Annotated in this window: 56 protein-coding genes and 1 tRNA gene (1 of these 57 cut by a window edge); 31 read left to right on the forward strand and 26 right to left on the reverse strand. The window is 65.7% G+C overall.

The window, feature by feature from the left end:
• Positions 1-146: 146 nt before the first annotated feature.
• The 4 genes from aat to aroQ are packed head-to-tail and all read right to left on the reverse strand — an operon-like array spanning position 147 to position 3,171.
• Positions 147-854, reverse strand: a complete 708-nt coding sequence (gene aat / locus VH88_RS11710) for a leucyl/phenylalanyl-tRNA--protein transferase (protein WP_156146813.1) — start codon at positions 852-854, stop codon at positions 147-149.
• A complete protein-coding gene (gene accC, locus VH88_RS11715) occupies positions 824-2,176 on the reverse strand; it encodes an acetyl-CoA carboxylase biotin carboxylase subunit (RefSeq protein ID WP_039247910.1) in 1,353 nt (450 codons plus the stop codon). Before accC ends, aat begins: the two co-directional genes overlap by 31 nt.
• A gap of 9 nt (positions 2,177-2,185) precedes the next feature.
• Positions 2,186-2,677, reverse strand: a complete 492-nt coding sequence (gene accB, locus VH88_RS11720; RefSeq protein ID WP_045811423.1) for an acetyl-CoA carboxylase biotin carboxyl carrier protein — start codon at positions 2,675-2,677, stop codon at positions 2,186-2,188.
• A 47-nt stretch (positions 2,678-2,724) separates the two neighbouring features.
• The gene (gene aroQ / locus VH88_RS11725) at positions 2,725-3,171 is read right to left on the reverse strand and encodes a type II 3-dehydroquinate dehydratase (protein WP_045811424.1); all 447 of its coding nucleotides are present in this window, start codon (positions 3,169-3,171) and stop codon (positions 2,725-2,727) included.
• Positions 3,172-3,500: 329 nt separating this feature from the next.
• On the opposite strand from aroQ, the gene thiS reads away from it, so the two are divergent.
• The gene (thiS, locus tag VH88_RS11730; RefSeq protein WP_045811425.1) at positions 3,501-3,707 is read left to right on the forward strand and encodes a sulfur carrier protein ThiS; all 207 of its coding nucleotides are present in this window, start codon (positions 3,501-3,503) and stop codon (positions 3,705-3,707) included.
• Here the strand turns inward: thiS and VH88_RS11735 are convergent, their stop codons facing one another.
• Complete coding sequence (locus VH88_RS11735) at positions 3,708-4,094, reverse strand: type II toxin-antitoxin system VapC family toxin (RefSeq protein ID WP_039247916.1); 387 nt, start codon at positions 4,092-4,094, stop codon at positions 3,708-3,710.
• Positions 4,091-4,363 (reverse strand): type II toxin-antitoxin system Phd/YefM family antitoxin, encoded by a 273-nt coding sequence (locus VH88_RS11740; protein WP_045811426.1) that lies wholly within the window; start codon positions 4,361-4,363, stop codon positions 4,091-4,093. Before VH88_RS11740 ends, VH88_RS11735 begins: the two co-directional genes overlap by 4 nt.
• 115 nt (positions 4,364-4,478) lie before the next feature.
• Here VH88_RS11740 and VH88_RS11745 point away from each other — a divergent pair, with 115 nt between their 5' ends.
• Positions 4,479-5,261 carry a HisA/HisF-related TIM barrel protein gene (locus tag VH88_RS11745; RefSeq protein ID WP_045811427.1) on the forward strand — a complete coding sequence of 261 codons (783 nt, stop codon included), beginning with the start codon at positions 4,479-4,481 and terminating at the stop codon, positions 5,259-5,261.
• A 129-nt stretch (positions 5,262-5,390) separates the two neighbouring features.
• On the opposite strand, the gene udk is transcribed toward VH88_RS11745, so the two are convergent.
• Positions 5,391-6,038, reverse strand: coding sequence for a uridine kinase (gene udk / locus VH88_RS11750; RefSeq protein WP_039247924.1), 648 nt, complete (start codon positions 6,036-6,038; stop codon positions 5,391-5,393).
• Positions 6,039-6,208: 170 nt separating this feature from the next.
• On the opposite strand from udk, the gene VH88_RS11755 reads away from it, so the two are divergent.
• Entirely contained in the window at positions 6,209-7,837 is a 1,629-nt protein-coding gene (locus tag VH88_RS11755; protein ID WP_045811428.1) for a long-chain-fatty-acid--CoA ligase, read from the forward strand.
• Between the two features lie 31 nt (positions 7,838-7,868).
• Entirely contained in the window at positions 7,869-8,537 is a 669-nt protein-coding gene (locus tag VH88_RS11760) for a DUF1499 domain-containing protein (protein WP_045811429.1), read from the forward strand.
• On the opposite strand, the gene VH88_RS11765 is transcribed toward VH88_RS11760, so the two are convergent.
• A complete protein-coding gene (locus VH88_RS11765) occupies positions 8,534-9,436 on the reverse strand; it encodes an MBL fold metallo-hydrolase (RefSeq protein WP_045811430.1) in 903 nt (300 codons plus the stop codon). The genes VH88_RS11760 and VH88_RS11765 overlap by 4 nt on opposite strands.
• 66 nt (positions 9,437-9,502) lie before the next feature.
• Between VH88_RS11765 and VH88_RS16290 the strand changes: the two genes are divergently transcribed.
• From VH88_RS16290 to VH88_RS11775, 3 genes are all read left to right on the forward strand, one after another.
• Positions 9,503-9,658, forward strand: a complete 156-nt coding sequence (locus tag VH88_RS16290) for a hypothetical protein (protein WP_197071073.1) — start codon at positions 9,503-9,505, stop codon at positions 9,656-9,658.
• 170 nt (positions 9,659-9,828) lie between these two features.
• Positions 9,829-12,987 carry a TonB-dependent receptor gene (locus VH88_RS15735; protein WP_082064472.1) on the forward strand — a complete coding sequence of 1,053 codons (3,159 nt, stop codon included), beginning with the start codon at positions 9,829-9,831 and terminating at the stop codon, positions 12,985-12,987.
• Between the two features lie 142 nt (positions 12,988-13,129).
• Positions 13,130-13,684, forward strand: a complete 555-nt coding sequence (locus VH88_RS11775; RefSeq protein ID WP_045811432.1) for a hypothetical protein — start codon at positions 13,130-13,132, stop codon at positions 13,682-13,684.
• A gap of 45 nt (positions 13,685-13,729) precedes the next feature.
• Here the strand turns inward: VH88_RS11775 and metH are convergent, their stop codons facing one another.
• From metH to VH88_RS11795, 4 genes are all read right to left on the reverse strand, one after another.
• Entirely contained in the window at positions 13,730-16,396 is a 2,667-nt protein-coding gene (gene metH / locus VH88_RS11780; protein WP_082064473.1) for a methionine synthase, read from the reverse strand.
• 197 nt (positions 16,397-16,593) lie between these two features.
• Entirely contained in the window at positions 16,594-17,676 is a 1,083-nt protein-coding gene (locus VH88_RS11785; protein WP_045811433.1) for a homocysteine S-methyltransferase family protein, read from the reverse strand.
• On the reverse strand, positions 17,673-18,629 hold the full coding sequence (gene metF, locus VH88_RS11790) for a methylenetetrahydrofolate reductase [NAD(P)H] (RefSeq protein ID WP_045811434.1): 957 nt from the start codon (positions 18,627-18,629) through the stop codon (positions 17,673-17,675). The genes VH88_RS11785 and metF overlap by 4 nt, the downstream gene beginning before the upstream one ends.
• Entirely contained in the window at positions 18,629-19,588 is a 960-nt protein-coding gene (locus VH88_RS11795; protein WP_045811435.1) for a metalloregulator ArsR/SmtB family transcription factor, read from the reverse strand. Before VH88_RS11795 ends, metF begins: the two co-directional genes overlap by 1 nt.
• Positions 19,589-19,707: 119 nt before the next feature.
• Between VH88_RS11795 and VH88_RS11800 the strand changes: the two genes are divergently transcribed.
• Positions 19,708-20,097: an EF-hand domain-containing protein gene (locus VH88_RS11800; RefSeq protein WP_045811436.1), complete on the forward strand. Its 390-nt coding sequence runs from the start codon at positions 19,708-19,710 to the stop codon at positions 20,095-20,097.
• A 2-nt stretch (positions 20,098-20,099) separates the two neighbouring features.
• Here VH88_RS11800 and VH88_RS11805 read toward each other — a convergent pair whose 3' ends face one another.
• Genes VH88_RS11805 through ettA form a run of 4 tightly spaced genes read right to left on the reverse strand, consistent with a single transcriptional unit; the run spans position 20,100 to position 23,271 of the window.
• On the reverse strand, positions 20,100-21,026 hold the full coding sequence (locus VH88_RS11805) for a 2-hydroxyacid dehydrogenase (protein WP_045811437.1): 927 nt from the start codon (positions 21,024-21,026) through the stop codon (positions 20,100-20,102).
• A complete protein-coding gene (locus VH88_RS11810) occupies positions 21,023-21,343 on the reverse strand; it encodes a DUF5615 family PIN-like protein (protein WP_185224776.1) in 321 nt (106 codons plus the stop codon). The genes VH88_RS11805 and VH88_RS11810 overlap by 4 nt, the downstream gene beginning before the upstream one ends.
• Positions 21,344-21,351: 8 nt before the next feature.
• Positions 21,352-21,579, reverse strand: a complete 228-nt coding sequence (locus VH88_RS11815) for a DUF433 domain-containing protein (protein ID WP_045811482.1) — start codon at positions 21,577-21,579, stop codon at positions 21,352-21,354.
• 24 nt (positions 21,580-21,603) lie between these two features.
• On the reverse strand, positions 21,604-23,271 hold the full coding sequence (ettA, locus tag VH88_RS11820) for an energy-dependent translational throttle protein EttA (protein ID WP_045811439.1): 1,668 nt from the start codon (positions 23,269-23,271) through the stop codon (positions 21,604-21,606).
• A gap of 220 nt (positions 23,272-23,491) precedes the next feature.
• Here ettA and VH88_RS11825 point away from each other — a divergent pair, with 220 nt between their 5' ends.
• Positions 23,492-24,895: a Do family serine endopeptidase gene (locus tag VH88_RS11825; protein WP_026108432.1), complete on the forward strand. Its 1,404-nt coding sequence runs from the start codon at positions 23,492-23,494 to the stop codon at positions 24,893-24,895.
• A gap of 4 nt (positions 24,896-24,899) precedes the next feature.
• Here the strand turns inward: VH88_RS11825 and VH88_RS11830 are convergent, their stop codons facing one another.
• The gene (locus VH88_RS11830; protein ID WP_039247195.1) at positions 24,900-25,322 is read right to left on the reverse strand and encodes a VOC family protein; all 423 of its coding nucleotides are present in this window, start codon (positions 25,320-25,322) and stop codon (positions 24,900-24,902) included.
• Positions 25,323-25,396: 74 nt separating this feature from the next.
• On the opposite strand from VH88_RS11830, the gene VH88_RS11835 reads away from it, so the two are divergent.
• From VH88_RS11835 to VH88_RS11870, 8 genes are all read left to right on the forward strand, one after another.
• Positions 25,397-26,713, forward strand: coding sequence for a replication-associated recombination protein A (locus VH88_RS11835; protein ID WP_045811440.1), 1,317 nt, complete (start codon positions 25,397-25,399; stop codon positions 26,711-26,713).
• Between the two features lie 71 nt (positions 26,714-26,784).
• On the forward strand, positions 26,785-27,228 hold the full coding sequence (locus VH88_RS11840) for a hypothetical protein (RefSeq protein WP_045811441.1): 444 nt from the start codon (positions 26,785-26,787) through the stop codon (positions 27,226-27,228).
• 39 nt (positions 27,229-27,267) lie between these two features.
• Positions 27,268-27,990 (forward strand): RluA family pseudouridine synthase, encoded by a 723-nt coding sequence (locus tag VH88_RS11845; protein ID WP_045811442.1) that lies wholly within the window; start codon positions 27,268-27,270, stop codon positions 27,988-27,990.
• A gap of 64 nt (positions 27,991-28,054) precedes the next feature.
• On the forward strand, positions 28,055-28,543 hold the full coding sequence (locus VH88_RS11850; protein WP_045811443.1) for a hypothetical protein: 489 nt from the start codon (positions 28,055-28,057) through the stop codon (positions 28,541-28,543).
• A 40-nt stretch (positions 28,544-28,583) separates the two neighbouring features.
• Positions 28,584-28,979 carry a fluoride efflux transporter CrcB gene (gene crcB, locus VH88_RS11855; protein WP_039247210.1) on the forward strand — a complete coding sequence of 132 codons (396 nt, stop codon included), beginning with the start codon at positions 28,584-28,586 and terminating at the stop codon, positions 28,977-28,979.
• Complete coding sequence (locus tag VH88_RS11860; protein WP_045811444.1) at positions 28,976-30,001, forward strand: RluA family pseudouridine synthase; 1,026 nt, start codon at positions 28,976-28,978, stop codon at positions 29,999-30,001. Before crcB ends, VH88_RS11860 begins: the two co-directional genes overlap by 4 nt.
• On the forward strand, positions 29,998-31,497 hold the full coding sequence (locus VH88_RS15410; RefSeq protein ID WP_052689580.1) for a putative 2OG-Fe(II) oxygenase: 1,500 nt from the start codon (positions 29,998-30,000) through the stop codon (positions 31,495-31,497). The genes VH88_RS11860 and VH88_RS15410 overlap by 4 nt, the downstream gene beginning before the upstream one ends.
• 17 nt (positions 31,498-31,514) lie before the next feature.
• Positions 31,515-32,267 carry an ATP12 family chaperone protein gene (locus tag VH88_RS11870; protein ID WP_045811445.1) on the forward strand — a complete coding sequence of 251 codons (753 nt, stop codon included), beginning with the start codon at positions 31,515-31,517 and terminating at the stop codon, positions 32,265-32,267.
• Between the two features lie 11 nt (positions 32,268-32,278).
• On the opposite strand, the gene VH88_RS11875 is transcribed toward VH88_RS11870, so the two are convergent.
• Complete coding sequence (locus VH88_RS11875) at positions 32,279-33,058, reverse strand: pseudouridine synthase (protein ID WP_045811446.1); 780 nt, start codon at positions 33,056-33,058, stop codon at positions 32,279-32,281.
• A gap of 279 nt (positions 33,059-33,337) precedes the next feature.
• Between VH88_RS11875 and VH88_RS11880 the strand changes: the two genes are divergently transcribed.
• Complete coding sequence (locus VH88_RS11880) at positions 33,338-33,829, forward strand: hypothetical protein (protein ID WP_231576668.1); 492 nt, start codon at positions 33,338-33,340, stop codon at positions 33,827-33,829.
• On the opposite strand, the gene VH88_RS11885 is transcribed toward VH88_RS11880, so the two are convergent.
• A complete protein-coding gene (locus VH88_RS11885; RefSeq protein WP_231576669.1) occupies positions 33,830-34,378 on the reverse strand; it encodes a DUF938 domain-containing protein in 549 nt (182 codons plus the stop codon).
• 282 nt (positions 34,379-34,660) lie between these two features.
• On the opposite strand from VH88_RS11885, the gene VH88_RS11890 reads away from it, so the two are divergent.
• Together VH88_RS11890 and VH88_RS11895 are read left to right on the forward strand one after the other, a co-directional pair.
• Positions 34,661-36,508 carry a phosphoenolpyruvate carboxykinase (GTP) gene (locus tag VH88_RS11890; protein WP_045811486.1) on the forward strand — a complete coding sequence of 616 codons (1,848 nt, stop codon included), beginning with the start codon at positions 34,661-34,663 and terminating at the stop codon, positions 36,506-36,508.
• A gap of 48 nt (positions 36,509-36,556) precedes the next feature.
• Positions 36,557-37,570, forward strand: coding sequence for an FAD-binding oxidoreductase (locus tag VH88_RS11895; protein ID WP_231576670.1), 1,014 nt, complete (start codon positions 36,557-36,559; stop codon positions 37,568-37,570).
• Here VH88_RS11895 and VH88_RS11900 read toward each other — a convergent pair.
• Positions 37,567-38,298: a TonB family protein gene (locus VH88_RS11900; protein WP_045811448.1), complete on the reverse strand. Its 732-nt coding sequence runs from the start codon at positions 38,296-38,298 to the stop codon at positions 37,567-37,569. The two genes, VH88_RS11895 and VH88_RS11900, sit on opposite strands and share 4 nt — an antisense overlap.
• A gap of 166 nt (positions 38,299-38,464) precedes the next feature.
• Between VH88_RS11900 and VH88_RS11905 the strand changes: the two genes are divergently transcribed.
• Positions 38,465-39,262, forward strand: a complete 798-nt coding sequence (locus tag VH88_RS11905) for a transglycosylase SLT domain-containing protein (RefSeq protein ID WP_026108427.1) — start codon at positions 38,465-38,467, stop codon at positions 39,260-39,262.
• A gap of 88 nt (positions 39,263-39,350) precedes the next feature.
• Entirely contained in the window at positions 39,351-40,490 is a 1,140-nt protein-coding gene (locus VH88_RS11910) for a DUF2336 domain-containing protein (protein WP_045811449.1), read from the forward strand.
• A gap of 53 nt (positions 40,491-40,543) precedes the next feature.
• On the opposite strand, the gene VH88_RS11915 is transcribed toward VH88_RS11910, so the two are convergent.
• The 3 genes from VH88_RS11915 to VH88_RS11925 all read right to left on the reverse strand — a co-directional run bounded on the left by VH88_RS11915 (position 40,544) and on the right by VH88_RS11925 (position 43,032).
• Positions 40,544-41,020 (reverse strand): hypothetical protein, encoded by a 477-nt coding sequence (locus VH88_RS11915; protein ID WP_045811487.1) that lies wholly within the window; start codon positions 41,018-41,020, stop codon positions 40,544-40,546.
• A 61-nt stretch (positions 41,021-41,081) separates the two neighbouring features.
• Positions 41,082-41,852: an NAD kinase gene (locus VH88_RS11920; protein ID WP_045811450.1), complete on the reverse strand. Its 771-nt coding sequence runs from the start codon at positions 41,850-41,852 to the stop codon at positions 41,082-41,084.
• Positions 41,853-41,907: 55 nt separating this feature from the next.
• A complete protein-coding gene (locus tag VH88_RS11925; RefSeq protein WP_052689581.1) occupies positions 41,908-43,032 on the reverse strand; it encodes a DUF2336 domain-containing protein in 1,125 nt (374 codons plus the stop codon).
• A gap of 172 nt (positions 43,033-43,204) precedes the next feature.
• Here VH88_RS11925 and VH88_RS11930 point away from each other — a divergent pair, with 172 nt between their 5' ends.
• The 4 genes from VH88_RS11930 to VH88_RS11945 all read left to right on the forward strand — a co-directional run bounded on the left by VH88_RS11930 (position 43,205) and on the right by VH88_RS11945 (position 49,161).
• Positions 43,205-43,969, forward strand: coding sequence for a class II aldolase/adducin family protein (locus tag VH88_RS11930; protein ID WP_045811489.1), 765 nt, complete (start codon positions 43,205-43,207; stop codon positions 43,967-43,969).
• 35 nt (positions 43,970-44,004) lie between these two features.
• Positions 44,005-44,739, forward strand: a complete 735-nt coding sequence (locus tag VH88_RS11935) for a hypothetical protein (RefSeq protein ID WP_231576671.1) — start codon at positions 44,005-44,007, stop codon at positions 44,737-44,739.
• 112 nt (positions 44,740-44,851) lie between these two features.
• Positions 44,852-45,955: an efflux RND transporter periplasmic adaptor subunit gene (locus VH88_RS11940; RefSeq protein ID WP_045811451.1), complete on the forward strand. Its 1,104-nt coding sequence runs from the start codon at positions 44,852-44,854 to the stop codon at positions 45,953-45,955.
• Positions 45,955-49,161 carry an efflux RND transporter permease subunit gene (locus tag VH88_RS11945; protein WP_045811491.1) on the forward strand — a complete coding sequence of 1,069 codons (3,207 nt, stop codon included), beginning with the start codon at positions 45,955-45,957 and terminating at the stop codon, positions 49,159-49,161. The genes VH88_RS11940 and VH88_RS11945 overlap by 1 nt, the downstream gene beginning before the upstream one ends.
• 4 nt (positions 49,162-49,165) lie before the next feature.
• On the opposite strand, the gene VH88_RS11950 is transcribed toward VH88_RS11945, so the two are convergent.
• A complete protein-coding gene (locus VH88_RS11950) occupies positions 49,166-49,669 on the reverse strand; it encodes a cytochrome c family protein (RefSeq protein WP_045811452.1) in 504 nt (167 codons plus the stop codon).
• Between the two features lie 151 nt (positions 49,670-49,820).
• Here VH88_RS11950 and VH88_RS11955 point away from each other — a divergent pair, with 151 nt between their 5' ends.
• The 3 genes from VH88_RS11955 to VH88_RS11965 are packed head-to-tail and all read left to right on the forward strand — an operon-like array spanning position 49,821 to position 52,753.
• The gene (locus tag VH88_RS11955; RefSeq protein WP_045811453.1) at positions 49,821-50,087 is read left to right on the forward strand and encodes a FeoA domain-containing protein; all 267 of its coding nucleotides are present in this window, start codon (positions 49,821-49,823) and stop codon (positions 50,085-50,087) included.
• A complete protein-coding gene (locus VH88_RS11960; protein ID WP_045811454.1) occupies positions 50,087-51,955 on the forward strand; it encodes a ferrous iron transporter B in 1,869 nt (622 codons plus the stop codon). Before VH88_RS11955 ends, VH88_RS11960 begins: the two co-directional genes overlap by 1 nt.
• Positions 51,956-51,988: 33 nt before the next feature.
• Positions 51,989-52,753 (forward strand): A24 family peptidase, encoded by a 765-nt coding sequence (locus tag VH88_RS11965; RefSeq protein ID WP_045811455.1) that lies wholly within the window; start codon positions 51,989-51,991, stop codon positions 52,751-52,753.
• On the opposite strand, the gene VH88_RS11970 is transcribed toward VH88_RS11965, so the two are convergent.
• Together VH88_RS11970 and VH88_RS11975 are read right to left on the reverse strand one after the other, a co-directional pair.
• On the reverse strand, positions 52,750-53,376 hold the full coding sequence (locus VH88_RS11970) for a TetR/AcrR family transcriptional regulator (RefSeq protein WP_045811456.1): 627 nt from the start codon (positions 53,374-53,376) through the stop codon (positions 52,750-52,752). The genes VH88_RS11965 and VH88_RS11970 overlap by 4 nt on opposite strands.
• 21 nt (positions 53,377-53,397) lie before the next feature.
• A tRNA-Thr gene (locus tag VH88_RS11975) sits at positions 53,398-53,473 on the reverse strand.
• Between the two features lie 211 nt (positions 53,474-53,684).
• Here VH88_RS11975 and uxaC point away from each other — a divergent pair.
• Both uxaC and VH88_RS11985 read left to right on the forward strand, forming a co-directional pair.
• Positions 53,685-55,100, forward strand: coding sequence for a glucuronate isomerase (gene uxaC / locus VH88_RS11980; RefSeq protein ID WP_045811457.1), 1,416 nt, complete (start codon positions 53,685-53,687; stop codon positions 55,098-55,100).
• On the forward strand, positions 55,097-55,723 hold the beginning of the coding sequence (locus VH88_RS11985; RefSeq protein WP_045811458.1) for a mannitol dehydrogenase family protein. It continues 843 nt past the right edge of the window; 627 of the gene's 1,470 nt are visible here — the first part of the coding sequence; it begins with the start codon at positions 55,097-55,099; the stop codon falls past the right edge of the window. Before uxaC ends, VH88_RS11985 begins: the two co-directional genes overlap by 4 nt.

Raw genomic sequence — 55,723 nt, forward strand, 5'->3', positions numbered from 1 at the left:
CGAAGGACGAACCCGGAACCCAGGAGAGGCGCGTCAGGCGTTGACTGGGGCGGCATCGCAAATGTGGTCCTGGGTTCCGGGTTCTTCGCTCCGCTCAGCCCCGGAATGACGAACTGAGAGACCTGTCTTCTCGGATGCCGATGGACCTAGGCGCTGGCCTGGGCGACCGCTTCTGCGCCGGTCAGGGGCGCGCGCAACGCCTCCTGGTTTGGCCTGACCGACAGAGCCGGTTGAAGCCGCTCAAGATAGGCCGCCTGCGACGTTTCGACCGCACCGAACTGGCTGAGATGGTCGGTCAGGAACTGAGCGTCCAACAGGGTCCAGCCGCCCTTTCGCAGGCGCGCAACCAGATGCACCAGAGCGACCTTGGAGGCGTCCCGCTCGCGGCTGAACATGCTCTCGCCGAAGAAGGCCCCGCCCAGCGACACGCCGTAAAGCCCGCCGACCAGCCGCTCGTCACGCCAGCATTCGATGGAATGGACGAAGCCCATGGCGAACAGAGCGGCGTACAGCCGCCGGATCGGGCCGTTGATCCAGGTGTCTTCGCGATCCGGCCCTTGCGCCGCCGCACAGCCGTCCAGCACCGCTTCGAAGGCGGTGTCGACCCGCACCTCGAACGGTTCGCCCCGCACGGTGCGACGCAGGCGGCTGGGGATGTGGAAAGCGTCCAGCGGGATGACCCCGCGCTGTTCCGGCTCGATGATGAAGACGCGCGGATCGTCGCGCGCCTCGGCCATCGGAAACACGCCCCGGGCGTAACAGGCCAGCAGGTCCTCGGGGCCGAAACCGCCGAAAGGCCCGCTGGCGCTGAAATCGGGGTCGGTCAGGCGTCGCCCTTCTGACGGGCCGCCCATTTCTCCAGCCAGTGGATGTCGTAGTCGCCCGACAGGATGTCCGGCTCGGCCAGCAGCTTCTGGAACAGGGGAATGGTCGTGTCGACGCCGCCGATGACGACCTCGTTCAGCGAACGCTTCAGGCGCGCGATGGCCTCTTCGCGGTCGCGGCCGTGGACGATCAGCTTGCCGATCAGGCTGTCGTAATAGGGCGGGATCGAATAGCCGGCGTAGATCGCGCTATCCAGACGCACGCCCAGGCCGCCCGGTGCGTGGAAGTCCGTGATCTTGCCCGGCGAGGGGGTGAAGGTTTCCGGGTTCTCGGCGTTGATCCGCACCTCGATGGCGTGGCCCTGGAACTCGATGTCCTCTTGCGTGAACGACAGCGGCAGACCGGCGGCGATGCGCACCTGTTCACGCACCAGATCGACGCCGGTGATCATTTCCGTGACCGGGTGTTCGACCTGCAGGCGGGTGTTCATCTCGATGAAGAAGAACTCGCCGTCCTCCCACAGGAACTCGATCGTCCCGACGCCCAGATAGCCGATGGCGGCGATGGCCTTGTTGACCGTCTCGCCGATCTTCTTGCGACCCTCCGCCGACAGGGCGGGCGAGGGGGCCTCTTCCAGCACCTTCTGGTGACGGCGTTGCAGCGAGCAGTCGCGCTCGCCCAGGTGCACGACATTGCCGTGGCTGTCGGCGATGACCTGAATTTCGATGTGGCGCGGCTTCTGGAGGTAGCGCTCCATATAGACGGCGCCGTTGCCGAAGGCGGCCAAAGCTTCCGACTGGGCGGTCTGGACCGCCTCGACCAGATCGTCAGGCGTCAGGGCGACCTTCATGCCGCGTCCGCCGCCGCCCGCCGCCGCCTTGACGATCAAAGGGAAGCCGATGGACTTGGACGCCTCGATCGCGGCCTCGACAGTCTCGACCTCGCCATCCGAGCCGGGAACGACGGGGATGCCGGCGTCCTTGACCGTCTGTTTGGCGCTGATCTTGTCGCCCATGACCCGGATATGCTCGGGCTTGGGACCGATGAAAGTCATGCCGTGGGCCTCGACGATCTCGGCGAAGCGGGCGTTCTCGGACAGGAAGCCATAGCCGGGGTGGATCGCCTGGGCGCCGGTGATCTCGGCCGCAGCGATGATCGAGGGGATGTTCAGATACGACTTGGCGGCCGAGGCGGGGCCGATGCAGACGCTCTCGTCGGCCAGCCGCACCCACATGGCGCCGCGGTCGGCTTCGGAGTGCACGGCGACGGTGGAGATGCCCATCTCCTTGCACGCCCGGTGGATGCGCAGCGCGATCTCGCCGCGGTTGGCGATCAGGACCTTGGTGAACATCGCGGCGCCTTAGGCTTCCAGCAGGACGAGGGGTTCGCCGAACTCGACCGGCTGGGCGTCGCCGACCAGGATTTCGGCCACCACGCCGTCGCGCGGCGCCTGGATCGGGTTCATCGTCTTCATGGCTTCGACGATCAGCAGGGTCTGGCCCTTCTTGACCCTGTCGCCGGGCTGGACGAAGGCCGGGGCCTCCGGCGAGGCCTGCAGATAGGCGGTGCCGACCATCGGCGACTTCACCTCTTCGCCGGCGCGGGCGACGATGGTGGCGAGATCCGACGGCATGGCGGCCGGCGCAGCAGCGGCGGCGGGCGCAGCGGCGACCGGAGCGGGGGCGGCGGCGTACTGGACCGGGGCGGCGTTGACGGTGACTTCGCGCGCCACGCGGATGCGCAGTTCGCCGCGCTCGACCTCGACTTCCGTCAGATCGGTCTCGTTCAGGATTTCGGCCAGCTGGCGAACCAGGGCGGCGTCGATTTCGGCGTGTTTCTTGTCATCGGCCATTGGAGTTGCGCCTTGTCTTTCGTGGTCTTCGATAAACGGGACGGGGCTCAGCCGCGTTCCCGAACCTGGGTGAGGGCCGCCTGGACGGCCAGTTCATAGCCCGCCGCGCCGAAGCCGGCGATGACGCCGGTCGCCGCGGAGGACACATAGGAGTGATGGCGAAAAGCCTCGCGCGCCGCCGGATTGGACAGATGCAACTCGATCACCGGGATCGACAGCGTCTTCACCGCATCGTGCAGCGCCACCGACGTATGCCCGTAGGCCGCCGGATTGAGGATAAGGGCGTGAGCGCCTTCGCGCGCCTGCTGGATCCAGTCGACCAGCACGCCTTCGTGGTTGGTCTGACGAAACACGATCTGCGCCTCGCCGGCCGCCCTGACGCATCGCTGTTCGATGTCCGCCAGGGTGTCGCGGCCATAGATGTCCGGCTCCCGAACCCCGAGCAGGTTCAGATTGGGGCCGTTCAGCACATGAATGACGGGCGTTTCGGCCATGGTTCCAGAATCGATCCGGCGCCGCGCGGCGCAAGAGGGGCCTTTTAGCGGACGCAGGGCGTGGGTCAAACGCTGGCGGCGTCGAACCTTCCCCGACGTTATGTGCGATGGCGTGGATTTCGCAGCGCCGCCCGCCATCGTCCCTGGTCGGGACAGCCTAGGGAGCGCCGAGGATGCGCCAGGACGGCAAACTGATCCTGAGAACCGTGGTGGCGACCTTCGCGGCCCTGGCCGTCGCGATCGGCGCCTTCCTGTTCGAGGCGGGCTGAGCGCACAGTCTGGCGAAGCGGCCCGTCAGGCTTTATCTGACGCGCGAAGGCCCAGGGAGAATGCGCGTGTACCAGATCCATCTCAACGGCGAACCGCGCCAGGTGCAGGCCGACAACATCCTGGCCCTGGTCGAGGAACTGTCGCTGGACCCGCGCAAGGTCGCCGTCGAACGCAATCTCGAGATCGTACCGAAGTCCCTGCACGCCGTCACGCCGGTGGCCGCAGGCGACCGTATCGAGCTGGTTCAGTTCGTCGGCGGCGGATAATCAGACCTTGAGGATGGGGCCGGGATAGAAGGCGATCTGACCGTCTGCAGTCACCAGTTGCGCGCTCTCGGCTATAGCCTGCGCGATCAGCAGACGATCAAACGGGTCACGGTGGATCAACGGTAGTCCGCTCAGTTCCAAAGTATGCAGGCTTGTCACCGGGATTTCTTCGTAACCGGCCGCTAGAAGCCGTCGGCGAAAGGCGAGGGGATCGACACCGAAGTCGGCGCGATTAAGCCCGCGCTTGACGACGATCTCCCAGATGTTGACGGCGCTGAAGATCAGATCGTTGTCAGGATCGGCCATCAAATCGGCGGCCTGAACGGGAAGGCGCGCACGATCCTCAGACGCCCAAAGTAGAAGATGCGTATCGATCAGTAACTTCATCGGCCGGAGCCGTCCTCATGGACGCCATCGCCGTAGAACATCGCCTCGATCTCGGCCTGTCCCATGGTGTCGAAATCGTCAGGCACCTGGATTTCACCCTTCATGAATCCAAATCGGCGCGAGGTGTCTACCGGCGCGTCATGCTCAATGGCCGTTACCTTCACCATCGGCTTGCCGGCCTTGGCGATTATGAAGGGTTCGCCCTTCGCCGCCTTTTCGATCAGGCGGGACAGATGCGTCTTGGCCTGATGGATGTTGACCGTCTCCATGACATGTCTCCATTGAACTTAGTCCACTTAGTTTAGTCTATTCGATGGTCTCTCGCAACGCGGTGTGATGCTTGCGACCTTTCGCTCGGCGGCCTGGGCGCGTAGGTCAGCACTCATGACCGATACAGCCAACGAAACCTGGTCCGTCGCCGGCCGCACTTTCAATTCCCGTCTGATCGTGGGCACCGGCAAATACGCCGACTACGCCCAGAACGCCGCCGCCGCCGAGGCGGCCGGGGCCGAGATCGTGACCGTCGCCGTGCGGCGTGTGAACCTGTCCGACCCGACCCAGCCGATGCTGGTCGATTATGTGAAGCCGGACCGCTTCACCTTCCTGCCCAACACCGCCGGCTGTTTCACCGGCGAGCATGCGGTGCGGACCCTGCGCCTGGCGCGCGAGGCCGGCGGGTGGAGCCTGGTCAAGCTGGAGGTGCTGTCCAACACCGCCCACCTGTATCCCGACATGATCGAGACGCTGCGGGCGCTGGATCTGCTGATCAAGGACGGCTTCGACGTCATGGTCTATTGCACCGACGACGTGGTGATGGCCAAGCGGCTGGAAGACGCCGGCGCCGCCGCCATCATGCCCGCCGCCGCCCCGATCGGCTCAGGGCTCGGCATCCAGAACGAGGTCAATGTTCGCCTCATCGTCGAACAGGCCAAGGTGCCGGTGCTGGTCGATGCGGGCGTCGGCACGGCTTCGGACGCGACGCGCGCGATGGAGCTGGGCTGCGACGCCGTCCTGATGAATACCGCCATCGCCGGGGCCAAGGACCCAATCCGCATGGCCCGCGCCATGAAGCACGCCGTCATCGCCGGCCGCGACGCCTATCTGGCCGGCCGAATGGCCAAGCGGATGTATGCCGACCCGTCGTCGCCGCTGGCGGGACTGATCTAAGCGGTCCTCACTACACACAGGAGAAGTGGGCTGGCGTAACGACGGTTGAGGGGGCTGCTAAGGGCGCAGTTTCATCCTCACGATCACGCGGCGGACAGATAGGCCAGACCGCATCTGAGACCTGTAATCCTAATCGTCCAGCAGCGCCTGCAGCAGCGGATGGGCCAGGACCGGAGCCGCCAGACGCACCACGGCCTGGGGATCTTCCAGACGCACCGCCGCCGTCGCATCGGCGACAATGAAGTCGGCGTGGGTGCGCGACGGTTCGGTCAGGCGTTCGTGGCCCGGACGCACCGTCGCCAGATATTGCGCCACGACCGAATCCGCCGATCGGCCCCGCTCGGCCTGGTCGCGCAGCAGGCGGCGGATGAAGCGGATGTCGGCCGGCGTGTCCACGAAGACCCGGATGTCGAACAGGGCGGTCAGGTCGGGGGTGCACAGAACATGCGTGCCCTCGACGATCACCACCTCGGCCGCCGGGATCGGCTCGCCGCCCGGCTCGCGGCCGTGGTGGATGAAGGAATAGACCGGCGCCGTCACCGCGCGCCCGGCCTTCAATGCCTTCAGGTCCGCGATCATCAGGTCGTGATCGCGCGCGGTGACATCGTCGAAGTCGAAGGTTGCGGCGTCGAAGCCGGGCAGGGAGGCCGCGTCCTTGTAATAGCTGTCCTCGCGCACCAGCACGGCCGACCCTTCGGGCAGGGCCGAAACCAGCGCCTCCGCCAGTGTGCTTTTGCCGGAGCCGGAGCCCCCCGTGATCGCGATCAATATGGTCATGGGCGGCCTTCTAGAGCGGTCGCGCCGCCAGCGCCACCGGCGACGATCCGCCGCGCCGTGGCTGACGCCCCAGTTGACGTTGGGTCACGTTGCTTATCGCCGATCACCGATGTTAGCGTCCGCTCAAGCGTCGCATCAAAGCAGACGCATCCAAGGGACAAGGATACGACATGCTGGGCTTGATGCAGGACTGGCCGCTGACGGTCGACAAGATCATCGACCACGCCAAAAACTGGCATGGCGAGCGCGAAGTGGTGACGCGCTCGGTCGAGGGGCCCATCGTCCGCACGACCTACGCCCAGATCCACGAGCGGGCCAAACGCGTGTCCAGCGCCCTGAAGGATTGGGGGATCAAGCCGGGCGACCGCGTCGCCACCCTGGCTTGGAACACCGCCAACCACATCGAGGCCTGGTACGGAATCATGGGCATCGGCGGGGTGTGCCACACCCTGAACCCGCGTCTGTTCCCCGAACAGCTCGTCTACATCATAAATCAAGCCGAAGACCGGATCATCTTCGTCGACCTGACCTTCGTGCCGCTGCTGGAAGCCATCCTGCCGCATATCCCCAAGGTCGAGCGCGTCGTCATCATGACCGACGCCGCCCATATGCCGCAGACGAAGCTGCCCAAGGCCGTCGCCTATGAGGACGCGATCGCCGGGCAATCGACCGACGTGGTCTGGGGCGACTTCGACGAACAGACGGCCTGCGGCCTCTGCTACACCTCCGGCACGACGGGCAATCCGAAGGGGGTGCTGTATTCGCACCGCTCCAACTTCCTGCACACCTTCATGGGCCTTCAGGCCACGGTGATGGGCGCCACGCCCAAGGAGGTGATCCTGCCGGTCGTGCCGATGTTCCACGCCAACGCCTGGGGCATCGCCTTCGCAGGCCCCGCCGCCGGCACCAAGCTGGTGATGCCGGGCGCCAAGATGGACGGTCAGTCGATCTATGAGCTGATCGAACAGGAGGGCGTCACCTTCTCGGCCGCCGTGCCGACCGTCTGGCAGGGGCTGTTCGCCCACATGAAACAGAACGGTCTGGGCTTCTCGACGCTGAAACGCGTACTGATCGGCGGCTCGGCCTGCCCCGAAAGCCTGATCCGCGGCTTCCAGGACGATTTCGGCGTCGAGGTCACCCATGCCTGGGGCATGACCGAGACCTCGCCCATCGGCACCATCGCCAACCTGCCGCCCGAAATCCTGAAGCTCTCGTATGACGAGCAGATGAAATACCGCCTGAAGCAGGGCGTGCCGCCGCTGGGCGTCGAGCTGAAGCTGAAGGACGAGGCGGGCGCCGAACTGCCTCACGACGGCGCCACCTTCGGTCGTCTGATGGTCAAGGGGCCGACGATCAGCCGCGCCTACTTCAAGGAAGACGGCTCGATCCTGGACGACGAAGGCTTCTTCGACACCGGCGATGTGGCCACGGTCGATGACCTGGGCTTCATGCAGATCACCGACCGCGCCAAGGACGTGATCAAGTCGGGCGGCGAGTGGATCAGCTCCATCGAGATCGAGAACATCGCCGTGGGTCACCCCAAGGTCGAGATCGCCGCCGTCATCGGCGCGGCCCACCCCAAATGGGACGAACGGCCCGTGCTGATCCTGAAGCTGAAACCCGACGAGATGCTGGACAAGCAGGAGCATCTGGACTTCCTGACCGGCAAGATCGCCAAATGGTGGATGCCCGACGATGTGGTCGCCGTGGACGACATTCCGCTGGGCGCGACCGGCAAGATCGACAAGAAGCTTCTGCGCGACCGGATGAAGGACTATCGTCTGCCGACCGCTGCCTGATCTGGCGCCTGACCCTAGAACCGGAGCCTGAATGCCGACCAGAAAGCCCGTTCCCGCCATTCTGCCCTGGCTGACGGCGCTTGCGGCGGCGCCCTTTGTGTTGGTCGTGGCGGCTGTTACGGCGACGCGGTTCGGCGGTCTCGATCTGGCGATCGGTTACGACCTGCTGACCTGGACCGTGGCGCGCATCCTGGCCTGGGTAGGTCTGGCGGCGGCGCTGACGGCGACGGTGCTGGCGCTGCGCGATCTGAAGGGCAGGGGGATTTATGCTCTGGCGGCGTTGGTCCTGGCGGGCGGGACCGTCGCCGGCTTCGTGCTGCGTCAGGGCCAGGATGCGACGCCCCATCCGCGTGACGTCAGCACCAATCTTGACGAGCCGCCGGGCCTGCCGCGCGCCGCCGGCCCGCGCAGCGGCGCGCCGCAGACCTGTGACGGTGTGGACGCCATCCCGACCCAGGTCCTGGCCCAGCAGGCGACCTCGGCGCTGGTCGACGCCGGCTTCGTCGTCACCCGCGCCACAACCTTCCAGGTCGAGGCCGTGCATGCCGGCGCCTGGTTCGGCTTCGCCACCGACGCGGTCGTTCGCATCCGCCCCGGCCGCACCGACATCCGCGTCGCCGCGCGCGGCAGCCGTCCCGACGGCGGCGCCACCTGCCGCCTCGCCGCGAAAATTACGCGAAACCTGGAGGCGGGACGCTAAGCCAGCTGGAACTGCGCCGACAGGCCGGGCGCGCCATCACTCATCGCCGCACCGTCCTCCACCAGCTTGATCAGATGCGCCAGCACCGACAGCGAAGCGGCCGGCCACAGCCGCTGATCGACGGCGGCGTACAGAACCGGGACCATCTCCCCGATCGTGCGATCCCCCGCCGCAAGCCGCTGAAGCACTTGCGCCTCCCGCTGCAGCCGATGCGCGCGATAGGCTTCCAGAAACGGCCGCACCTCCGTCACCGGCGCCCCGTGCGTCGGCCACAGCACATCGAAGTCGCGCGCGATCACCGCCTCCAGGCTGGCCATATACTGACGCATGTTCCCATCCGGCGGCGCCACGACCGTCGTCGACCAGCCCATGACGTGGTCGCCACAGAACAGCGCGTTCTCTTCGCGCAGAGCGAAAGCCATATGATTTGACGCGTGACCGGGCGTGAATATCGCCTCGATCGTCCAGCCGTCGCCTTCGATGACCTCGCCGCCCGTCAGCACCACATCGGGCGCGAAGTCGGCATCGTCATCTTCATCGAGCGCACCCGACGCATGCGTTTCCCGCACCGGAGGCCGGGCGGCCCAAATCCGCGCTCCGGTCGCCTCGGCGAACGGCCGGGCCAAAGGCGCATGATCCCGGTGCGTATGCGTCACCAGCACATGGCTGACCCGCCGCCCCTCGACCGCCGCCATCAGCGCCGCCAGATGCGTCTGATCCAGCGGCCCCGGATCGATCACCCCGACCTCGGCCCCTTGGTCCGATCGGCCGACAATATAGGTCCCCGTCCCGGTAAAGGTGAAAGGCCCCGGATTGTCTGCAATCACCCGCTCGATCAAAGGCGACACCTGATCGCTACGCCCATAGGCGAAGTCAAACGTCTTCACGAACGGGATCATCGCCACCCCTGCGTTTGGCGCAGAGCTTGCGTTGACGTCTCGGTAATCATGCCTGGAGCGCCCACAATGGCCCGTTCGATCGCCAACGCTGTATCAAATCGGCTTCCGTTCGTCGCGGCGGCGATCCTGTATCTCGCCGCGGTGCAACTGATCGCCGCCTCCTGCACGCCGGAGCCCGCGCCCTATGCGGCACGCAACATCCACACATTGTCGGGTAGGTGACAGGCGTGTGGCACGATTGCGACAGGCGGTAGGCAACATCTGAAACCGACGTTTCTAATCTATCCAGAATGGGATTGGACGACCTAAGCTGATTGTAATCATGCTTCAGCATGAGATTCGTGTCGCTGCCTACGGGAACGTAGGCGCGTCGAAGGAAGGGGAATTCTTTCATGACGCTGAATATCAAGCAGCTCTTACTCCATTCGACCATGATCGGCAGCGCCGCCTTGATGGCTGTGGTCGCAGTGCCAGCCGTAACGCTGCTGACGCCAACAGCTGCTTCGGCCCAAGACTACACCAGCGGTATTCTGTCTGGCACGGTTTCAAACGCATCGGGTGCTCGTGTCGCAGGGGCTACGGTCACGGCGACCTCGGCGCAAGGTAGTGTTCGTACGGCTACGACTGATGCCAACGGCTCGTTCCGCATTCCGGCTTTGGCTGTTGGTTCTTACGAAATTTCGGTCACTTCATCAGCCGGTTCTTCCGCCGACAGAATTACCGTCTCTCCGGGTGGTAGCAGCTATGCGTTCACGGTGTCGGAAAGCACTGATGCGACAAGCCTCGGCGACATCGTCGTTACGGGTGCGCGAAAAACCCAAGATTTCAGCCGCACCGACACTGGTCTGAGCGTCGACGTCCAAGAGTTTGCTGATCGCGTCCCGACCGGGCGTAGCATCAACGCGGTTACGCTCTTCACGCCAGGTGCTAGCGCGCCGGATGCAACCATCGCTGCAAGTTCGCGCCGTAACCAATCGCTTGTGTCGCTGTCGGGGACGTCGGCGGCGGAAAGCGTCTACTACATCAATGGCTTGAATGTGACTGATCAGCGTAGCTTCTTGGGCTACGGTGAGTTGCCGTTTGACTTTATTCAAACCATCGACACCAAAACGGGTGGCTATCAAGCTGAGTATGGCCGCGCCACAGGCGGCGTGGTTAACATTGTGACGCGTTCCGGTTCCAACGAATGGACGGGCGGCGTCAGCAGCTACTGGACACCCAATGGCCTTCGTGGCACCCGCGGTGTGTCCTACCAAGCCGGCGGAAACAACGCGGCAGGTATTCAAAACTTCAACCAGTATTCTGAAAGCGATCTAAAAGATTATACTGCCTACTTGGGCGGACCGCTCTGGAAAGATCACCTGTTCCTCTTTGGCGTCTACAACGTTCGTGACGTAGAGACGTCGGGAGCGCGCTCACGTACCTACTCATACAGCGCAGCTAACCCTAACGGCGTGGCTGCTGGTACACGTACGCAAAGCTATGCGTCGTATGACGACCCGCGCTGGGCTGTGAAGCTTGACTTTGTTCTGAACCCCGAGCATCGCCTCGAAGCGACGGTGATCAACGATAAGACCACGACCGAGACGGTTACTAGAACATTCGACGCAGCCACCGACGCCTTTGTGCGCGAAACAGCCCCGGTATATGCCGATGCGGGTGGTATTACACAAATCTACAAATATACTGGTGTGTTCACGGATTGGTTTACGCTCTCGGCCCTGTATGGCCGCCAAGAGAACGCCTATTTGGATTATGGCGACCCGATCAGCCTGCCGGGTATCCGTGACTATGTTGCCGCTGGCGGCAACTACATCACGGCTGGTCTGCACGCAGGCCCCTATAATCTCGAGGGCGAAGATATCCGCGAGACATATCGCGTAGACGGCGATTTCTACGTCAGCCTCTTCGGCGACCACCATATCCGTGTTGGTTACGATAAGGAGGATCTGACGTCTTCGGCGCGGAGCGCCTACTCGGGTGGCGCGCTATACTATGCGCTAGCTCAAGGCGACTGCCCTGCCGGCACGCCCGCTGCTGGATGCGTGGAAGTGCTCACCTTTGCCAATAACGGTGTGTTCACCGCTGAGCAGACTGCCCTCTATGTGCAAGACTCATGGGACATTCTGCCCAATCTGACGCTGCAACTCGGCGTTCGTAACGACAAATACGACTACAAAAACGTTGATGGCGAAAGCTATATCAAGGTCGATGATCAGTGGGCTCCTCGTCTGGGCTTCAACTGGGATCCTCTTGATGACGGGGTGAACCGTATCTACGGTTCGTTCGGTGACTATTACCTGCCGATCGCGACCAACACGTCCATTCGCGCGTCGTCAGGTGAAGTGTATACCGACGAATACTTCGATGCGAGCCGTACGGGCGGTGCGACGGGTCCGTTGGTTCTGAATGGCAACTATCCTGTCTTGGGAACGCGTCGTCAGATCGACTATCTCAGCCCTCCTGGCGCTCCCGATCCGCGCACGGTGGCGGAGGCTGATCTGAAGCCTATGTTCGAACGCGAGTTCGTCCTCGGCTATGAGCACAGCTTCTCGGATGGCATGTTCGCCGATTGGTCGGCAGGCGTTCGTTATGTTAATCGCAACTTGGAACAAGCGATTGAAGACACAGCCATTGGCGACGCGATCGTGCGGTATTGCGTTCGCACCAATACGGCTTGCGGTCAGACGGGCGTGGGCGACTCCAACTTCGCTTCGATCTTCCCTTACGTTCTGATCAATCCGGGCGATGGCGCTTCCGTGTTCATCGATCTCCAAGGTGACACACGCACCTTGGCGGATGGTTCCGCTAACCCGGCTTACAATCCCCAGCAAATCCAGCTCACTGCGGACGATCTAAAACTTCCTGCTGTTGAGCGCACATATCAAGCGCTGGAGTTCACCTTCGAACGCCCGTTCGATGGTCTGTGGGGCCTGCAAGGGTCGTACACCCTCTCGGAATCCAAGGGGAACTATGAGGGGGCGGTTAAGTCGGACATCGGTCAGACCGACACGTCGATCACGCAAGACTACGACCACTCGGCCAACTCGCTGGGTGCGTATGGTTATCTCCCGAATGATCACCGCCACACCGTCAAGCTGTTCGGCTCTTATGCACCGAACGACTTCTTCAGCGTCGGTGCCAACTTTACGGCTCAGTCCGGTCGCTACTACGGTTGCCTTGGCCGCGTGCCGGTCTCGGTCGATCCGCTGGCGCCGCAAGTGGGAACGCCGTCGGGATGGTACTGCCCGATTGGTGCCAACAATGCTGTCATCTCGACGCCGCGTGGTTCGCAAGGGCAGACGGATTGGACTTATCAGCTCGATCTGAACATGAACTTCAACCTGTATCAAAGCGAGACTAAGGGCGCTTTGACGGCCTCTATCGACATCTTCAACGTGTTTGATAACGACGAAGTCACGCGCGTGGTCGAACAAGGTCTGGTTCGCACCAGCGCAAACACTGCAAACGCTCGTGCGCCATACTACGGTCTGCCGCGCAGCTACCAATCGCCAAGGACTGTCCGTTTCGGCCTGAGATACCGTTTCTAAGGCCGGTCAACGACGCGAGACTGAGGCGGCGGGGCAACGCTCCGCCGCCTTTTTCGTTTAAGCGGCGCCGTAGAAAAACCATTCGGGCGGGCGAGCGTTACGGATCGTCGCCTGTTTGCGACGCGCTCCTCCAAGGAAGATCATGTTGAAATTTGTCGTTCCCGGACTGTTGGTCCTGTCGCTGCTGGCTGCCAGCGCGGCTGTCGCTCAAACGCAGGATGGGCCGATCGTGACGGGTAATCGCTCGGGCGAGACCGCCGATGCGTTGAAGACGCGCGAGGCCATCGCCTATGCACGGCCGTTGCCGCGGGGCGCGCCGAGCGCCGACTATCCGCTGGTGGCGTGGTGCGATGCGCTGGTGACCGGACATGCTGATCTGGGCGAGACGCTGACGTCGCGCGCGCCGGAGGATGTCGAACTGGTGCGTCTGGGGCGTCTGGAAGCCCAGGATTTCCGCAGCGCCCTGGCCGCGGCCGCGCCGCGCCAGTCGGCGGCGTCGAAGGCCGAGGCCGAGCAGGCCGTCGCCGCCGTCAAGGCGCAGTGGGCGCCGCTGATGGCGAACCCGGACGCCGAGGCGCGCAGCCAGTCGTTCGGCCTGTTCTTCGGTCTGCCGGGCCGCTGTGAGCACGCCGCGCGCCGCCTGCGCGACAACATCACCACGCCGCCCGCCACGCTGGAGAGCGTCGGCATCAACTGATCGGTTCGGCGTTTATCCGATAACGGACGGCGGCTTGAGTTCGGCTCAAGCCGCCGTTTCGCGTCTGGCGGCGTAGGGATCGTAGTTGAGGATGGGGGCCAGCCAGCGTTCGGCGGTGGCGACGTCCCAGCCCTTGCGGCGGGCGTAGTCCTCGACCTGGTCCAGATCGATCTTGCCGACGCCGAAATAGTGGCTGCCCGGATGGCCGAAGTAGAGGCCCGAAACCGAGGCTGGCGGCGTCATGGCGTAGCTCTCGGTCAGGGCCATGCCGGCGTTGTCTTCGGCCTGTAGCAGGCGGAACAGGGTGGCCTTTTCCGTGTGGTCGGGCTGGGCCGGATAGCCGGGGGCGGGGCGGATGCCCTGGTACTGTTCGGCGATCAGCGCGTCGATGTCGGTCGTTTCGTCGGCGGCGTAGCCCCAGAGCTGGGTGCGGACTTCCTTGTGCAGTCGCTCGGCGAAGGCCTCGGCCAGGCGGTCGGCCAGGGCGGTGGCGAGAATGGCGGAATAGTCGTCGCCGGCGTCCTTGAACCGTTTGGCGATCTCCAACTCGCCGTGACCGGCGGTGACGGCGAAGGCGCCGATATAGTCGTCGCCCTTCTCAGCGATGAAATCGGACAGGGCCAGGTTCGGCTTGCCGTTCGACTTCTTGATCTGCTGGCGCAGGGTGTGGAAGCGGGCGATCTCGGCGTCGCGGTTTTCATCGGCGAAGACGATGACATCGTCGCCGTTGGCGCGGGCCGGCCAGAAGCCGACGACGCCCTTGGCCGTGAACCACTTCTCGTCGATGATCCGCTTCAGCATGACTTGCGCGTCGGCGAACAGATCGCGGGCGGCCTGACCCACGATTTCGTCGTCCAGGATCAGCGGATAGCGACCGATCAACTCCCAACTGGCGAAGAAGGGCGTCCAATCGATGTGGTCGGCCAGGTCCTGGAGGTCCCACGTGTCGAACGCCTTCACGCCGAGGAAGGACGGCTTGCCGGGCATGGGCTGGGCGGGGTCTAGCTTGAAGCGGTTCTCGCGCGCCTGATCCAGGGTGGCGCGGGCCTTCACCTCCTGGCCGCGGGCGTATTGCTCGCGGATGCGGATGTATTCGTCGCGGGTGGCGGCCTCGTTCTTGGCGCGGTCGGTCTTTGACAGCAGGCCCGAAACGACGCTGACGGCGCGCGACGCGTCGACGACATAGGTGGTCGAGCCCCGGCGATAGGCGGGTTCGATCTTGACCGCCGTGTGGGTGCGGCTGGTCGTGGCGCCGCCGATCAGCAGAGGGATGTCGAAGCCGCGCCGCTCCATCTCGGCGCCGACGAAGACCATTTCGTCCAGCGACGGCGTGATCAGGCCCGACAGGCCGATGATGTCGACATTGTGAGCCTTGGCCTCGTCCAGGATGCGGTCGGCCGGGACCATGACGCCCAGGTCGATGACCTCATAGTTGTTACATTGCAGCACGACGCCGACGATGTTCTTGCCGATGTCGTGGACGTCCCCCTTGACGGTCGCCATCAGGATTCGACCCGCCTGCTCGCGCGGCTTGCCGGCCTTTTCGGCCTCCATGAAGGGCTCCAGCCAGGCGACGGCCTGTTTCATCACGCGCGCGGACTTCACCACCTGCGGCAGGAACATCTTGCCAGACCCGAACAGGTCGCCGACCACGTTCATCCCGTCCATCAACGGGCCTTCGATGACGTGCAGCGGGCGTTCGGACGCCAGGCGCGCCTCTTCGGTGTCGGCCTCGATGAACTCCGTGATGCCGTTGACCAGGGCGTGTTCGATCCGCTTGCCGACCGGCTGTTCGCGCCATGTCAGATCGACGACGCGGGCCTGGCCCTTTTCGCCCTTGTAGCGGGGCGCCATGTCGACCAGGCGTTCGGTGTTCGAGACATTGGTCCGCTGCGGCCGATTCAGGATCACATCCTCGACCGCCTCGCGCAGTTCGGCGTCGATGTCGTCATAGACCGGCAGGTCGCCGGCGTTGACGATTCCCATGTCCATGCCGGCGTTGATGGCGTGGTACAGGAAGACGCTGTGGATCGCCCGGCGCACCGGCTCATTGCCGCGGAAGCTGAACGAGACGTTCGACACCCCGCCCGAAATGCGGGCGTAGGGCAGGGTGCGTTTGATCTCCCGCGTCGCCTCGATGAAGTCGACGGCGTAGTTGTCATGCTCCTCGATCCCCGTCGCCACGGCGAAGATGTTGGGGTCGAAGATGATGTCCTCGGGTGGGAAGCCGACCTCGTTGACCAGGATGTCATAGGCGCGGGTGCAGATCTCGATCTTGCGGGCGGCGGTGTCGGCCTGGCCCACCTCGTCGAAGGCCATGACCACGACGGCGGCGCCGTAGCGCAGGCATTTGATCGCGTGATCGCGGAAGGCCTGCTCGCCCTCCTTCATGCTGATCGAGTTGACGATGGGTTTGCCCTGGACGCACTTCAGGCCCGCCTCGATCACCTCCCACTTGGAACTGTCGATCATCACTGGGACGCGGGCGATGTCGGGCTCGGCCGCGATCAGGTTCAGGAAGGTCCGCATGGCGACGACGCCGTCCAGCAGCCCCTCGTCCATGTTGACGTCGATGATCTGGGCGCCGGCGTCGACCTGCTGGCGGGCGACGTCCAGCGCCGCCGAATAGTCGCCCTCGACCACCAGTTTGCGGAATTTGGCCGAGCCGGTGACGTTGGTCCGTTCGCCGACGTTGATGAAGGTGGGACGCATCTAGATCCTCCCACGCGCAGCGGGGGAGGGGGACCGCGCGAAGCGTGGTGGAGGGGGCGGAAGCAAGCGCGATGTCTCAAAGAAGGAAGGAATGGGCTGTGTGAACCGGCCAACGGGGCGCGCGTGTTCACCCCCTCCACCACTTCGTGGTCCCCCTCCCCCGCAAAGGGGCGGGGGAGGATTATTCGACGCGGCCATCACGCCACCATCTCGAACGGTTCAAGCCCCGATAGCCGCAAGGCCACGGGCCGTGCCGGGATGGCGCGCGGCTTCAGCGGCGCGACCTCTTCGGCGACGTGACGAATGTGATCCGGCGTCGTGCCGCAACAGCCGCCGACGATGTTGACGAGGCCGGAGGCGGCCCATTCCTCGATGAAGTGGGCGGTCTCGTGCGGCTCCTCGTCGTACTGACCCATGGCGTTGGGCAGGCCGGCGTTGGGATAGGCGGCGACAAGGGTGTCGGCGACACGGCTCAGCTCGGCGATGAAGGGGCGCATCAGGTCGGCGCCCAGGGCGCAGTTGAAGCCGACGGCGAAGGGTTTGGCGTGGCGCACGCTGTTCCAGAAGGCCTCGGCCGTCTGGCCCGACAGGGTGCGGCCCGAGCGGTCGGTGATGGTGCCGCTGATCCAGATGGGCAGGGCGTCTAGTCCCTCGTCTTCCAGATCCTTGATCGCCTTGATCGCGGCCTTGCAGTTCAGCGTGTCGGTGATGGTTTCGATCAGATAGAGATCGACGCCGCCTTCGTTCAGCGCCTTCACCTGATGGCGATAGGCCTCATAGACCTGGTCGAAGGTCACGCTGCGGGCGCCGGGGTCGTTCACGTCGGACGACATCGACAGCATCTTGTTCAGCGGGCCGATCGAACCGGCGGCGAAGCGGGGCTTGTGCGGCTCTTTTTCCGTCCAGCGGTCGGCGGCGGCGCGGGCCAGTTTTGCGCCTTCCAGATTGATGTCCCACACCGCCTGGGCGTCCAGGGCGTAGTCCTCCTGGGCGATGGTGGTGCCGGAGAAGGTGTTGGTCTCGGAGATGTCGGCGCCGGCGGCGAAATACTGGTCGTGCAGGTCGGCGATGACATCGGGCCTGGTGATGCAGAGGATGTCGTTATTCCCCTTCATCTGGTGCTTTTCGTTATAGCCGTTGGCGGCGACGAAGCGGTCGGCGCGGAAATCGGCCTCGTCCAGCCCGCGACGCTGGATCATCACGCCCCAACTGCCGTCGAGGACCAGGATGCGTTCTTTGGCCGCCTGATGCAGGGCGGCGATGCGTTCTGCGCGGGTCATTGCGCTGCCGCCGTCTCACGCACGCCCAACACGCGACAGATCGCATAGACCAGGTCGGCGCGGTTCAGGGTGTAGAAGTGGAAGTCCGAGAAGCCCTCTTCCTGCAGACGCGCGCAAGTCTCGGCGGCGACGGAAGCGGCCAGCAGTTTGCGGGTTTCGGGATCGTCGTCCAGTCCGTCGAAATGCGCCTTCAGCCAGTCGGGGATGCTGGCGCCGCACGCGCCGCACATCCGCTTCAGGCCTGCGAAGTTCGACACCGGCATGACGCCGGGGATCAGGGGGATGGTGACGCCCGCCGCGCGCACCCGGTCGCGGAACCGCAGGAAGGCGTCGATGTCGAAGAAGAATTGGCTGACGGCGCGAGTGGCTCCGGCGTCGACCTTGGCCTTCAGCACCTCGATGTCGTGATCGATGGAGGGGCTTTCGGGATGGCGCTCGGGATAGGCGCCGACCGTGACGTCGAACCCGCCGATGCGGTTGATGGCGGCGGTCAGTTCGGTGGCGTTGGCGTAGCCGTCGGCGCGCGGCTGATAGACGCCGCCGATGCCAGCGCCACCGGGGGGATCGCCGCGCAGCGCCACGATGTGATCGACGCCGATGGTCTTGTAGCCTTCGATGACCTCATCGACCTCGTCACGGCTGGCCTCGACGCAGGTCAGGTGGGCGGCAGGGCGCAGCGAAGTTTCCGTGATAATGCGCTGGACCGTGCGGTGCGTCCGCTCGCGGGTTGAACCGCCGGCGCCGTAGGTAACCGAGACGAAGGCGGGGTTGAGAGGCTCCAGACGGCGGATCGCCTTCCACAGGTTGGCCTCGGCCTCATCGGTCTTGGGCGGAAAGAATTCGAACGAAACGCGCACGGCGTCGCGGTTCGATCCGGCGCGGGCCACCGGGCCAAGCGGCGACAGCAGCAGGGCGCGGGCGTCGGCCAGGTTGAGGGAGGCGGAGGAGGCCATCAGGCGGTCTTTCTGTCCTGGACGCGGCGTTCCGCCGTCCAGATGGTCACGGTCAGGCCCTCGGCGTCGTGGGGCAGGGCGATGGGGGCCGATGGCGTCAGGCCGCCGTCGAGCAGCCAGCCGTTGATCTCGCTGTCGGCGAAGCCGAGGCGCCGATGCTGATGCGCCTCACGCATATGTTCGAAGTCATGCGGGGCGAAGTCGATGATGACCAGGCGACCGCCCGGGCTGACCAGACGCGAGGCCTCGGCGACGGCGGCGGACGGATCGGACAGGTAGTGCAGCACCTGATGGACGATCACCAGATCGGCGCTGGCGGCGGGAAGGCGGGTGGCGAAGATATCGCCGTGTCGCAGTTCGACCTGCTCCACGCCCGCCTTGGTAACGTTGGTGCGGGCGATGTTCAGCATGTTCTGGCTGAGGTCCAGCCCGACTGACATCTTGGCCTTCTTGCCGAACAGGGTCAGCATCCGGCCCGAACCTGTGCCCAGATCGACGACCCGTTCGAAGGGCCCGGGACCCACAGCCTGTTCCAGCGCCGCCTCGACAGCGCTTTCGCTGACGTAGAGCGAACGCAGGCGGTCCCACTGGGGCGCGACCTGTTCAAAATAGCTGGCGGCGGCTTCCTCGCGGTCCTTGCGGACCTCGTCCAGACGCCGATGATCGGCCTCGCCGGCATCCTCGGCCAGGATGTCCAGCACCGTGTCGATCAACCGGCGCGCCTGGGCGTCGTGCGACAGGCGGTAATAGACGCGGGCGCCGTCGGGAAAGCGTTCGATCAGTCCGGCGTCGGTCATCAACTTCAGATGGCGCGACACCCGAGGTTGGCTCTGGTCCAGAATGCGGGACATTTCCATGACCGACAACTCTTCGCCCGCCAGCAGCGACAAAAGGCGCAAACGGGTGGGTTCGCCGGCGGCGCGGAGGGCTTCAACAGTCTGATCGGCGGACAAACTCATATGCTCATATAAAGATATCCTTATATGATTTGGCAAGTGAAATCGGTTTCTTGGAAACGCATCGACGGGAATGGTTCGTGCGCGCGTTAAAGCCAGCAGACCCGTCTTGGAGTGATCTCATGCGTAGCCTGTTCATCGCCGCTCTTGCTGTCGCCGCTGCCGGTCCGGCGTTGGCCCAGAGCGACTTTCCCGAGGCGCCGGCCGCTGAAATGTCAGGGCGGCCTATGGGCGGTCAGATGCGGCCGCCGGAGCGCGAAAACCTGGCCCAGATGCAGGCGCGCATGACCCAGATGTTCAATCGTCTGGACGCCAATGAAGACGGCGTGGTCGATGCCAGCGAATTGGCCAATGCACGCGGCGGTCGGATGCTGGCGCGCTTCGACGCCGATGCGGACGGACGCATTACTCGCGAGGAATTCGATGTGGGCCTCGCCGCCGCCTTCAAGGCGATGGACAAGAACGGCGACGGCGTGGTGACGGCGGACGAGCGGCCGCAGCGTCCCCGCTGAAGTCAGACGACGGGCGTCTTCAGCGGCCCGCCCGCGAAATGCGCCTGAAGATTTTCGATCAGCAGCATCAGCATGCCCTGCACTCCGGCGGTCGTGGCCCCGGCGGTGTGGGGCGTCAGAATGACATTGGGAACGTCGGCCCAGCGGGCTGGATCTGTCGGCTCCTCGATGAAGACATCCAGGGCCGCCTGACCCAATGTCCCTGATCTCAGTGCGGCGATCAGGGCGTCCTCGTCCACGACCTGACCGCGCGAGACGTTGACCAGCAGGCCGTCGGGGCCGAGCGCCTCGATGATGTCCCGCGAAATCAGGCCGCGATTGGTCTCGTCCGCCTTGCAGGCGACGACCAGGATGTCGCTGGCCTTGGCGAGCGCCAGCAGGCTGTCGGCGCGCGGCCATTTGGCGTCATGGGGACGTGGCCCCCACCAACTGACCGCCATGCGGAAGGCCTCGGCGCGGTCGGCGACGGCCTTGCCGATGTGGCCCAAGCCGACGATGCCCAGCTTCTGTCCGGCGAGCGACGTCGTGATGGTGCGGGTCTCGAAGGTCCAGCCGCCAGCGCGGACCTGACGGTCGCCCGAGGCGATCTGGCGACGCGCGGCCAGGATTAGGCCCAGGGCGTGATCGGCGACATCTTCGTGATTGACGCCTGGCGCGTGGGTGACGGGCAGGCCGCGCTGGCGGCACCAGTCGATGTCGATCCCGTCATAGCCGGAGGTGAAACAGGCGATCAGGTCGAGATTGGGCAGGCGTTCGATCAGCGCCGTGTCCAGCGGCGCCTCGCCGGCGACGACCATGAGGCGGATGTCGTGGGCGGCCTCGATCGGCGGGCCTTCCCAGAAGCGATAGACGTCGTAGGCGCTCTCCAGAAATCCCGAGAGCGGGGCGAGATGCCGCTGCATGATGAGAACGGCGGGGCGTTGGGTCATGGGCGAACCTCGACGAGGTGGACGCCTTCAGACAGGCATCGCTCGATTTGAGGCCATTTCGGGTCAAGCCAATCGATCAGCGCACGTCGGGTCGCATTTCCCAAACGAAGCCAGACGACCTGTGGGCCTGATCGACGGTCCGCCGCCCATATCGCGAAATCGCGATCCTTGGTCAGGATGACCCGTTCCTCGGTCTTGGCCAGAGACCAGATCGCCTGATCGGTCGCGTTGACGGTCAGAATTTCTGAAACATGATCCGCCGCGTGTCCCTTCGCTCGTAACCAATCGGTCAGGGCGAGGGGCAGTTGAGCGTCCACGACGAAGTTCACGCGGCGATTACGCCGGTGTCGCCGATGCTGGCTGCGGCGTATGCGAGGCTGGCGCGGATATCGTCTGCTTCAAGGTAGGGAAAATCCGCCAGGATCTCCTCGGCGCTCGATCCGCCGGCCAGCATGTCCAGCACGTCCTGCACACGGATACGCATGCCCCGTATGCAGGGGCGGCCTCCGCATTGGGCGGGGTCGATAGTGATGCGGGACAGAAGATCGTTCATGTCCCGCATCCTATCACAGTTCGATCAGCGGCCGAACTTCTGGTGCTGGATGCGCTTGGGAATGATGCTGTCGGCGCCCAGGCGACGCATCTTGTCCTGTTCGTAGGCTTCGAAGTTGCCCTCGAACCATTCCACATGGCCGTCGCCCTCGAAGGCGAGGATGTGGGTGGCCAGGCGGTCGAGGAACCAGCGGTCGTGGGAGATGACCACGGCGCAGCCCGCGAACTCTTCCAGAGCCTCTTCGAGGTTCTGCAGCGTTTCGATGTCAAGGTCGTTGGTCGGTTCGTCGAGCAGGATCAGATTGCCGCCCGAAGCCAGGGTCTTGGCCAGGTGGACGCGGTTGCGCTCACCGCCGGACAGCTGGCCGACCTTCTTCTGCTGATCGCCGCCCTTGAAGTTGAAGCTGCCGACATAGGCGCGGGTGTTGATCTCGCGCTTGCCGACCATCATCACGTCGGTGCCGCCCGAGATGGCCTGCCAGATGGTTTCGTCCGGCTTCAGGTCGTCGCGCGACTGGTCGACATAGGCCAGCTTGACGGTCTCGCCGACGCGGATCGAACCGCCGTCTGGCTGTTCCTGGCCGGTGATCAGCTTGAACATGGTCGACTTGCCGGCGCCGTTCGGGCCGATGACGCCGACGATGCCGTTGGGCGGCAGTTTGAAGGTCAGGTTGTCGAACAGGGTCTTGTCGCCGAACGACTTCTGCAGACCCTCGACTTCCAGAACGACGTTGCCGAGGCGCGGTCCGGGCGGGATCTGGATGTGGGCGTGCGTCTGGGCGCCGCGCATCGATTCCTGTTCCTCGACCATCCGCTCGTAGGCGGCCAGACGGGCCTTGGACTTGGCCTGACGGGCCTTGGCGCCCGAACGGACCCATTCCAGCTCGCGGGTGAGGGCGCGCTGACGCGCTTCGGATTCCGACTGTTCCTGAACGACGCGCTTCTGCTTGGCCTCCAGCCACGAGGAATAGTTGCCCTCGTGCGGGTGACCCTTGCCGCGGTCCAGCTCCAGCGTCCACTTGGTGACCTGATCCAGGAAGTAGCGGTCGTGGGTGACCAGGATGACGCAGCCGGGGAAGTTTTCCAGGTGGTGCTGCAGCCAGGCGACGGATTCGGCATCCAGGTGGTTGGTCGGTTCGTCCATCAACAACATGTCGGGCTTGGACAGCAGCAGCCGGGCCAGGGCCACGCGGCGCTTCTCACCGCCGGACAGGTTGGTGACTTCCCAGTCGTCGGGGGGGCAGCGCAGGGCGCCCATGGCCTGGTCGATCCGGGCGTCGATGTCCCAGACGTCGCCGGCGTCGATCTTTTCCTGAAGGGAGGTCATCTCCTCCATCAGTTCGTCGGTGTAGTTCTCGCCCAGTTCGGCGGCGACTTCATTGAAGCGGTTGACCCATTGCTTCTCTTCGCACCAAGCCTCGACGTTCTGGCGCACGTTAAGAGCCGGATCGAGCTGGGGCTCCTGCTCCAGATAGCCGCGCTTGATGCCCTCGGCCGCGCGGGCCTCGCCGTTGAACTCGTTGTCCAGGCCGGCCATGATCTTCAGCAGGGTGGACTTACCCGAACCGTTGACGCCGACGACGCCGATCTTGGCGTCGTTGTAGAAGCTGAGCCAGATGTTCTCGAAGATCTTGCGGCCGCCGGGGAAGGTCTTGGTCAGACCCTGCATCTGGAAAATATATTGCTGCGCCATGAGGTGCGGTGCGCCCTTCGGGTTTCGTCGGATTGGGAGGTTTGGCCGGATGTAGCGATCCTGCGCGAGAAGGGCAAATATGGCGGGCAGGCGGCCGGACGGAACGGCTGTAAAGCTTGTCCGTTGATGACAGTCACACGCCTTGATCCGGCCCGAAACCGGGTGCGGAATGGCGTCATTCTACGCTTGCCAGTCTCGGATGCCCCAGTCTCGGATGCCCATGAAGACCCGATCGATCGTGCTCGCCGCCGCCTTCGCCCTGTCGGCATGCGGCAATCCCTCGAACTCCAAGGCGCAGGAGGGCGAGTTCGCCCAGCCGACACGCACCGCCCCGGCCGATGCGGCGGGGATGAAGTCCAGCTTCGCGCCCGTGGTGCGATCTGCCGCGCCGGCCGTGGTCAATATCTCAGCGCGCAGCGTGCAGCGGGTGCAGGCCGATCCCTTCTTCCAATTCTTCGGCGGCGGCATTCCCCAGGCGCGGGTGGCCGAGTCAGTGGGCTCCGGCGTCATCGTCCGTTCGGACGGGATCGTGGTGACCAATAACCACGTCATCGACGGCGCCCAGCAGATCAAGGTCGTGCTGAACGACCGGCGAGAGTTTCCGGCAACCGTCATCCTGGCCGACGAGCGCAGCGATATCGCCGTGCTGAGGCTGGAAAACGTCAGCGACCGCCTGCCGGTCCTGGCCATCGACGATCAGGAAGAGCAGCAGGTCGGCGATCTGGTCCTGGCCATCGGCAATCCGTTCGGCGTGGGCCAGACGGTGACGAACGGCATCATTTCGGCCCTGAATCGGACCGAGACCGGCATTTCCGACAGCGGGTCCTTCATCCAGACCGACGCGGCCATCAACCCCGGCAACTCGGGCGGGGCGCTGGTGGACATGGACGGCGACCTGATCGGCATCAACACCGCCATCTTCTCACGCTCGGGCTCCTCGGCCGGGGTCGGGTTCGCGGTGCCGGCGGCCATGGTCAAGCGGGTCGTCGATAGCGCGCTGGGCGGGGCGACGGCCGTGGTTCGGCCATGGCTGGGCGTGAAGGGCGACACCGTTACCGGCGACATCGCCGGCAGCCTGGGCCTGAGCCGGCCACAGGGACTGGTCGTCACCGACGTCTACGCCAACGGCCCGGCCGCCCGCGCCGGCATTCGTCAGGGCGACGTCATCACCGCCGTCGATGGTCAGGAGATCAACGACCAGAACGGGCTGAACTATCGCGTCGGCTCGCGCAATCCGAACGATCAGGTGCAGGTGTCCATCCTTCGCGATGGTCGGGCGCAGACGCTGACCGCGCGGGTTCAGACCCTGCCGGGCGACGCCGATCCCAAGCAGGGGGTGACGATCCAGTCCGGCCCCTTCGCCGGCGCCGAGGTCGTGGCGCTCAGCCCCGCTCTGGCGGACCGCCTGGGCGGCGATCCGTTCGCAACGGGCGTCATCGTGACCGGCGTGTCCGGCCGCGGCTATGCGGCGCGCGCGGGCTTCCGCCAGAACGACCTGATCGTCAGCATCAATGGCCGCGCCATCGGCTCGGCCCGCGATGTCGAGGCTGCCAGTTCCGGTCGCGGCCCATGGGAGGTCGTCGTCAACCGTGGCGGCCGTCAGATCCGCGGCGTGCTGCGATAGGTCGTCAGGCCTTCGTCGGCCCGCCGATGGACCAGGTGTGGCCGAAGGGGTCGCGCAGGACGCCGTAGCGGTCGCCCCAGAACTGATCGGCCATGTCCAGAACGGGTTCGGCGCCGCCGACGGTCATGGCGCGGGTCCACCAGGCGTCGGGATCGGCGACCTGAAGGTGCAGGGTCACTCCGGCCGGGCGGACATCCTGCGAGCCGCCGTATTCCGGAAACTCGTCATTCAACATGACGCTGGCGCCGTTGATCCGCAGGTGGGCATGCATCAGCCGATCGCCGTCGTCCGCGAGACGGCGATCCAGAACCTCGGCACCGAAGGCGATGATGTAGAAGTCGATCGCCGCAGAGGCCCCGCGCGACGGGATGGTCAGGTGCGGCGTCACGCCGGAAGTCGGACCCTGGTTCGGATTGGCGTCGGTCATGGGGCGTTCTCCGTGGCGGTTCGCCATACTAACGCGTGAAAAGCCTTTGGCGAACGCCTACATAGGTCGCACCCATGAGCGACCTGTTCGAAGCTTCCGGCATTCTGCCCCCCGACGCCCCCTTGGCCGACCGCCTGCGTCCGCGCACGCTGGACGAGGTGGTGGGGCAGGATCATCTGCTGGGGTCAGGCGGGCCGATCCGGCGCATGATCGAGGCCGGGCGGTTGGGCTCGATGATCCTGTGGGGACCGCCGGGGACGGGCAAGACCACGATTGCGCGGCTGCTGGCGCAGGCGGCGGGATACGAATATCAGGCGATTAGCGCGGTGTTTTCGGGCGTCGCCGACTTGAAGAAGGCGTTCGAGGCGGCACGGATGCGGCGTGCGGCGGGACAGAGCACGCTGCTGTTCGTGGACGAGATCCACCGTTTCAACCGCGCTCAGCAGGACGGGTTTTTGCCGTTCGTCGAGGCGGGGGTGGTGACCTTGGTCGGGGCCACGACCGAGAACCCCAGCTTCGAGCTGAACGGCGCCTTGCTGTCGCGCAGTCAGGTCTATGTGCTGAAGCGGCTGGACGATGCTGCCTTGGATCAGCTGCTGAGCCGGGCCGAGACGCATATGGACCGGACCCTGCCGCTGACGCCGGAAGCGCGGCAGGCGATGCTGGCCCTAGCCGACGGCGACGGGCGGTATCTGCTGACCATGTCGGAGGTGCTGTTCGACCTGCCTGAGGGCGAAAAGCTGGACGTTCAGGGGCTGGCGGGCGTGCTGCAACGCCGGGCGCCCGCCTACGACAAGAGCCGAGAAGAACACTACAACCTCATATCCGCCCTGCATAAATCGGTTCGGGGCTCCGATCCCGACGCGGCGCTCTATTGGCTGGCGCGCATGCTGAACGGGGGGGAGGATCCGCTGTATCTGGCGCGGCGGATCGTGCGGATGGCGGTCGAGGACATCGGCGAGGCCGATCCGCTATCGATCTTGGTCGCCAACGCGGCCAAGGACACCTACGATTTCCTGGGCAGTCCCGAGGGTGAACTGGCCTTGGCTCAGGCGGTGGTTCACCTGGCCACGGCGCCCAAGTCGGTCGGGGTCTATGAGGCGTTCAAGGCGGCCAAGAAGGCGGCCTATGAGACAGGGTCGCTTATGCCGCCCGCCCATATCCGCAACGCCCCGACCAAGCTGATGAAGTCGCTGGGGTACGGCAAGGGCTATCAATACGACCCCGACACGCCCGAGGGCTTCTCCGGCGCGAACTTCTTCCCCGACGAGATGGACCGTCGCACCTTCTACAAGCCCAAAGGCGAAGGGCACGAGGAGAAGGTCAAGGCGCGTTTGGAGCGCTGGGCCGAGATGCGAGCACGGCTGGGGGCGGACGCGTCCGGCGACTGACTGAACCCTGTTCATTGTCGCCAGTTGATAAGGGGGTTAGCGTTCCGGCCTGACATCCTTGGGAGGGGACGATGATCGAGACGGTGAAAACGCCCTGGCATCTGTGGCTGGTGGGCGTGTTGTCTTTGTTATGGAATGGGTTCGGCGCGTTCGACTTCATCCAGACCACGACGCGGGATGAGGCCTATATGAGGGCGGCGGGTTTCGACGACGCCATGGTCGCCTATTACGAGGCCATGCCCGGCTGGATGTGTGTGCCGTGGACGCTGGGGGTCTGGGGTGCGGTGATCGGTTCGGTGATGCTGCTTTTGCGCCGGCGTTGGGCGGTTCCGGCCTTCGGTCTGTCGCTGCTGGGCGCGTTGATCAGCCTGATCTATGGCAAGTTGATCGATCCTCCGCCGCCGGCGCCGCCCGAACTGGCGGCCATGAGCTGGATGCCGATCGTCATCGTGCTGATTGCGGTTCTACTGTTTGGTTATGCGTTCAATATGCGCAAACGCGGCGTGCTGCGCTGATGGGCTGACGCAGGGCGCGCCGTCGCGTATGGACGCGCTGTGACCCGCGTTCCTGCCGATCTATCATCAGATGATATCGCCGCCGTCCGGTCGTGGGTGATCCACGAGGATGCGCACGTCATCGCCTTCTCAAAGCCGCCGGGCCTGTCCAGTCAGGGCGGGCGGATCAAGGCCCATACGCTAGATGACTTGCTTTGGGCGTTCGCGCGTTCGAACGGCAAGCGACCGGAGTTGGTGCATCGGCTGGATCGCGACACCTCGGGCGTGATCTTGGCGGCCAAGACCAAGCCGGCTGCCAGTTTTCTGGGCAAGGCGTTGCAGATGCGGCGTTTCAGGAAACAGTATCTGGCCCTGCTGTCGGCCGCGCCTGATCCCAAGGCGGCGACCATCGACGCGCCGTTGCGCCGCGAGGAGATCGGGCGCGAAAGCTACATGCGGGTCGTCGCCTTTGACGCGCCGGGCGCGCAAGGGTCGCAGAGCCGCTATCGGACCTTGGCCGCAGGACCTGAAGGGGCCGTGGTCGAGCTGGAGCCGCTGACCGGGCGGATGCATCAGCTGCGTGTGCACATGGCCCATATCGGTCGGCCGTTGATCGGGGACGTGCGCTACGGCGGCGCGCTGACCACGCCGGTCGGGCCGGCGCCGCGGCTGATGCTGCATGCCGCCAAACTGACCTTTCCGCATCCGGAGGGCGGGACGACGACCGTCGAAGCGCCGCCGCCCGAGGATTTCGCGACGCTGAGAACGGCGCTGGGTCTTTAGGGCGCGGGCGGTTCAGGGAACGCCGTGCGCGCTTTGGCGCTATGTCGTTGAAAGGATACCTCCGATGAAGCGTCTCGCCCTCGGCCTGACCGGTCTTTCCGCCCTGGCCCTGACCGCCTGCGCCAGCCTGGCGCCCTATGGGGCGCAGATGGGCCCGAACGGGCAGGGGTATTCCGAGCAGCGGATCGAATCCAACCGCTATCGTGTCACCTACAACGGCGTCGGCGCCGCGGGCCGTGTCGCTGATTGGGCGCTGGTGCGCGCTGCCGACTTGACCACCGAACAAGGCTACGACTGGTTCGAGGTGACGCAGAGCTGGACCGACGGGCGGCCGGGAGGCGCAGGCGGCGTCAGCCCGAGCGTTTCCATCGGCGGCGGCAGCAGCCGATATGGCGGCTATTCGGCCTCGGGCGTCGGCGTGGGCGTCGGTCTGAACTTCAGCGGACCGCAGCCGACCTCGACGACGCTGGAAGTCGTTTTGGGACGCGGCCAGAAGCCGGATCGTCCGAACGCCTATGACGCGCGCGCGGTCCAGAGCTCCATCCCGCGCTGACCATCGCTTTCGGCGCGGGCGGCGTATATATCGCCGCACGATGACACGTTTTCTTCTCGTTGCGGCAGGTGGCGCCATCGGCTCCATGGCGCGCTATGGCCTTGGCCTCGCCGCCGGGCGGCTCGCACCCAATGCCGGTTGGCCCGTGGGCACCTTCGCCGCCAATGTCGCCGGGGGTCTGCTGATGGGTTTGCTCGTCGGCTGGCTGGCGTTCCGGGGCGGGGCGCAGCAGGAGATGGTGCGCCTGTTCGCCGCCGTTGGCGTGTTGGGCGGGTTCACGACCTTTTCGTCCTATTCGCTGGAAGCGGTGCAGATGATCGAGCGACGCCAGATCGGTCTGGCCGCGGCCTATGTGATCGGCTCGGTGGTTCTGGCGATCGCGGCCCTGTTCGTCGGCCTTATGGTCGCCCGCCGCGCCTTTGGAGTTCCCGCTTGACCGATCAGCCGCCCGCAGCAGATGCGCCTAAACGCGAGGTCCTGACGATCTATGTCGCCGAGGACGAGGACGGCATCCGGCTGGATCGTTGGTTCCGCCGGCGCTGGCCGCACCTGTCCAACATCCAGGTGCAGAAGATGGCCCGCAGCGGTCAGATTCGCGTGGACGGCGCCCGCATCAAACCCGAAGGCCGGCTGACCGCCGGCGCCGCCGTGCGCGTGCCGCCGATTCCGGACGATACATCACGACAGGCGGGCGACGCCCACACCTTGTCCGAAAGGGACATCGCCTTCGCCAAGTCGCTGGTGCTGTATGAAGACGACATGGTCATCGCCTTGAACAAGCCGCATGGCCTGGCGGTGCAGGGCGGGACCAAGACGAGCCGTCACGTCGATCGTCTGCTGTCGGCCTGGGGCGAGGGATTGGAGCGACCGCGCCTGGTCCACCGGCTGGACCGCGACACGTCCGGCGTGCTGCTGCTGGGCAAGGGGCCGGAGGCGGCAAAGCGACTGGCGGGCGCCTTTGCGCGTCGGCAGGCCAAGAAGACCTATTGGGCCATCGTCATCGGCAATCCGAAACCCTATTCGGGCCAGATCGACATGCCGCTGAAGAAGACCGGCATCAACGACTTCGAGATGATGCGCCCGGCCGAGCGCAAGGACCCGCGCGCCGAACCGGCCGAAACGGCGTTCTCGACCATCAGCCGCGCCTCGCACCGGGCGTCATGGATGGCGCTGCGCCCCTTCACCGGCCGGACGCATCAGCTGCGCGCCCATATGGCGGGGATCGGCCATCCGATCCTGGGCGATCCGAAATACGGCGACGAGAAATCGCGCGAACTGTCAGGCCCGCTGAAGCTGCAACTGCACGCCCGCAGCATCGAACTGGACCACCCGCGCGGCGGCGTTCTCAAGGTCACCGCCCCTTTGAGCCCCGAGATGAAGGCCGGCTTCGCCCACTTCGGTTTCTCCGAGGACGAGGCCGAAGACGATCCCTTCCTGGGCGTGAAGCGAATCCGGTGACGTCGGGCCTCCAGGCGCAGGTTTGGCAGGCGAGGGTCGAAGGGGCCAAGGCTCTGGCCGCCGCCGGGCAGCTTAACGCGGCCTTGGATATGCTGGCGCCGATAGTGCAGCAGGCCGATGCGCCGTGGCAGGCCTTGTCAGTGCAGGCCGATCTGACGAAGCGGGCGGGGCGTCTGGACGACAGTGCGGCGCTATCGCAGCGCCTCGTCGCCGTTCGGCCGCAGAGCGTGCCGGCGTGGCATAATCTGGCGTCCACCTTCGGCGATCTCGGGCGGGCGGCCGAGGCCGAGGTCGCGTGTCGCGCCGCTATGTCCATAAGCGGCGATGCGCCGGAAACCTGGCTGGTGCTGGCGCGGGCGTTGCAGGCGCAGAGCCGCTTCGAAGAGGCCGAGGACGCCTATCGTCAGGCGCTGCTGCGGCGGCCCGGCTATGGCGACGCGCTGCGCGATCTCAGCCAGCTGATCTGGATGAGGGATGCCGATCTGGAGGGCGCCTGCGCGCCGCTGGACGCCGCCATCGCCGTATCGCCGGCGACGCCTTTGCTGCGACATATCAAGGCGAAGCTGCTGGACTATGCAGGGCAGGGCGAGCGGGCCTATCACACCCTGGTCGCCGGGCCGCTGGATGGGCCGGGGGAATTGGCGGCGGCGCAGGCGTGCCTGACGCGGGACCCGGGCCGGGCGCTGGACCACGCAAACCGGGCAGCGGCGCTGGCCGGCGGCGAGGTCCCGGCGATCATGGTGACCCAGGCCGAATGTCTGCTGGCGCTGGAGCAGGCTAAGGCGGCGCTCGCTACCACTGAAGCGTTAAGGGCGCGCGAGCCGCTGAACCAGCATGTGCTGGCCTTTCAGGCGACGGCGTGGCGGATGCTGGGCGATCCTCGATACCGTGAACTGTATGACTACGACGCCTTCGTGCGGCCGTTTCGGCTGGAGGCGCCGAAAGGGTGGGCGTCGCTGGAGGCCTATCTGGTCGATCTGGCGAAGGCGCTGCACGATCTGCACACATTGAAGACCCATCCGGTAGGCCAGTCGCTGCGCGGGGGATCGCAGACCAGCGCGTCCCTGGCCCAGAACGACGATCCGGCCATTCGCGCCTTCTTCCAGGCCATCGACAAGCCGATCCGCGACTATATTGCGGCGCTGGGCCGTGGTGACGATCCGCTGAGAGCGCGCAATACGGGCGACTATCGCATCCAGGGCAGTTGGTCGGTGCGGTTGAGGCCGAACGGGTTTCACGCTGACCATATCCATTCGAACGGCTGGCTGTCCTCGGCCTGCCATATCGAACTGCCGCCGGCGGTGCAGGGCGAGGGGCGCGAGGGCTGGTTGCGGTTCGGCGCGCCGCCCGGCCTGCCGAGCTTGGCGGCAGAACACTATGTGCAGCCCCAACCCGGCACCTTGGTGCTGTTTCCTTCCTATATGTGGCATGGCACCCAGCCGTTCGGCGGCGAGGCGTCGCGTCTGACGCTGGCGTTCGACGTCGTGCCGGCCTGACTCCAACGGACGTTCTGATGACCGATCAACCCGCCCCGCATCGCCCGCGTTTCGTCGAACAGTCGCCGGATCGCATCTCCCGCTTCTGGACCGAGGCAGGCGTCGGGCCTCATGGAGACGGGGGCTGGGCCGTGCTGTTGGACGGCCGTGCGCCCAAGACACCGGCTAAGGCGGCGTTGGTCTTACCGACGCAGGCTGCGGCGCAGTTGGTCGCCGACGAATGGGCGGCGCAAGGGCAGTTTCTGGATCCATCGACCATGCCGGCGACGCGCTTGGCCTCGACCGCGATCGACCGGATCGGTCAGGCGCGAGAGGCGGTGGCGGACGAAATCGCGGCCTATGCCGGATCGGACGTGGTCTGCTATCTGGCTGATCATCCGACGCCGCTGGTCGAACGGCAGGCGCGGCAGTGGAGGCCTTGGCGCGACTGGGCCGCGCGGGAGATGGGCGTGGCGCTGGAGCCGGTCGAAGGCATCGTGCATCGGCCGCAGTCGCCCAACGCCATCGCGCGGGTCAAGGCGCTTGCCCTGTCGTTGGACGACTTCCGCCTGACCGGACTGGCGACGGCCGTGCCTCTGCTGGGGTCGGCCGTATTGGCCTTGGCGGTGGAGCAGGGGGCGTTGGATGGCGGGACGGCGTTCGACCTGTCGCGGATCGACGAGCTGTTCCAGGAAGAGCAGTGGGGCGTGGACGCCGAGGCCGCCGAACGCACCGAGGCGCGCCGCGCGGAGGCCCAACTGCTGGACCGGTGGTTCAGAGCGCTCGCTTAGGGGGCCTCGGTTTAGGGCGCTGGCGGCGTCGTCGAGGCCGCGATCAGCATCGCGCGTTCCTGGTCGGTCAGATGGCGCCAGCGGCCCTCCGGCAGATCGCCCAGCTCCAGCGGACCGATGCGGATGCGATAGAGATCCACGACTTCCAGCCCGACCAGTTCGCACATGCGGCGGATCTGGCGATACTTGCCCTCGGTCAGGACGAAACGCAGGCTATGCGGACCGGTCTGGGTGACGCGGGCGGGCTTCAGCGGCTTGTCGTTCAGCGACAGGCCGTGGCGCAGCTTGCTCAGCTTGCCTTCGGTGATCTGGCCTTCGACGACGACCAGATATTCCTTGTCCAGCTCGGACGCCGGGCCGATCACCGCCTTGGCGACGACGCCGTCCGATGACAGCAGCAGCAGGCCGCGCGAATCTTCGTCCAATCGACCGATCGGGGGAAGAGAGGCGTCGCGGGCAGGCGTGTCGCCCTCGCCGATACGATTGGGCGTCTTCAGCAATCGCACGGCCGGGATCTTGCCGGGATCGGGCTGGCCCGAGACGTAACCTACCGGCTTGTGCAGCACCAGCGTCATGCCCGTCGCCAAGGCCGCTTGGGCGGTGTCGTTCAGGGTCAGGGTTTCGCCGGGTTGAATCTTTCGGCCGGCGTCGCTGATCGTATCGCCATCGATGGAGACCAGACCATTGGCGATTAGGGTATCGGCCTCGCGCCGCGAACAGACGCCGGTCTGGCCCAGCCATTTGTTCACGCGAACGGGTTCGTCGCCGTCATAGGTGCGGGTGAAGGCCATGCGATTCCGTCGTCCAGTCGATGCGGGTGTCTAAAGCCGGGCGGGATCGCGAGCAAGCGGGTCGCCGTTTTCAGGATCAGAAAGGCGAGTCTGTTCGAACTGGCAGGTTGATCCAGACGGGATCGCCACTATATCTGGCGGCATTCCACAAATGATCCAGAGTGCGGGACGACACGCGTCGGGCCCGTCGATTTTCGTTTTTCTGGTCATCGGCGTGGGTGGTTCGACAGCGTCGCTTGTCGGATCTGGATCAGTATTTAAACATCTCAAGGAGACGTCTTGTTCGCTCAAAACAAATCTTCCGCAGGCCCCCGTCGCACTGGCTACAACCGTCCTGTTCCTACCCGTCTGCGCATGGGGCTGGTGATGCGGCGTGACATGGCGTTTGGCGAGTTAGGCGACGTGGAGGGCGCGTTGCGGGCCGAGGGCGTGGGCCTGGCCCCGATCTCGACGGGCGACGCCAGCCTGATCGCTGGCGGCGTGACTGTGCTGGCCACCGCGACAGCTAAGGACATCGCCGAGGAGCGTTTGAAGGGTCTGGTCGTGCCGGGCGGTTCGATGGATGAGGCGTCATTGGCGGCCGTGCGGTCGCTGATCGACTTGGCGCGCGCCAACGGCCTGACAGTTATCGCTTTCGCGGACGGCGTCGCGCTGGCGGCCGATAGCTTCGGCGTGTCAGCCAATGCCGAGGGCGCGGTGTTCAAGGACGGGGGAGTGACCCTGCTGAACGAGCGAGCCGAGTTGTCGAAGCTAGTCGGCGCGATCGTCTGATCAGACGGCGCGAAACAGCAGGATCAGGTTGTTCGCGGGCATCTGGACCCGCAGCGTGGCCGCAAGGCCATGCGAGTGGGCAAGGGCCTCGACCATTTCGCGATCACGCAAACCCCAGTCTACGTTTCGCGCCCTCAGGCTGGCGTCGAAGGCCGCGTTCGAGTCCGCCAGCGGAACCTCGGCCTCGCGGTAGGGGCCATAAAGCGCCAGCAGGCCGCCGGGGCGTCTCAAGACCCGACCGGCCAGATCCATCAGCCCCTCGGTCGCCGACCAGGGGCTGATGTGCGTCATGTTCGCACAACAGAGAGCGTCGAACGTGTCGGTCGGCCAAGTCATAGGGTCGCCGGTGTCGAGGGCCAGCGGCGGGTTCAGGTTCGACATAGCGAACTGACGGCTCCAGGCGGCGATGCTGTCGCGGGCCTGGTCGCTGGGGTCGCTGGGCGTCCAATCCAGATCCGGCAGGGCGGCGGCGAAGGCGGCGGCGTGTTCGCCCGATCCGGACGCGATCTCAAGCACCGATCCACGCGCCGGCAAATGGGCGCGGAGCACGCGAAGAATCGCCTCGGCGTTTCGACGCGCGGCAGGCGAGGTGAGCGCGCCGTCAGGCAGCACAGTGAGCGAATCCAGTGTTTGCACAGGCCCTTCTACCGCTCCGACGCTGCGATCGCATCTGCGATCTTTTGCCGACGACACCGGTGGACATCGGCGCTTTCGTGCGCGGTTTGACGTGGCGGAAACGACGGCGCATTCCGCTTGTAACAGTGCGTGATCGTTATGTGTCGGGTCATGGCGGCGTCAGATCGCCAGACTCTTTTTGCTCAGGAGACGTCCTTGTCCAATCCATTCACGCCCGGCTTGCGCCCGGCGCCCACCGCCCATGCCGGGCTGATCGCCTGGGTCGAGCAGATCGCCGCCCTGACCAAGCCCGCCAAGGTCCATTGGTGCGACGGCTCCGAAGCCGAGAAAGAGGCCATCACCGCCGACCTGCTGGCCAAGGGTACGTTGAAGGCGCTGGATCAGACCAAGCGGCCGGGCTGCTACTACGCCGCCTCTGATCCCCGCGACGTGGCGCGGGTCGAGAGCCGCACCTTCATCTGCTCGGATGACCAAGCTGACGCCGGCCCTACCAACAACTGGGCCGATCCGATCGAGATGCGTGAGCGTCTTGACGGCCTGTTCGACGGCTGCATGGCCGGGCGGACGATGTACGTCGTCCCGTTCTGCATGGGACCGCTGGGGTCCAAGATCAGCGCCCTGGGCGTCGAGATCACTGACAGCGGCTATGTCGCACTGTCGATGGGTGTGATGACCCGCATGGGTAAGCCGGCGCTGGATCAGTTGGGCGATAAGGGCGTCTTCGTGCCGGCCGTCCATACGCTGGGCGCGCCGCTGGCCAACGGTCAGGCGGACGTGGCCTGGCCCTGCAACGACGACAAGTGGATCGTGCATTTCCCCGAGACGCGGGAAATCTGGTCCTATGGTTCGGGCTATGGCGGCAACGCCCTGTTGGGCAAGAAATGCTACGCCCTGCGCATCGCCTCGATCATGGCTCGCGACGAGGGGTGGCTGGCTGAGCACATGCTGATCCTGAAGCTGACGGATCCGAAGGGCCGGGCGAAATATGTCGCCGCCGCCTTCCCCAGCGCGTGCGGCAAAACGAACCTGGCCATGCTGCAACCCAGCCTGCCGGGCTGGACCGCCGAGACCATCGGCGACGACATCGCCTGGATGCGGTTCGGCGACGACGGGCGGCTGTATGCGGTCAACCCCGAGGCCGGCTTCTTCGGCGTTGCGCCGGGCACCAGCCGCAACACCAATCACAATGCGCTGGAGACCCTGGCCTCCAACACCATCTTCACCAACACCGCCCTGACCAGCGATGGCGATGTATGGTGGGAGGGTCTGACCAAGGAGACGCCCGAAGGCCTGACCGACTGGAAGGGTCGTCCGCACGATCCCGCGTCCGGCGAACCCGCCGCCCACCCCAACGCCCGTTTCGCGGCGCCCGCCAGCCAATGCCCGGCCATCGCGCCGGAATGGGAAGATCCCAGGGGCGTGCCGATCGACGCGATCCTGTTCGGCGGCCGCCGCGCCAGCGCCGTGCCGCTGGTGACCGAAGCCTTCGATTGGGAACACGGCGTCTTCATGGGCTCGACCGTGGCGTCCGAAGGCACCGCAGCGGCCGAGAACAAGGTGGGCGAACTGCGCCGCGATCCCTTCGCCATGCTACCGTTCTGCGGCTACAACATGGGCGACTATTTCGCCCACTGGCTGAAGATGGGTCAGGGGCGAGACGCCTCGAAGCTGCCGCACATCTTCTTCGTCAACTGGTTCAGAAAGGATCAGGACGGCCGTTTCGTCTGGCCCGGTTTCGGCGACAATGCGCGCGTGCTGAAGTGGATCAGCGAGCGGATCGACGGCGACGCCGAGGCGGTCGATACGGCGGTCGGGCGCGTGCCGTCAGTCACGGCCTTGGACCTGTCAGGCCTGGACCTGACGCCGGCGCAATTGTCGACCCTGCTGGACGTGGATGCGGGCGTCTGGGTCGAAGAGGCGGCGCTGATCCCCGACTTCTATCGCCAGTTCGGCGATCGACTGCCGACCGCCCTGTGGAACCAGCACGCGGCCCTGGTCGCGCGTCTGGACGACGCCGGCGCGGCCTCGATGGCGGCGGAATAGGCGAAAGCCATCTTGCAATAGGGGCGTTGCGGGTCGATCAGACGGCCCGTGACGTCTTCCTCTCCCATCGTGATTATCGGCGCGGGCGTGCTGGGCCTCTGCACGGCGTTCGAGCTGCATCGGCGCGGCCGGACCGTGTTAGTGGTCGATCCGGGCGAGGTGAACGCCTCGCTCGTGGCTGCGGGGATGATCGCCCCGGCGATGGAGTCGGCAATCGACGACGTGTCGGTTGATCGCGCCCGGCTGTTTCAAGCAGGCCGTGATTTGTGGCCCGCGTTCGCGACGGCAGCCGGTATCGCTCTGGCGCATCGACCCGCCGAATGGCGAGGCGGCGATGTGAAGGGGATGGAGACGCGGTTGCGCGCGCTGGGCTTCGACGCGCGGCGCGATGGCGTCGGCGTCACGACCGATGACGATTATCAGGTCCAGCCAGCACAGGCTCTAGAGGCGCTGAGGCAGTCGCTGGGCGAGGCTGTGATCGCGGGAAGGGTGACGACGATCGCCCGCACCGATGGCGGCTGGCGGCTCGAAGTCGGCGATCAGTGGCTGGATGCGGAGGCGGTCGTGCTGGCAATGGGCGCCGGTGACGCTGTCGTGGGTCTGCCCGAGACCGCGCGCCGTTTGATCGCAGATATCGAGCCGATCCGGGGACAGATCGGCGTCGCCGCCGGACATCTTGTCGATCATGTCGTGCGCGGGCCGGGCGCCTATGTCGCGCCGATGGCGTCTGGCGCGGTCATCGGAGCAACTATGGAGCCGGGGCGGCGGGATATGGCGCCGGATGCCAAGGCGTCGGAACGTCTGACCGAGGCGGCTTGGGCTGCGCTGGGTCGGTCGCCTGAGCCGCTGTCTATCGAATGGCGCGTCGGAATCCGGGGCGCGACGGCGGATGGTCTGCCGCTCGCGGGCGCGGCGCCTGGTGAAGAGGGTTTGTTCATGGCCTTGGCGCCGCGTCGAAACGGCTGGCTGCTGGGGCCCTTGGTCGGCGCCGTGGTCGCCGATGCGATCGAGGGGCGGACGGCGTCGCCGCACGCCCGCGCCCTTAACCCTGGTCGGTTCTAGCCCTCCATCGCGAACCGGACGGTGAAGTTGACGGTCGCGCCGTCGACAGGTCGGCCGTCCACGGTGCGCGGGTTCATGCGGAACGACCGCGTCAGGCTCTGCGCGGCGCGGCCGAAGCCCTGGCCGCTCGGCGTCTCTCCCACGACCCGGCAGCCGTTCAGGCCGCCGTCCGCATTGACCACGCAACTGAGCGTCGCCGAACCCGGCGTGCCGTTTTCCGCCGCGCGAGTCGGATAGGCCCGCGCCATCTGCGCCGCCGATGGGCGACTGGCCCAGGTCGGGTTGTTGATCACCGACGGCGGGCGCGGCGGCGTCTCGACGGTCGCCGTGCCGCCTTCGACGCCGGTGGGGGCGACGCTGATGGTCGGCAGACCGGGTTGAGCGGTCACGACGCCCGGCTCGGGCGGCGTCAGCGGGATCGTCTGCACCGTCGAGGGCACGGGGATCGCCGACTTGTGAATCGGCGTTGGCGGCGCCGCCGTTTCAGGCGAGGGCAAGGGCTTGGGTTTGGGCGGCGCCATCATCACCGAGACCGGCGGGTCGAGGATGTCTTCGATGGGCGCCGCACTCAACTCGAACCGCTGATTATACAGCGCCACCCCCGCCGCAACGTGCAGGACCACCGAGACGCCGATGGCGCCCAGCATCCACCGCGGGATAGGCTTCTTGCGTTCCCCGAAGTCGATCGGGCTGATCAAGCCGGGACCACCGGCAGCACGGATCATCATAACGTCACTCCCTCGTTCACCGCCCCCGCAGCGCCCGTAACTGGAAGTTGAGCGCTCAGGTTGTGGCGGCTTTACGGCGAAGTTTTCCCGTTCGACGAAGGTCGAGGCGTTAACGCGGCTGTTAAGAATTAAGAGTTGATTAACTACGTTCGCCGACCCTTCGCACATGGGTATCGGAGCGATTCCATCGACAGGCGGGGTAGAAGCGGCCATCCGGCGCGCGTCGAACGCCGTTGGCGTGGACTATGACTTCCTGGTCAAGACCGCGCGGCGCGAGAGCGCGATGAATCCGTCGGCCAAGGCCCCGACCTCTTCGGCCGCCGGCCTGTTTCAATTCATCGAGCAGACCTGGCTAGGCACGGTCAAGCAGCACGGGGCCCAGCACGGCTACGGCCAGTACGCCGACCTGATCCATCGCGGGTCGGACGGACGTTGGCGCGTCGAGGGTTCGGCGCGCAATGTGGTGCTGGACCTGCGGTTCGATCCTCATGCGGCCTCGACCATGGCGGCTGAGTTGACGGCGTCCAACGCCGCCTATCTGCGCGGCCGCACCGGCAAGGAACCGGGCGCCGGTGATCTGTACGCGGCTCATTTCTTGGGGCCGGCCGGGGCCGCCGGTTTGATGGAGGCGATGGATCGCAATCCGGGCGGCAGCGCCGCTGCCTTGTTCCCGGACGCCGCGCGGGCCAATCGCAGCATCTTCTATCGCAATGGACGCGCCGCCACGGTCGCCGAGGTCCACGCCAATCTGCAGCGCACAGCCGGCGAGGGCGCACCCGCCGCTGGAGCCGGCGAGACGAAATACGCCGTGCCGAATCTGAGCGACAAGGATCAGATGCTGGCCGCGCGTCTGGATCGGCTGAAGCAGGATCAAGGGCTGCTTGCGCTACTGCTCGGTCAGGATGGATCATCCAGCAGCGGCTTCGGCGGCGCTTTCTCGCCCAATGGCAAGGAAACAACCTGAGTCGTTGCATTGCAACCGATGGTAAACCGCCCGTTAAGCATGGCAGTCTCATTCTGGGATCAACGTCCGATTCCATCACGAGCCGTCCATGACCGCCTTCCGCGCCCGCCTGACAGAAGTGGACATTCGACGCTTGATCAAGGCGACGGACGACGATGAGCGGGCCGAGGCGGCGCACAAGCTGTGCCGCAACATGGAGCGCGCGAAACTGAATGAGGACGACCGGGCGGCGGCGCAGAAAATCCTGCGTCTGCTGGCTAATGACGCGGCCGAACTGGTGCGTCGCGCCATGGCCGTCACGCTGAAGGCGTCCGATCTGATTCCCCATGACGTGGCGCGCAAACTGGCCGGTGATCTGGACAGCATCGCCCTGCCGATCATCGCCTCGTCGCCAGCGTTCAGCGACGAGGATCTGATCGAGATTGTGCGTGCCGGATCGGTCGTGCGCCAAGTCGCCGTGGCGGGACGGGCGCGGGTGTCGCGCGATGTCGCAACGGTGCTGGCGGCGGAAGGATGCGAGCAGTCGGTTCGCACCTTAGCGGCGAACGACAACGCCGACCTGTCCGAAGGCGCGCTGGCCACCGTCGTCGACCGTTTCGCCGAAGCGCCCGAAGTCCTGACCGCCGTGGCCTATCGCCAGGTCCTGCCGCTGCATGTGACAGAACGGTTGATCCAACTGGCCAGCGAAGCGGTGCGCGAACATCTGATCAGCCATCACGCTGTGGCGCCGGAAACCGCTATCCGTCTGGCCCAATACTCTCGTGAGCGGATGACGGTCGATCTGGTCGATCAGGCCAGCGTCAGCACCGATCTGGCGGCCTTCATGGCCCAGTTGAACGCCCGTCGCGTCCTGAACGCTTCTCTGTTGTTGCGCGGACTGGCGCGGGGTCAGATGGCGATGTTCGAATATGGGCTGGCCGAACTGGCCAACACGCCGCATCACCGCGCCTGGTTGATGGTGCATGACGCCGGTCCGTTGGGGCTGAAGGCCATCTATGATCGCGCGGGTTTGCCGCCGCGCCTGTTCCAGGCCTTCCGTGCGGGCGTCGACACCTGGCGTGCGCTGGCGGCGGAGGGGATCGATACGTCGAGCGCCTATTTCCGTGATCAGATGCTGGAGCGGTTCCTGACCCAGCGTCCGGCCGTCCTGCGCGATGATCTGGCCTATCTGATGGAGCGGCTGGATCAGTCGCCGTCGCTCAGCCTGGCCGCCGCCAACGCGGCCTAAGAAAAAAGGCCCGCCGGAGACGACGGGCCTTTCGCAAACGGCTGGAGGGACGATCAGCCTGCGAGGTGATCTGCGACGCGGGCTTCCAGAGTCTCGGCCAGAGCGCGGCCGGTCGGATGTTCGTCGGTCTTGATCTGGTCGCGGACGACGGCGCGGATGGCGTCGATGTGCGCGTCCAGGATGGCGATGGGCGCAGTCATGCGGCGATCGGCGTCGTCCAGCATCTTGCACAGCGAACCGGCGATGCGCGTCACCAGCGGATATTCATAGGTCGTGCCCAAACCCTTCAGATCATGAGCCCGGAAATACAGGGCCTCGGCGGTGGCGGGAGTGTAGCCCTGCTCACGGATTTCGGCCTGGGCCTTGTCCAGCTTGACGATCTCGTCGTTCAGCCATTGGCCGAACTGGGCCGACATGGCTTTCAGCGCCTCTTCAGCCTTGGCGATGGCGTCGGCGTTGATGCCGAAGCCGCCGCCGACCTTGAGCCGCAGCGAGTTGGTCGGAGGGGTGATCTGCGCCGGATTGCTCATGGCGGGCTCCATAGGACGTTCAGGCCAAGATACGGTAGCGGGCTTAAGAAGCCGTGACCGATCAGTTGGCGAACTGTTCGGCCATCACCCGTTCGTCGAACGACCGGCCCGCATCGAAGAGCATGGTCAGGGTGACGTCACGACGCTCGCGCACCTCGACGCGGGCGACGCGGCGGACCTCGAAGTTGTCGGCGGTCGCCGAAACCGGGCGTTTGTCGGCCTCCAAGACCTCGAACCGCACCTTGGCGCCGTGCGACAACAGGGCGCCGCGCCAGCGACGGGGCCGGAAGGCGCTGATCGGCGTCAGGGCCAGGATACGAGCGTCCAATGGGATGATCGGGCCGTGAGCCGACAGGTTATAGGCGGTCGATCCTGCAGGCGTCGCGACGAGGCAGCCGTCGCAGGACAGCTCTTCCAGCCGCACGCGCTCGTCGACGGTGATCCGGAGCTTGGCCGACTGGCGTGTCTGGCGCAACAGCGACACCTCGTTGATGGCCAGGCCGGTGTGCACCTCGCCGCTTTCGGTCCAGGCGTCCATCTGAAGCGGGTGGATGACCGTTCTTTCAGCCGTCGCGATTCGCTCCAGCAGACCGTTGTCGTCGTAATCGTTCATCAGAAAGCCGACCGACCCCCGGTTCATACCGTACACCGGCGTGCGCTGGCGCAGGTTACCGTGAAGGGTTTCCAGCATCTGCCCGTCGCCGCCCAGGGCCACGATCACATCGGCCTCGTCTTCGGGCACGGCGCCATAGCGGGCGATCAAGGCCTTGCGTGCAGCCTGGGCTTCGGGCCGGTCGCTGGCGACGAAGGCCAATCGGGGCGACGACGGCACGGGAGAGGGGCTTGACTGAATCACTTGGCGACGTGGCCCGAGCTTAGGCGCAGAGTCAAACGTTCGCGGGCTTGTGCATCATCTGATGGAAGGCGCGAGAGGCGGCGTGCGCGCTCATAGGCGTGGCCTTCCAGCCGCCGTCGGCAGGCATTCCGCCCGACAGTTTGCGCACCTCGACCAGAAGGGAGGCGAAGACGGCCTTGTCTACGCCCACAGCGATGCAGGCCAGATAAAGCGGCTCGGCGGTCGGCGCGCGGATGGCGTGATGCACCTGGGCCTCGCTAAAGCCGCCCAGGACCGCCAAGGTCTGTTCGAACAGTTCGAAACGCTGTTCTCGCAGCGCGCGGACCAGCAGGCCGGGGCGCAACTGGCCGGCGGCTTGAAGCTTTTCAACCAGTCGTCGTTCCGCGTCGATGCGTGTGCGATCCTCGGTCATGCGGGCGGGCATGGCGCGCCAGTCCGGGCTGCCGACGGCCTTCGCCGCCGCGTCCTGAACCGCCGCGTTCAACTGGGCGTCGTCGATGCGGAAGCGTTCGCCGATCGACTGGCGCAGAGCCTGGCCGACCCATTGATAAAGCTGCTGAGCCAATTGCTCGTTCAGCCTGGGGTGACGCGTCAACGGCGCGCGCAGGCCCGCGATGCGGCGGGAGTGATCGACCAGCTTGCGCATGGCCTCTTCGCCAATGTCGGCCGTGCGGTTGGACGCCAGCGCTGTCATGGTGACGGGTTCGGCGCGATCGACGATCGTGTCCACGACCGGCCGCGCCAGCTGCGGGCGCCGGGCGACGGCGATCTGATGCTCCAGCGTCGCCTCGATCAGCAGGCGTATCAGGTCGGCGTTCTGAAGAAGCGGGCTGGAGGTTATAACCGGGCGGGCGATCTCGATCTCATCCAACGCCAGCATGTTGACCAGGGCAGGCGGCGCCCAATCGACGCCCGCGATCCGTTCGGACAGGGCTAGGCGAATATCCCGCTCGGCCTGGGCTGTCAGAGCGAGGAAAATGTCGCTGAGCAGCGGCGCGACCTTGGGCGGCGGCGGATTGGATTCACACAGCGCAGTGACCTTCAACAGCAGGCGCTGACGATCGTCGGCCGAACGGCTGCTGGCCAGCGCCAGAAGCTCAGACACAGTCCGGTCGTCCCAGGCGTCGCGGGGCGGCTCCAGTTGAACGACAGACAAGGCGGCTCCCCGAACCGGCGACGATGCTTACCCATATGCTTGCGTCATGAAGACCGGGTTAAGCAAGACCGCCGTGGGGGTGACGTCACGTCAACGACGCCCTTGTCGGCTTGACGACGCGACTTCGCGGGGTGACGGTTTGCAAAAGCCCATCCAGAGGCAGGAGGAAATCATGGCGGACGGCACCAGTCCCTCGATCAAGTCGCGCGTGTCCGAGGCCGAATGGCAGGTCCGTGTCGAGCTGGCGGCTCTCTATCGGCTCGTCGCGCTGCATTGCTGGGATGACATGATCTTCACCCATATCTCGGCGCGCGTGCCGGGCCCGGAGCATCATTTCCTGATCAATCCCTACGGCTTCTACTTCGACGAGATCACGGCCTCGTCGCTGGTGAAGGTCGATCTGGAAGGGAACATCGTCCAGGACACGCCCTATTTCATCAATCCGGCGGGCTTCACCATCCACTCGGCCGTCCATGCCGCGCGCGAGGACGCCAAGTTCGTCATCCATCTGCATACTGTGAACGGCGTGGGCGTCGCCGCTCAGGCCGAAGGGCTGCTGCCCGTCAGTCAGAACGCATGTTTACTACAGCATCAGGTTGCGTATCATGGGTATGAGGGGTTGGCCCTGAACCACGACGAACGCGAACGTCTGGTCGCCGACCTGGGGGACAAACCGCTAATGCTGCTGCGAAACCACGGCACGCTGGCGGTCGGGGAAACGGCGGCTCAGGCATGGATCGGCATCTTCTTCCTGGAGAGGGCCTGCGCGCAGCAGGTCGCGGCCCTTTCTGGCGGGCGCGAGCACATCTTGTTGGCGCCGGACGAAGCGCAGGCCGAGACCAAGGAGCAGGGGCGCGGCATCGGCTTCATCTCTTCGCTGGCCTGGCCGGGCGCGCTGCGCCAACTGGACCGCAAGTCGCCGGGCTACGACGCCTAGGTGCCGTTTTCGCGGGGGTGCTGGTCCTCGCGGCGTTGACGCCGACCCAAGCTCTCGCCGGCGCCTGGATCCAGCCGAAGGGCAAGGGCCAGGCCATCGTCAAATACGAGCGGCTGAGCGCCGACACGGGCTTCGACGCTGCTGGCGAGGAGCGTGATCTGCCTGGCCAGCGGCGCGACGCGACCTTGGGTCTGTTCGCCGAATACGGCGTGTCGGATCGGCTGACGCTTCAGCTGAAGGCGGATTGGCAGGACAGTGAGGACGCCTTCGTCGATTACAGTGGGCGCGGCCCCGTCGAGATCGGTGCGACCTGGCAGGTCTGGCGCGACGACCGGAACGCCGTCAGCCTTTACGGCGGCTATACCCAAGCTGGGGAGGGGCGCAACGCCGGCTATGCAGCGCCGGGCGTCGGCGATCACGATTGGGAGGCGCGCGTGTCGGTCGGCCGGTCCCTTGGCGACATGGGCGAGCGCTGGGGAATGGACGGCGCATTCGTCGAGCTTCAGGCCGCACGCCGTCTTCGCGACGGCCTGCCGGATGAAACCCGCATCGACGCCACGGCGGGCGCCCGGATCGGCGAAGATTGGATGGTGCTGGGTCAGGCGTTCGGCGGCGCGGCCGACGGCGGCGCGCGTTGGCTGTCGCTGGAAGCCTCGGTCGTGCGCGATTTCGGTGTGTGGAGCATGCAGGCCGGATGGAGACAAACCGTCGCAGGCCAGGAGATCCCCATCAGCCGCGGGCCCGTTCTTGCGATCTGGCGGAGATTTTAGGGAAGATTTCTGCGACGGAAAATGTGATCCGGCACGTTACTGATACGTAACATTGCGCGCACTTCATTACCCGGTAATGCATGCGGCGTCCCCCTGACCGAGAGACCCCCGCGTGATCAAACGTCACTTCTTCCTCGTCGCCGCCGCTGTCCTGCTTGTCCTGATGGTCGTCGCCGCCATCGTCAAAGTCTCCGCGGGAGATGAAAAGAAGGCGGCAGGGCCGGGCGGCGGTCGCGGACGCGGGGCGCAGCAGGTGTCCGAGGCCGTGGTGGCGCAGCGACCGTTCTCGGACCAAATTCGCGTTCTGGGCGTGGCGCGCGGCGAGCGCTCGGTGAACGTCACCTCTTCGACCACCGAACTGATCACCCGCGTCCTGTTCGCGGACGGCCAATATGTCTCGGCCGGTGCGCCTTTGGTCGAGCTTCAGGCGCGCGAGGAAGACGCGGCCATCATCGAGGCCCGCGCCAACGTCAATCAGGCCCAGCGTGAATACGATCGCTATAAGGCTTTGGCCGACCGGGGCGTCGCGCCCCAGGTCATGCTGGAACAGGCCGAGACCGCGCTCGAAACCGCCCAGGCGTCGCTGCAGGCGGCCCAGGCGCGTCGCGGCGACCGGGTGATCCGTGCGCCCTTCTCCGGTCGTGTCGGTCTGACCACGGTGACGCCCGGCACGCTGATCAACCCGGGCGCGGTGATCACGACGCTGGACGACACCTCGACGATCCGCGTCGATTTCCCCCTGCCGGAGCGCTATCTGAACCTGCTGCGTCCCGGCGCACAGTTGACGGCGACGGCAGACGCGTATGGCGACGAGCCGTTCACGGGCCGGATCGCCTTGATCGACACGCGCGTCAACGAAACGACCCGCGCCGCAACCGCGCGCGCGGAGTTCCCCAACCCCGGCGGTCGCATCCGTCCCGGCATGTTGATGCGTGTGGCGGTCCAGCAGGGCCAGCGTCAGAGCGCCGCCGTGCCCGAGTCGGCCGTGCAATATGAAGGCGCCGGCGCCTTCGTCTATCGCATCGCGCCCGGCCAGAACGGCTCCACCGCCCAGCGGGTCGAGGTCGAGACCGGGGCCGTCGAGAACGGCTTTGTTGAAATCCTGTCCGGCATAGAGGCCGGCGACCGCATCGTCGGATCGGGCCTGAACCGCATTCAGCCGGGCGCGCCAGTCAGCGTGGGCGGCCAGGGTCGCAAGTCGGGCGCCGCCAAATGATGCTGTCCGACGTCTCGGTCCGGCGGCCCGTCTTCGCGGCCGTCGCGGCCATCGTGCTGTGCGTCATCGGCGCCGCGGCCTTCTTCTTCCTGCCCGTGCGCGAACTGCCGGACGTCGATCCGCCCATCGTGTCGGTCAACACCAGCTACGCCGGCGCCTCGGCCGAGGTCATCGAGAGCCGCATCACCGAGCCGGTGGAGCAGCAGATCGCCGGCATCCAGGGCGTCGAGCGCATCAACTCGACCAGCCGCGACGGGCGCTCCAACGTGAACATCGAGTTCTCGCTGGACCGTAATATCGATGATGCCGCCAACGACGTACGCGACCGCGTCAGCCGCGTGGTCGGCCGCCTGCCGGACCAAGCCGACCCGCCCGAGGTGGCCAAGGCCGATTCCGACAGCCAGCCGATCATCATCGTCTTCCTGCGCTCGACCAGCATGAACCGGCTTCAGCTGACCGATTACGCGGACCGCTATCTGATCGACCGGATGGCGACGGTGCCCGGCGTGGCCCAGGTCAACATCTATGGCGAGCAGCGCTACTCGATGCGCATCTGGCTGGATTCCGCCGCCATGGCGGCGCGGGGCCTGACGGTCAACGACGTCGAGACGGCCGTGACGAACCAGAACGTCGAACTGCCCGCCGGGTCGCTGGAATCGACGGACAAGGACTACACCGTCCGCGTGGCGCGCACCTACGCCCTGCCGGAGGACTTCCGCCAACTGCCCATCGGCACGCGCGGCTCGGCCTCGACCTCGGCGACAGTCGCCACAGGAACGGGCAGCGGATCGTCGGCCATCATCCAGGGGCAGCCCACCTATGTGACGCGCCTGGGCGACATCGCCCGCGTCGAGGAGGCGCCGGAAGAAGATCGTCGTCTGTTCCGCGGCAACGGCATGGACCAGATCGGCTTGGCCGTGACCCGTCAGGCGCAATCCAACGACCTCGCCATCTCGGACGGTGTCCACAAGATGATCGAGGAAATCCGGCCGACCTTGCCGCCGGGCGTGACCATCGAGGTCGGATCCGACAACTCGGTCTTCACCTCTCACGCCATCGACGAGGTCTGGATCACCATCGGCATCTCCATGGCGCTGGTGGCCCTGGTGAACTTCATCTTCCTGGGCAGCCTGCGGGCCGCGCTGATCCCGTCCATCGTGGCGCCGATCTGTCTGCTGGCGACCTTCATCGTCCTGGCGCCGTTGGGCTTCTCGCTGAACCTGCTGACCTTGCTGGCACTGGTTTTGGCCATCGGCCTCGTGGTCGATGACGCCATCGTGGTGGTCGAGAACATCCAACGCCGTCTGGACCACGGCGAGCCGCCGCTGGTCGCCGCCGAGCGTGGCGCGCGCCAGGTCTTCTTCGCGGTCGTGGCCACGACCATCGTCCTGCTGTCAGTGTTTGCGCCGCTGCTGTTCCTGCCGGGCTATGTCGGACGTCTGTTCGTCGAACTGGCCGCGGCGATCGCGGCGGCCGTGGCCTTTTCCGCCTTCCTGGCGCTCAGCCTGTCGCCGATGCTGGCGTCCAAGATTCTGCGACCCGCCCATGGCGGCGGCTGGGTGGCGCGCAAGGTCGACTGGGGCATGGATCGGCTGAAGTCGTCCTATGGCCGGTCGCTGGACATGCTGTTGGGCCGTCGCATCGCCGTGATCGGCGTCGGCGCCCTGATCCTGCTGGTCGCCGCGGGGGCGGGCGGCATCTTCCTGACCCTGCCCAACGAACTGGTGCCGGACGAGGATCGCGGCCGGGTCACGGTGCGCGTCGCCGGACCCGAAGGCGCGGGCTTTGACTACACGCGCAAGATCATGCTGGGGCTGGAGCCTCTGCTGGCCGAATACAAGACCAGCGGCGAGGCCGACAGCTATCTGGTGTCCGCGCCCGGCTTCGGCGGCGGCAGCTTCAACTCGGGCAATGCGGTCCTCACGCTCGCCGACTGGTCCAAGCGCGACCGCTCGGCGGCCGAGATCGCTCAGGAATTGAACGGCAAACTGCGCGGCCAGACGGGCGCCCAGGTCAACGCCTCGACCCCCGGCGCCTTCCAGCGCGGCGGCGGCAATTCCAACTCCATCGAGCTGATCGCGACCGGCAGCGACTATCAGCAGATCTACGCCTGGCTTCAGCCCATGCTGGCTGCGGCCCAAGCCAATCCCGGCTTCTCGCGTCCACGCCTGAACTATGAGCCGAACTCCCCGCGTCTGCTGGTCGATGTCGATCCACAGAAGGCCGCCGCGCTGGGCGTTTCGTCTCAGTCCATTGGCCGCACTCTGGAGACCATGTTCGGCTCTCGCCGCGCCACGACCTACATCAAGGGCGGTCAGGAATACGATGTCATCCTGCAGACCGAGCGCGACAACCGTCGCGAGGTCGCCGACCTGGAAGCCCTGTATGTTGCAACCGGGGGCGGCCAACTGGTGCCGCTGTCGGCCGTGGTCACGACCAAGACCAGCGGCGACACGCCGGACCGTCGCCGTCTGGATCGACAGCGCGCGATCTCCCTTCAGGCCGACCTCAACCCCGGCACCACGATCGACGATGCCGTGCAGTTCCTGAACGCCGAGGCGGCCAAGCAGCCGCAAGGGGCCGTTGTCACCCAGTGGGGCGGGGCGGCGCGCGATCAGCAGGAGGCGGGCGGGGCGGTGTTCGCGGCGTTCGGTCTGGCGCTGTTGCTCGTCTTCCTGGTTCTGGCGGCCCAGTTCGAAAGCTGGATCACGCCTGCGGTCATCATGCTGACGGTGCCGCTGGCGGCGGCGGGCGGTCTGTTCGGCCTGCTGATGGCGGGCTCCAGCCTGAACATCTACAGCCAGATTGGCCTGATCATCCTGATCGGGGTGGCGGCCAAGAACGGCATTCTGATCGTCGAGTTCGCCAATCAGCTGCGCGACCAGGGGCGGTCGATCCGGGAGGCGATCATCGAGTCGTCATCCTTGCGTCTACGTCCGATTATCATGACCTCGATCGCAACCGCCTTCGGCGCCCTGCCGCTGGTGCTGTGGCAAGGCGCCGGCGCCGGCAGCCGTCAGACGATCGGGGTGGTGATCTTCACCGGCGCCATCTTCGCCACCGTCCTGACCCTGTTCGTCGTGCCGGTGATCTATGGCGTCTTGGCGCGCTTCACCAAGTCGCCGGAATGGACCGCCCGCAAGATCGAGGAGTGGGAAGCCCAGGAACTGCGCGAAGGCGGCCCCAGGGAACTGCCCGAGGCCTGACCGATCAGGCGGCGGGCGCAGGCTCCGGCTTGTAGCCCGTCTCCACCTTCAGGAAGGCGATGACGTCGCGGCGATCCGTGGCGTCGGGCAGACCGGGGAAGGTCATCTTGTTGCCGGGCAGGAAGGTGCGCGGGTTTTCCAGCCAGTGATCCAGCTTCTCGGCGTCCCAGGTGAAGGTCGCCGTACGCATGGCGTTTGAATAGTTGTAGCGCGGGCGATCGCCCGCCTTGCGGCCGAACACCCCGTACAAGTTCGGCCCCGCCATGTCGGGGCCGCCTTCGCCGATGGTGTGGCAGGCGCGACAGCGCGCAAACGCCCGACGCCCGTTCTCGAGATCGCCCGCATTGTAGGGGGCGGGCAGGGATGCCAGCAGGGTCGCCTTTTCCGCATCCGTCAGTACATGAGCCGGCGCGGCAGGCGTGGTTGCGGACGGCTCGTCCTGACCACAGGCTGCCAGGGTCAAAAGCGGGGCCAGAAGAAGGGGGGCGACGAGGGCGTGGCGTGTCATTGCGGCTTCCTGTTTGCCTTGTGATAGCGCAACGCATCGGCGCGGCAATTGGTCAAGCTGTCCTGCTGGACGTAGCCCCCTCGCACCTGATAATCAGTGTCAAAGAAACGCGGAGCCGTGGGGGAGCGGCCTCGCCCGTGCGAGCGTAGAATTGACCGACACCATCAAGTTGAGCCAGGCCCGACGCGGCAATCGCGGCGTCATCGTTAAGGTGGGCGCCCATTGTCACCATCAGAGCGAGGCGGTCGAGCTGGAACGCCGCCTGCTGGAACTGGGCTTTGTCGAAGGCGCGCAGATCGAACTGCTGCACGAAGGTCTGTTCGGACGCGACCCGATCGCCATGAAGGTGGACGACATGCGCGTAGCCCTGCGTCGTCATGAGGCGGAAAGTCTGTCGATCCGGCTGGGCGCCGCCTGATGGACATTGCGCTGAAGACGGCTCGTGTCGCGCTGGTCGGCAATCCCAATAGTGGCAAGACGGCTCTGTTCAACGCCCTGACCGGCGCCCACCAGAAGGTCGCCAACTACGCCGGCGTGACGGTGGAGCGTAAGGAAGGCCTGATCCGCGCCGCCTCGGGCCGCACGATGTCGGTGCTGGACCTGCCCGGCACCTATTCCCTGCGCGCCCGCAGCCCGGATGAGGAGGTCACGCGCGACGCCGTTCTGGGGCGATTGGTCGGCGAGACGCCGCCCGACGTGGTGGTCTGCGTCGCCGACGCCACCAATCTGCGCCTGGTCCTGCGCCTGATTCTGGAGCTGAAGGCCGTCGGTCGGCCGATGGTTTTGGCGTTGAACATGTACGACATCGCCCAGCGCCAGGGCCTGCGCATCGACCTAGAGCGACTGCGCGCCGAACTGGGCGTGCCGATCATCACCACAGTGGCCACGCGCAAGCGCGGGATCGACGATCTGGTCGCCGCCATCGAGGACCAGGCTGCCGTCGCCGCCGTGACGGAAAGCCAATGGCGCAGTCCGGACGCCGCCGAGCTACGAGCCGCCGCCCGCGAGGCCGAGCGTATCATGAAGGTCTGCGTCCGACCTCCCGAGCGGCCCGACACCCTGACCGGCAGGATCGACTCAGTGCTGCTGCATCCGGTCGGCGGGCTGCTGATCCTGTTCGCCCTGCTGTTCGTGATGTTCCAGGCCGTGTTCAGCTGGGCCGCGCCCTTAATGGACGGGATTGAGGCCGGCATCGCCTGGTTGGGCGGCTTGGTCGCCAACGTCCTGCCTGACGGTCTGCTGCAAAGCCTGATCGTTGACGGGATCATTTCCGGCGTCGGCAGCGTGCTGGTGTTCCTGCCGCAGATTCTGATCCTGTTCCTGTTCATCATCGCGCTGGAAGACTTCGGCTATATGGCCCGCGCGGCCTTCCTGATGGACAAGATCATGGGCGGGGCGGGGCTGCACGGCCGGGCCTTCATCCCGCTGCTGTCCAGTTTCGCCTGCGCCATTCCCGGCGTCATGGCGGCGCGGGTGATCGATTCGCGACGCGACCGCCTGACCACCATCCTGGTCGCCCCGCTGATGACCTGCTCAGCGCGCATCCCGGTCTATACGCTGATCATCGCCGCCTTCATTCCGAATGAGACGGTCTGGGGCTTCGCCAATCTGCAGGGGCTTGTGATGTTCGGCCTCTACGCCGCCGGCATCGTCAGCGCCCTGATCGTCTCCCTGCTGATCCGCAAAGTGTTCTGGCGAGGGGCGGTCGAGCCCTTCATGATGGAGCTTCCGGCCTACAAGACGCCGGACCTGCGCAGCGTCGGCTTCAATCTGTGGCTCCGGGCCAAGATCTTCCTGAACCGCGCGGGCCGCATCATCCTGCCGTTGGTGATCATCTTGTGGGTGCTGGCGACCTTCCCCTATCCGCCGGAGAACGCGACTCTGCCGGCCATCGACTATTCGTTCGCGGGCATGATCGGCCGCGCTCTGGAGCCGATCTTCGCGCCCATCGGCTTCAACTGGCAGATGGTGATCGCCTTGATCCCCGGCATGGCGGCGCGTGAGGTCGCAGTGGCGGCGCTGGGCACGACCTACGCCATCGCTGACGCCGAAAATGCGACGGGCCTTCTGGCCTCGACCCTGGCGTCGCACTGGTCGCTGGCGACGGCCCTGTCCTTCCTGGCCTGGTACATCTTTGCGCCCCAGTGCGTGGCGACCCTGGGCGTCGTGCGGCGCGAGACCAACTCGCTGAAATGGACCTGGATCATGATCGGCTACATGTTCGGTCTGGCCTATCTGGCGTCGCTGGTGACCTATCATGTGGCGGTGGCGCTCGGAGGCGGCTAAGCCAAGCCGGTTCGCCGCCTTCGGGACGTCCTGATGAATCCTGTACTCGCCGCCGCCGTCATGGGCGGGCTGGGCCTGATCGTCGGCAGTTTCATCGCCGCCGTCAGCGTTCGCCTGCCGCGTGACGAGGATATCGTCGTCGCCCGCTCGCGATGCCGGGGCTGCGATCAGACACTACGTTCCTGGGAGCTTGTGCCGGTCTTCAGCTGGCTTGGTTTGCGCGGGCGGTGCGCGCGATGCCACACGCGGATTTCGCCGCGTTATCCGCTGATCGAGTTAGCTTCGGCCGGCGTCGGCATCTGGGCCGGGGTGTGGGGCGCGACAGGCGCCGCCTCGTCATTCATGATCGCCGCCACGGCCGTTCTGGGTTGGCAGCTGTTGCTGATCGCCATCGTCGATGGTAAACACTTCTGGCTGCCGGATAGTCTGACGCTGCCCTTGATCTCGACCGGCGTCACGGTCGCGCTGATTCTGGATTGGGGCCTCGGCTTTTCCCATCTGATTGGCGCGGCGGTCGGTTTTGGCGGACTTTGGGTGGTCGGCTGGTTCTACCAACTCGTCCGTAAGCGCCAGGGGCTTGGGGGAGGCGACCCCTTCCTGTTCGCAGGGGCAGGGGCCTGGGTCGGCTGGATGGGCCTGCCCAGCGTACTGCTGTGGGCCTGCGCGGTCGGGCTCAGTCTCGTCTTCGGTATTTTGGTGGTCCGGCGCAGCGTCAGCGGATCGGAGAAGCTGCCCTTCGGCGTCTTCCTGGCCGTCGGGATCTGGTTGACGTGGCTTTATGGACCGTTGGGCCTCTAACGTCCGGTCGTCAGCTTCACGATAATGATGGCCGCCGTGTCCAGAATGGCCTCTGGCGTATCGGCCCGCCGCAACAGATCGAAACTGGCCGCCGTCGATTCGGCGATGGAGGCGATCTGGTAGGACGCCAGACGCGGATTGTAATCCTTGGGATGCAGGCCGCTGGCGTGGGCCTGGGCCACGCGCCGTTCGATCGACAGGTGCAACCGCCGCAAACGGCGCACCCGGCTTTCGACGAAGGCGGCGTCGCCATTGTCGGCCAGCATATGTTCGACACGCAGCACCTGACCGTGGCTGCGCCAGATGGCCATCACGTCCAGAATGAAGGCGCGCGCGATGACGAAGGCCTTGTCGCCCGGCCAGTCGGCCTGGAAATGCGCCGCCAGCCCCTGGAAATCCGTCGCGGCGACCTTGCACAACGCCAGAACAGGTTCTTCGACCGTCTTGAAATAGGTGTAGAAGTTGGAAGGCGATACACCGGCGGCCAAGGCCAGATCGGCGACGCGGATTTCCCCGTAATGCCGCTCGTTCAACAGGCGTTGGGTTGCGTCGAGGATCGCCTGGCGGGTTCTGCCGCCTCGCGCACCGATCTTGTGGCCCAGCTTGTTGGTGGTGTCGGCCATGTCCCCGATGGTCGAAAGGCGTGGTGCCGGCTGCAGGAATCGAACCCGCGACATCCAGTTTACAAAACTGGCGCTCTACCAACTGAGCTAAGCCGGCCCGCACGGGCGGTGAGCGGCCCTTATGTCCAGCCTCGCGCCCGGACGCAAGGCGCCAGCGCAGGCTTGCGAAAAATCCGACGTACGACGCCCAATAACAAGCTGAGGCTCGATGAAGGTAATCGGTGTCTTTTTGCGGCGCATGTTGTAGGTTTGTTGGATCAAGATCGAGAGGCGAACCAAGCCTCCGCCACGAGGCCATGAGGAACGCTATGGTTCATCCGCTCAAACTGAACCTCGATCGCCTGTTTCCGGCGGAAGCCGACACCCGGGCGATCGCGCGTCGTCTGTATGGTGAGATCAAGGGGCTGCCGATCATCAGCCCGCATGGTCATACGGACCCGAGCTGGTTTGCGTTGAATGAACCCTTCGCCAATCCGGCCGAACTTCTGATCACGCCCGACCACTACGTCTTCCGCATGCTGCACTCGCAGGGCATGGCGATGGAGGATCTGGGCGTGCCGCGCGCCGATGGCGGGCCGGTCGAGACCGATCCGCGCAAGATCTGGCGGCGCTTCGCCGAGAACTATCACCTGTTCCGAGGGACGCCTTCGCGGATGTGGCACGACTGGGTCTATGCCGAGGCCTTCGGCATCGACGTGCGGCTGTCGGCCGAGACGGCGGATCACTATTACGACGTGATCGATGCGGCCCTGAAGACCGACGCCTTCAGGCCGCGCGCCCTGTTCGACCGCTACAATATCGAAGTCCTGACCACGACCGAGAGCCCGCTGGACACGCTGGAGCATCACAGGACCATTGCGGCCTCGGGCTGGAAGGGAAGGGTGCTGACCGCCTATCGCCCGGATCCGGTTCTGGATCCCGGCTATGAGGGCTTCCGCGACAATCTGAAAATCCTGGCCGAGCAGACCGGCCGCGATACGCTGAACTGGGACGGATACCTGCAGGCCCTGCGCGATCGCCGGGCCTTCTTCATCGAAATGGGCGCCACCTCGACCGATCACGGCCATCCGACCGCCTTCACCGCCGATCTGCCCAAGGCCGAAGCCGAGGCCCTGTTCCGGCGTGTCTCGACCGCCGCCGCCAGCGCCGCCGACGCCGAACTGTTCCGCGGCCAGATGCTGACCGAAATGGCCGCCATGTCGGTCGAGGATGGTCTGGTGATGCAGCTTCACCCCGGCAGCTTCCGCAACCATTCCGCCACCGTCTTCAACCGCTTCGGCCGTGACAAGGGCTGCGATATCCCGACCCCGACCGATTACGTCCGGGCGCTGAAGCCGTTGCTGGATCGGTTCGGCTCGGACAGCCGTCTGTCTTTGATCCTGTTCACCTTGGACGAGACCACATATAGCCGCGAACTTGCGCCGCTCGCCGGCCACTATCCGGCGCTGAAGTTGGGGCCCAGCTGGTGGTTCCACGACAGCCCCGAGGGGATGCGTCGCTTCCGCGAACAGGTCACCGAAACGGCCGGCTTCTACAATACGGTCGGCTTCAACGACGACACCCGCGCCTTCCTGTCCATTCCCGCGCGTCACGACGTGGCGCGGCGCATGGATTGCGGCTTCCTGGCCAAGCTGGTGGTCGAGCACCGGATGGAGGAGGACGAGGCGCACGAATTGGCCCACGCCCTGACCTATGGCCTGGTCAAGGCGGCGTACAAGCTGTGAGCAGACTGAATCCAGCCGCCCTGAAGGGACTGCCCGCCGACGTCGCCGTCCCCGGCTACGACCGCGACGAAGTGAAGACCGGTGTCGTCCATCTGGGCATCGGCGCCTTCCACCGCGCCCACCAGGCGGTCGTGTTCGACGATGCGATCAGGCGAGGCGATCCGCGCTGGGGCGTGCTGGGCGCCTCGCTGCGATCGCCCGGCGTGCGCGATCAGCTGAACCCGCAGGACGGGTTGTACACCCTGGTCGTGCGTGACGGATCGGACGAGCATCTGCGGGTGATCGGCGCCTGCGCCGGCGTGATGGTCGGGCCGGATGATCCCGCCGCTCTGGTCGCCGCCATGGCCGACGCCGATGTCCATATCGTCACCCTGACCGTGACGGAAAAGGGCTATCGCCTCGATCCGGCGACCGGCGACCTGCTTTTGAGCGACGCTGATGTCGCGGCCGATCTGGTTGATATCGCCGCGCCCCGTACCGCGCCTGGATTCATCGTCGCGGCGTTGCAGGCGCGAAGGGCGGCGGGGCGGAAGCCCTTCACCGTCATCAGTTGCGACAACCTTCCCCACAACGGCAAGCGTATCCTTGCCGGGGTCATCGCCATGGCGCGCCGGATCGATCCG

The organism is Brevundimonas sp. KM4 (assembly GCF_000964075.1).
Taxonomy (GTDB): Bacteria; Pseudomonadota; Alphaproteobacteria; order Caulobacterales; family Caulobacteraceae; genus Brevundimonas; species Brevundimonas huaxiensis.

Excerpts from the sequence above, each read along its gene's own strand:
- VH88_RS11775 (WP_045811432.1), top strand. The coding sequence starts at position 13,130 with ATGTTGAAATTTGTCGTTCCCGGACTGTTGGTCCTGTCGCTGCTGGCT.
- VH88_RS11850 (WP_045811443.1), top strand. The coding sequence starts at position 28,055 with ATGAAGCGTCTCGCCCTCGGCCTGACCGGTCTTTCCGCCCTGGCCCTG.
- VH88_RS11950 (WP_045811452.1), bottom strand. The coding sequence starts at position 49,669 with ATGACACGCCACGCCCTCGTCGCCCCCCTTCTTCTGGCCCCGCTTTTG.
- thiS (WP_045811425.1), top strand. The coding sequence starts at position 3,501 with ATGCGCGTGTACCAGATCCATCTCAACGGCGAACCGCGCCAGGTGCAG.
- VH88_RS11745 (WP_045811427.1), top strand. The coding sequence starts at position 4,479 with ATGACCGATACAGCCAACGAAACCTGGTCCGTCGCCGGCCGCACTTTC.
- VH88_RS11735 (WP_039247916.1), bottom strand. The coding sequence starts at position 4,094 with ATGAAGTTACTGATCGATACGCATCTTCTACTTTGGGCGTCTGAGGAT.
- VH88_RS11945 (WP_045811491.1), top strand. The coding sequence starts at position 45,955 with ATGCTGTCCGACGTCTCGGTCCGGCGGCCCGTCTTCGCGGCCGTCGCG.
- VH88_RS11970 (WP_045811456.1), bottom strand. The coding sequence starts at position 53,376 with ATGGCCGACACCACCAACAAGCTGGGCCACAAGATCGGTGCGCGAGGC.
- VH88_RS11755 (WP_045811428.1), top strand. The coding sequence starts at position 6,209 with ATGCTGGGCTTGATGCAGGACTGGCCGCTGACGGTCGACAAGATCATC.
- VH88_RS11835 (WP_045811440.1), top strand. The coding sequence starts at position 25,397 with ATGAGCGACCTGTTCGAAGCTTCCGGCATTCTGCCCCCCGACGCCCCC.
- crcB (WP_039247210.1), top strand. The coding sequence starts at position 28,584 with ATGACACGTTTTCTTCTCGTTGCGGCAGGTGGCGCCATCGGCTCCATG.
- metH (WP_082064473.1), bottom strand. The coding sequence starts at position 16,396 with ATGCGTCCCACCTTCATCAACGTCGGCGAACGGACCAACGTCACCGGC.
- VH88_RS11905 (WP_026108427.1), top strand. The coding sequence starts at position 38,465 with ATGGGTATCGGAGCGATTCCATCGACAGGCGGGGTAGAAGCGGCCATC.
- VH88_RS11830 (WP_039247195.1), bottom strand. The coding sequence starts at position 25,322 with ATGACCGACGCCAATCCGAACCAGGGTCCGACTTCCGGCGTGACGCCG.
- VH88_RS11870 (WP_045811445.1), top strand. The coding sequence starts at position 31,515 with ATGACCGATCAACCCGCCCCGCATCGCCCGCGTTTCGTCGAACAGTCG.
- VH88_RS11900 (WP_045811448.1), bottom strand. The coding sequence starts at position 38,298 with ATGATGATCCGTGCTGCCGGTGGTCCCGGCTTGATCAGCCCGATCGAC.
- udk (WP_039247924.1), bottom strand. The coding sequence starts at position 6,038 with ATGACCATATTGATCGCGATCACGGGGGGCTCCGGCTCCGGCAAAAGC.
- VH88_RS11785 (WP_045811433.1), bottom strand. The coding sequence starts at position 17,676 with ATGACCCGCGCAGAACGCATCGCCGCCCTGCATCAGGCGGCCAAAGAA.
- VH88_RS11795 (WP_045811435.1), bottom strand. The coding sequence starts at position 19,588 with ATGAGTTTGTCCGCCGATCAGACTGTTGAAGCCCTCCGCGCCGCCGGC.
- VH88_RS11910 (WP_045811449.1), top strand. The coding sequence starts at position 39,351 with ATGACCGCCTTCCGCGCCCGCCTGACAGAAGTGGACATTCGACGCTTG.
- accB (WP_045811423.1), bottom strand. The coding sequence starts at position 2,677 with ATGGCCGATGACAAGAAACACGCCGAAATCGACGCCGCCCTGGTTCGC.
- uxaC (WP_045811457.1), top strand. The coding sequence starts at position 53,685 with ATGGTTCATCCGCTCAAACTGAACCTCGATCGCCTGTTTCCGGCGGAA.
- VH88_RS11815 (WP_045811482.1), bottom strand. The coding sequence starts at position 21,579 with ATGAACGATCTTCTGTCCCGCATCACTATCGACCCCGCCCAATGCGGA.
- VH88_RS11740 (WP_045811426.1), bottom strand. The coding sequence starts at position 4,363 with ATGGAGACGGTCAACATCCATCAGGCCAAGACGCATCTGTCCCGCCTG.
- VH88_RS11960 (WP_045811454.1), top strand. The coding sequence starts at position 50,087 with ATGGACATTGCGCTGAAGACGGCTCGTGTCGCGCTGGTCGGCAATCCC.
- aroQ (WP_045811424.1), bottom strand. The coding sequence starts at position 3,171 with ATGGCCGAAACGCCCGTCATTCATGTGCTGAACGGCCCCAATCTGAAC.
- VH88_RS11930 (WP_045811489.1), top strand. The coding sequence starts at position 43,205 with ATGGCGGACGGCACCAGTCCCTCGATCAAGTCGCGCGTGTCCGAGGCC.
- VH88_RS11875 (WP_045811446.1), bottom strand. The coding sequence starts at position 33,058 with ATGGCCTTCACCCGCACCTATGACGGCGACGAACCCGTTCGCGTGAAC.
- VH88_RS11805 (WP_045811437.1), bottom strand. The coding sequence starts at position 21,026 with ATGACCCAACGCCCCGCCGTTCTCATCATGCAGCGGCATCTCGCCCCG.
- VH88_RS11840 (WP_045811441.1), top strand. The coding sequence starts at position 26,785 with ATGATCGAGACGGTGAAAACGCCCTGGCATCTGTGGCTGGTGGGCGTG.
- VH88_RS11800 (WP_045811436.1), top strand. The coding sequence starts at position 19,708 with ATGCGTAGCCTGTTCATCGCCGCTCTTGCTGTCGCCGCTGCCGGTCCG.
- metF (WP_045811434.1), bottom strand. The coding sequence starts at position 18,629 with ATGGCCTCCTCCGCCTCCCTCAACCTGGCCGACGCCCGCGCCCTGCTG.
- accC (WP_039247910.1), bottom strand. The coding sequence starts at position 2,176 with ATGTTCACCAAGGTCCTGATCGCCAACCGCGGCGAGATCGCGCTGCGC.
- VH88_RS11965 (WP_045811455.1), top strand. The coding sequence starts at position 51,989 with ATGAATCCTGTACTCGCCGCCGCCGTCATGGGCGGGCTGGGCCTGATC.
- VH88_RS15735 (WP_082064472.1), top strand. The coding sequence starts at position 9,829 with ATGACGCTGAATATCAAGCAGCTCTTACTCCATTCGACCATGATCGGC.
- VH88_RS11765 (WP_045811430.1), bottom strand. The coding sequence starts at position 9,436 with ATGATCCCGTTCGTGAAGACGTTTGACTTCGCCTATGGGCGTAGCGAT.
- VH88_RS16290 (WP_197071073.1), top strand. The coding sequence starts at position 9,503 with ATGGCCCGTTCGATCGCCAACGCTGTATCAAATCGGCTTCCGTTCGTC.
- VH88_RS11915 (WP_045811487.1), bottom strand. The coding sequence starts at position 41,020 with ATGAGCAATCCGGCGCAGATCACCCCTCCGACCAACTCGCTGCGGCTC.
- ettA (WP_045811439.1), bottom strand. The coding sequence starts at position 23,271 with ATGGCGCAGCAATATATTTTCCAGATGCAGGGTCTGACCAAGACCTTC.
- VH88_RS11760 (WP_045811429.1), top strand. The coding sequence starts at position 7,869 with ATGCCGACCAGAAAGCCCGTTCCCGCCATTCTGCCCTGGCTGACGGCG.
- aat (WP_156146813.1), bottom strand. The coding sequence starts at position 854 with ATGGGCGGCCCGTCAGAAGGGCGACGCCTGACCGACCCCGATTTCAGC.
- VH88_RS11825 (WP_026108432.1), top strand. The coding sequence starts at position 23,492 with ATGAAGACCCGATCGATCGTGCTCGCCGCCGCCTTCGCCCTGTCGGCA.